The sequence below is a fragment of the Pedobacter soli genome, from assembly GCF_900101435.1.
Classification (GTDB): domain Bacteria; phylum Bacteroidota; class Bacteroidia; order Sphingobacteriales; family Sphingobacteriaceae; genus Pedobacter; species Pedobacter soli.
This window is the reverse complement of record NZ_FMZH01000001.1, coordinates 173015-230685: the sequence shown is the minus strand read 5'-3', so window position 1 is coordinate 230685 and position 57671 is coordinate 173015. Positions and strand designations below refer to the sequence as shown.

47 protein-coding genes and 2 riboswitches (2 of these 49 running past the window's edge) are annotated in these 57671 nt (G+C 39.1%); of the genes, 26 read left to right on the top strand and 21 right to left on the bottom strand.

The annotated features are described in order from the left end of the window. From BLR37_RS00850 to BLR37_RS00840, 3 genes are all read left to right on the top strand, one after another. Positions 1-2026 carry the 3' portion of a TonB-dependent receptor gene (locus BLR37_RS00850; RefSeq protein ID WP_090763318.1) on the top strand. 395 nt of this gene lie to the left of the window's left edge, so only the last 2026 of its 2421 coding nucleotides appear in the window; the start codon falls outside the window, past its left edge; its stop codon occupies positions 2024-2026. 277 nt (positions 2027-2303) lie between these two features. Beyond that, positions 2304-3377 carry a 3-phosphoserine/phosphohydroxythreonine transaminase gene (gene serC / locus BLR37_RS00845; protein WP_090763315.1) on the top strand — a complete coding sequence of 358 codons (1074 nt, stop codon included), beginning with the start codon at positions 2304-2306 and terminating at the stop codon, positions 3375-3377. 68 nt (positions 3378-3445) lie between these two features. Then, on the top strand, positions 3446-4396 hold the full coding sequence (locus BLR37_RS00840; RefSeq protein ID WP_090763312.1) for a D-2-hydroxyacid dehydrogenase: 951 nt from the start codon (positions 3446-3448) through the stop codon (positions 4394-4396). A gap of 53 nt (positions 4397-4449) precedes the next feature. Here BLR37_RS00840 and BLR37_RS25185 read toward each other — a convergent pair whose 3' ends face one another. The 3 genes from BLR37_RS25185 to BLR37_RS00830 all read right to left on the bottom strand — a co-directional run bounded on the left by BLR37_RS25185 (position 4450) and on the right by BLR37_RS00830 (position 5980). Continuing rightward, the gene (locus BLR37_RS25185) at positions 4450-4596 is read right to left on the bottom strand and encodes a hypothetical protein (protein ID WP_167356522.1); all 147 of its coding nucleotides are present in this window, start codon (positions 4594-4596) and stop codon (positions 4450-4452) included. Beyond that, positions 4577-5107 (bottom strand): hypothetical protein, encoded by a 531-nt coding sequence (locus BLR37_RS00835; protein WP_090763309.1) that lies wholly within the window; start codon positions 5105-5107, stop codon positions 4577-4579. The genes BLR37_RS25185 and BLR37_RS00835 overlap by 20 nt, the downstream gene beginning before the upstream one ends. A gap of 84 nt (positions 5108-5191) precedes the next feature. Continuing rightward, entirely contained in the window at positions 5192-5980 is a 789-nt protein-coding gene (locus tag BLR37_RS00830; RefSeq protein WP_090763306.1) for an SAM hydrolase/SAM-dependent halogenase family protein, read from the bottom strand. A 103-nt stretch (positions 5981-6083) separates the two neighbouring features. Between BLR37_RS00830 and BLR37_RS00825 the strand changes: the two genes are divergently transcribed. From BLR37_RS00825 to BLR37_RS00810, 4 genes are all read left to right on the top strand, one after another. Beyond that, on the top strand, positions 6084-7043 hold the full coding sequence (locus BLR37_RS00825; RefSeq protein ID WP_039480308.1) for a PhoH family protein: 960 nt from the start codon (positions 6084-6086) through the stop codon (positions 7041-7043). 135 nt (positions 7044-7178) lie between these two features. Continuing rightward, a complete protein-coding gene (locus BLR37_RS00820) occupies positions 7179-8123 on the top strand; it encodes a phosphoribosylaminoimidazolesuccinocarboxamide synthase (protein WP_090763303.1) in 945 nt (314 codons plus the stop codon). A gap of 44 nt (positions 8124-8167) precedes the next feature. After that, positions 8168-8545 carry an STAS domain-containing protein gene (locus tag BLR37_RS00815; protein ID WP_039480323.1) on the top strand — a complete coding sequence of 126 codons (378 nt, stop codon included), beginning with the start codon at positions 8168-8170 and terminating at the stop codon, positions 8543-8545. 71 nt (positions 8546-8616) lie between these two features. Further along, the gene (locus BLR37_RS00810) at positions 8617-9522 is read left to right on the top strand and encodes a ribonuclease Z (protein ID WP_090763300.1); all 906 of its coding nucleotides are present in this window, start codon (positions 8617-8619) and stop codon (positions 9520-9522) included. Positions 9523-9721: 199 nt separating this feature from the next. Here the strand turns inward: BLR37_RS00810 and BLR37_RS00805 are convergent, their stop codons facing one another. The 3 genes from BLR37_RS00805 to BLR37_RS00795 all read right to left on the bottom strand — a co-directional run bounded on the left by BLR37_RS00805 (position 9722) and on the right by BLR37_RS00795 (position 12489). Further along, the gene (locus BLR37_RS00805) at positions 9722-10675 is read right to left on the bottom strand and encodes an MlaD family protein (protein WP_039480330.1); all 954 of its coding nucleotides are present in this window, start codon (positions 10673-10675) and stop codon (positions 9722-9724) included. 162 nt (positions 10676-10837) lie between these two features. Then, on the bottom strand, positions 10838-11614 hold the full coding sequence (locus BLR37_RS00800) for an N-acetylmuramoyl-L-alanine amidase family protein (protein WP_090763296.1): 777 nt from the start codon (positions 11612-11614) through the stop codon (positions 10838-10840). An 11-nt stretch (positions 11615-11625) separates the two neighbouring features. Further along, positions 11626-12489, bottom strand: coding sequence for an N-acetylmuramoyl-L-alanine amidase family protein (locus BLR37_RS00795; RefSeq protein ID WP_090764775.1), 864 nt, complete (start codon positions 12487-12489; stop codon positions 11626-11628). 164 nt (positions 12490-12653) lie between these two features. Between BLR37_RS00795 and BLR37_RS00790 the strand changes: the two genes are divergently transcribed. From BLR37_RS00790 to trxA, 6 genes are all read left to right on the top strand, one after another. After that, positions 12654-15224, top strand: coding sequence for a putative LPS assembly protein LptD (locus BLR37_RS00790; RefSeq protein ID WP_244154562.1), 2571 nt, complete (start codon positions 12654-12656; stop codon positions 15222-15224). Positions 15225-15228: 4 nt separating this feature from the next. Then, on the top strand, positions 15229-16473 hold the full coding sequence (locus tag BLR37_RS00785; RefSeq protein WP_090763289.1) for a competence/damage-inducible protein A: 1245 nt from the start codon (positions 15229-15231) through the stop codon (positions 16471-16473). A gap of 56 nt (positions 16474-16529) precedes the next feature. Further along, complete coding sequence (locus BLR37_RS00780) at positions 16530-17891, top strand: dihydrolipoamide acetyltransferase family protein (protein ID WP_090763285.1); 1362 nt, start codon at positions 16530-16532, stop codon at positions 17889-17891. Between the two features lie 64 nt (positions 17892-17955). Continuing rightward, positions 17956-18570, top strand: coding sequence for a hypothetical protein (locus BLR37_RS00775; protein ID WP_090763282.1), 615 nt, complete (start codon positions 17956-17958; stop codon positions 18568-18570). Positions 18571-18583: 13 nt separating this feature from the next. Then, a complete protein-coding gene (locus tag BLR37_RS00770; protein ID WP_090763277.1) occupies positions 18584-19132 on the top strand; it encodes a hypothetical protein in 549 nt (182 codons plus the stop codon). A 37-nt stretch (positions 19133-19169) separates the two neighbouring features. After that, positions 19170-19466 carry a thioredoxin gene (trxA, locus tag BLR37_RS00765; RefSeq protein ID WP_090763274.1) on the top strand — a complete coding sequence of 99 codons (297 nt, stop codon included), beginning with the start codon at positions 19170-19172 and terminating at the stop codon, positions 19464-19466. Here trxA and pdeM read toward each other — a convergent pair whose 3' ends face one another. From pdeM to BLR37_RS00745, 4 genes are all read right to left on the bottom strand, one after another. Continuing rightward, entirely contained in the window at positions 19467-20105 is a 639-nt protein-coding gene (gene pdeM, locus BLR37_RS00760) for a ligase-associated DNA damage response endonuclease PdeM (protein ID WP_090763271.1), read from the bottom strand. Between the two features lie 65 nt (positions 20106-20170). After that, a complete protein-coding gene (locus BLR37_RS00755) occupies positions 20171-22648 on the bottom strand; it encodes a ligase-associated DNA damage response DEXH box helicase (protein WP_090763268.1) in 2478 nt (825 codons plus the stop codon). Between the two features lie 179 nt (positions 22649-22827). After that, positions 22828-24417, bottom strand: coding sequence for an ATP-dependent DNA ligase (locus tag BLR37_RS00750; protein WP_090763264.1), 1590 nt, complete (start codon positions 24415-24417; stop codon positions 22828-22830). Beyond that, the gene (locus BLR37_RS00745; RefSeq protein ID WP_090763262.1) at positions 24414-25448 is read right to left on the bottom strand and encodes a ligase-associated DNA damage response exonuclease; all 1035 of its coding nucleotides are present in this window, start codon (positions 25446-25448) and stop codon (positions 24414-24416) included. The genes BLR37_RS00750 and BLR37_RS00745 overlap by 4 nt, the downstream gene beginning before the upstream one ends. A 183-nt stretch (positions 25449-25631) precedes the next feature. Here BLR37_RS00745 and BLR37_RS00740 point away from each other — a divergent pair, with 183 nt between their 5' ends. Both BLR37_RS00740 and BLR37_RS00735 read left to right on the top strand, forming a co-directional pair. Next, complete coding sequence (locus BLR37_RS00740; RefSeq protein ID WP_143009503.1) at positions 25632-26237, top strand: transcriptional regulator; 606 nt, start codon at positions 25632-25634, stop codon at positions 26235-26237. Positions 26238-26241: 4 nt separating this feature from the next. Next, the gene (locus tag BLR37_RS00735; protein ID WP_090763256.1) at positions 26242-26952 is read left to right on the top strand and encodes a DUF3307 domain-containing protein; all 711 of its coding nucleotides are present in this window, start codon (positions 26242-26244) and stop codon (positions 26950-26952) included. 33 nt (positions 26953-26985) lie between these two features. Here BLR37_RS00735 and BLR37_RS00730 read toward each other — a convergent pair whose 3' ends face one another. The 6 genes from BLR37_RS00730 to BLR37_RS00705 form a co-directional block, all read right to left on the bottom strand. Further along, positions 26986-29154, bottom strand: coding sequence for a S9 family peptidase (locus BLR37_RS00730; RefSeq protein WP_090763253.1), 2169 nt, complete (start codon positions 29152-29154; stop codon positions 26986-26988). A gap of 96 nt (positions 29155-29250) precedes the next feature. Next, entirely contained in the window at positions 29251-29934 is a 684-nt protein-coding gene (locus tag BLR37_RS00725) for a hypothetical protein (protein ID WP_090763250.1), read from the bottom strand. A 23-nt stretch (positions 29935-29957) separates the two neighbouring features. After that, positions 29958-30734: an enoyl-CoA hydratase/isomerase family protein gene (locus BLR37_RS00720; protein ID WP_090763247.1), complete on the bottom strand. Its 777-nt coding sequence runs from the start codon at positions 30732-30734 to the stop codon at positions 29958-29960. Between the two features lies 1 nt (position 30735). Then, a complete protein-coding gene (locus BLR37_RS00715) occupies positions 30736-32811 on the bottom strand; it encodes a ComEC/Rec2 family competence protein (protein ID WP_090763244.1) in 2076 nt (691 codons plus the stop codon). Between the two features lie 2 nt (positions 32812-32813). Next, complete coding sequence (locus BLR37_RS00710) at positions 32814-34841, bottom strand: ComEA family DNA-binding protein (RefSeq protein ID WP_090763241.1); 2028 nt, start codon at positions 34839-34841, stop codon at positions 32814-32816. A gap of 373 nt (positions 34842-35214) precedes the next feature. Further along, positions 35215-35550 carry a MerR family transcriptional regulator gene (locus BLR37_RS00705; protein WP_039480387.1) on the bottom strand — a complete coding sequence of 112 codons (336 nt, stop codon included), beginning with the start codon at positions 35548-35550 and terminating at the stop codon, positions 35215-35217. A 116-nt stretch (positions 35551-35666) separates the two neighbouring features. Between BLR37_RS00705 and alaS the strand changes: the two genes are divergently transcribed. Continuing rightward, on the top strand, positions 35667-38279 hold the full coding sequence (gene alaS, locus BLR37_RS00700) for an alanine--tRNA ligase (protein ID WP_090763238.1): 2613 nt from the start codon (positions 35667-35669) through the stop codon (positions 38277-38279). Positions 38280-38360: 81 nt separating this feature from the next. Here alaS and BLR37_RS25055 read toward each other — a convergent pair whose 3' ends face one another. The 3 genes from BLR37_RS25055 to BLR37_RS00690 form a co-directional block, all read right to left on the bottom strand. Continuing rightward, positions 38361-38864, bottom strand: coding sequence for a hypothetical protein (locus tag BLR37_RS25055; RefSeq protein WP_143009502.1), 504 nt, complete (start codon positions 38862-38864; stop codon positions 38361-38363). Positions 38865-38963: 99 nt separating this feature from the next. Then, positions 38964-39467 carry a hypothetical protein gene (locus tag BLR37_RS00695; RefSeq protein ID WP_090763235.1) on the bottom strand — a complete coding sequence of 168 codons (504 nt, stop codon included), beginning with the start codon at positions 39465-39467 and terminating at the stop codon, positions 38964-38966. A gap of 109 nt (positions 39468-39576) precedes the next feature. Further along, the gene (locus BLR37_RS00690; protein ID WP_090763233.1) at positions 39577-40134 is read right to left on the bottom strand and encodes a hypothetical protein; all 558 of its coding nucleotides are present in this window, start codon (positions 40132-40134) and stop codon (positions 39577-39579) included. A 305-nt stretch (positions 40135-40439) separates the two neighbouring features. Here BLR37_RS00690 and BLR37_RS00685 point away from each other — a divergent pair, with 305 nt between their 5' ends. The 6 genes from BLR37_RS00685 (at position 40440) to BLR37_RS00660 (ending at position 47880) form a co-directional block, all read left to right on the top strand. Beyond that, on the top strand, positions 40440-41627 hold the full coding sequence (locus BLR37_RS00685; RefSeq protein ID WP_090763230.1) for an ATP-binding protein: 1188 nt from the start codon (positions 40440-40442) through the stop codon (positions 41625-41627). Positions 41628-41681: 54 nt separating this feature from the next. Next, positions 41682-43133, top strand: coding sequence for an Asp-tRNA(Asn)/Glu-tRNA(Gln) amidotransferase subunit GatB (gatB, locus tag BLR37_RS00680; protein WP_090763227.1), 1452 nt, complete (start codon positions 41682-41684; stop codon positions 43131-43133). Then, the gene (locus BLR37_RS00675) at positions 43133-44245 is read left to right on the top strand and encodes a TlpA disulfide reductase family protein (RefSeq protein ID WP_090763223.1); all 1113 of its coding nucleotides are present in this window, start codon (positions 43133-43135) and stop codon (positions 44243-44245) included. Before gatB ends, BLR37_RS00675 begins: the two co-directional genes overlap by 1 nt. Before the next feature lie 103 nt (positions 44246-44348). Then, positions 44349-45038 carry a response regulator transcription factor gene (locus tag BLR37_RS00670; protein WP_039480406.1) on the top strand — a complete coding sequence of 230 codons (690 nt, stop codon included), beginning with the start codon at positions 44349-44351 and terminating at the stop codon, positions 45036-45038. Positions 45039-45329: 291 nt separating this feature from the next. Further along, on the top strand, positions 45330-46052 hold the full coding sequence (locus BLR37_RS00665) for an RluA family pseudouridine synthase (RefSeq protein ID WP_039480409.1): 723 nt from the start codon (positions 45330-45332) through the stop codon (positions 46050-46052). A gap of 37 nt (positions 46053-46089) precedes the next feature. Further along, on the top strand, positions 46090-47880 hold the full coding sequence (locus BLR37_RS00660; protein ID WP_090763220.1) for a chloride channel protein: 1791 nt from the start codon (positions 46090-46092) through the stop codon (positions 47878-47880). A 204-nt stretch (positions 47881-48084) separates the two neighbouring features. Here BLR37_RS00660 and BLR37_RS00655 read toward each other — a convergent pair whose 3' ends face one another. Together BLR37_RS00655 and BLR37_RS00650 are read right to left on the bottom strand one after the other, a co-directional pair. Next, positions 48085-49488, bottom strand: a complete 1404-nt coding sequence (locus BLR37_RS00655) for a sigma-54-dependent transcriptional regulator (RefSeq protein WP_090763217.1) — start codon at positions 49486-49488, stop codon at positions 48085-48087. A gap of 111 nt (positions 49489-49599) precedes the next feature. Beyond that, positions 49600-50799, bottom strand: a complete 1200-nt coding sequence (locus BLR37_RS00650; RefSeq protein ID WP_244154561.1) for a serine hydrolase — start codon at positions 50797-50799, stop codon at positions 49600-49602. A 134-nt stretch (positions 50800-50933) separates the two neighbouring features. Then, a riboswitch (cobalamin riboswitch) is annotated at positions 50934-51128 on the top strand. Between the two features lie 95 nt (positions 51129-51223). On the opposite strand from BLR37_RS00650, the gene BLR37_RS00645 reads away from it, so the two are divergent. From BLR37_RS00645 to BLR37_RS00625, 4 genes are all read left to right on the top strand, one after another. Next, positions 51224-53257: a TonB-dependent receptor plug domain-containing protein gene (locus BLR37_RS00645; RefSeq protein ID WP_090763211.1), complete on the top strand. Its 2034-nt coding sequence runs from the start codon at positions 51224-51226 to the stop codon at positions 53255-53257. A 19-nt stretch (positions 53258-53276) separates the two neighbouring features. Then, positions 53277-54380 (top strand): YncE family protein, encoded by a 1104-nt coding sequence (locus BLR37_RS00640; protein WP_090763208.1) that lies wholly within the window; start codon positions 53277-53279, stop codon positions 54378-54380. Positions 54381-54401: 21 nt separating this feature from the next. Further along, the gene (locus BLR37_RS00635; protein ID WP_090763204.1) at positions 54402-55523 is read left to right on the top strand and encodes a PKD domain-containing protein; all 1122 of its coding nucleotides are present in this window, start codon (positions 54402-54404) and stop codon (positions 55521-55523) included. 1044 nt (positions 55524-56567) lie between these two features. Continuing rightward, a riboswitch (cobalamin riboswitch) is annotated at positions 56568-56761 on the top strand. 97 nt (positions 56762-56858) lie between these two features. Continuing rightward, positions 56859-57671, top strand: partial view of a TonB-dependent receptor plug domain-containing protein gene (locus BLR37_RS00625; protein WP_090763198.1) — the beginning only. The gene runs 1053 nt beyond the window's last position; 813 of the gene's 1866 nt are visible here — the first part of the coding sequence; the start codon lies at positions 56859-56861; the stop codon falls past the right edge of the window.

The window sequence follows — 57671 nt, the reverse complement described above, 5'->3', positions numbered from 1 at the left end:
GCCGTTGGTTTCGGGTAATTTCGAAACCATGCTCAAAACCTTGCCGGGTGTATCAACCAATAACGAGTTAAGTGCACAGTACAGCGTTCGTGGCGGTAATTTTGACGAGAATTTAATTTACATCAACGATGTCGAAATTAACCGGCCTGTATTGATCCGCAACGGACAACAGGAGGGCCTTAGCTTTATCAACTCAGATCTGGTAAGTAAAGCAAAATTTTCGGCAGGTGGTTTCGAAGCGAAATATGGCGATAAACTTTCTTCCATTCTCGATATCAGGTACGATAGGCCCGATAGCAATCAAACGATATTGAGCACCAGTTTGTTAAATACTTCATTAAGCACAAAACGCGTATTTAGGCATAGCTTTTTGCTCGCAGGATTGCGTTATAAGAATAACACCAGCGTTTTAGTTAAGCAGGACGAGAAAGGTAGTTACAGTCCCAATTATGCCGATGCGCAGGTGCTGTACCAGTACGATTTTTCGCCTAAATTTAACATCAGTTTTCTAAGCAATTTTAACCTTGGTCAGTTTAAACTGGTGCCTACCAACCGCGAAACCCAGTTTGGTACCTTAAGCACCACACTGAAATTAAATGTAGATTATACTGGGCAGGAAATAGATGATTACCAGACTTTTGGTAGTGCTATTACCGCAGCTTATTCGCCCAGGCCTAATTTGGTGATTAAATTTATCAACAGCTATTTTAATACCATCGAGCGTGAACGCTTTGATATTAACGGAAGCTATGTTTTTGCGGAAGTAGACAATAACTTTTCGGGAGAAAATTTTGGTCCTGTAAGTAAAAACAGAGGGATAGGGAGCTACTATAATTATGGCCGAAATAGTTTAAATACACAGGTTTTTGCCTCAGAAATTAAAGTAGATCAGAATTTTAACAGCCATGTTTTTTCATGGGGAGTTAAATTTGATCAGTCCAGATATAATGATCAGTTAAACGAATACAACTATACCGATTCGGCAGGTTTTATTTTGCCCAATAACGGTAAAAACATCGTCATGCAGAATGTAATTAACGTTAAGAATAATCTTGATATTAAAAATTACAGCGCATACATTCAGGATAGTTATTCGCTTTCCAGCTCCGCCGAATTACAGTTGGGCGCACGTGCTACTTACAGTTCTTTAAGCAAGCAATTGTTAATCAGTCCGCGGATGTTGATTGCCTACAGGCCCAATTCAAACAATAAGATTTTAAGGTTTACTGCCGGTGTATACAAACAACCACCATCATACCGTACCATTCGCGGATTTTCAGGTGTTTTAAATATCGATCAGAAAGCACAAAGTTCTTACAATACTTCTTTGGGGTATGAATATGCCTTCGATGCTTTTGGTACACGTTTAAAATTTACTTCCGAGGCTTATTTTAAATATTCTGACCGTTTAATTCCTTACAAAATAGATAATTTAAGGATCAAATACCTGGCAAACGAAATTTCGAAAGGTTATGCTTACGGTGCCGATTTCAGTATAGGAGGGGAGTTTGTAAAAGACCTGGTTTCGTATTTCAGGATGTCGGTAATGCACGCCAACGAAGATATTATCGGAGATAGTTACGTGCAGAACGGCACCATCATTTATCCGGGTTATTTAAAGCGACCGACTGATCAACGTTTAAATTTCTCTGTTTTCTTTCAGGACAGGTTGTTAAATAGTCCTACTTACAAGGTACACTTAAATGCGCTGTATGGTTCTCGTTTGCCTATTGGTCCTTCTCAAACACCGAGGTATCTGGATCAGTTTTTTGTTCCGTCGTATAAACGTGTAGATATTGGTTTCTCCAAAGATTTTCTGGACGATGCGGCCTTGCATAAACCCAAATTTTTAGATCGTAATTTTAGTTCTGTGATTTTGTTTTTCGAGGTATTCAACCTGCTTAATATTGATAATACCGTTTCATATTTGTGGTTAAAAGACGTAGATAACGTACAGTACGCCATTCCAAATTATTTAACTGGCAGGCAGTTTAATTTAAAGCTGATTGTTAAACTTAAAAATTAATCAGATAACCCATTCTGTTTATTCAGAACCGGGTGCAAAAGAGATTCTTGAAGTCAAAATCTGAAGAAAAATTTGGGCCATTCAAGCTCAAAAAGCAACTTTTATATTGCATTGCTTAAGCGTTTTTATGTGCTTACACATCTTATTGCAAAAACTGCAACAAAAAGATCAATTTTAGTCTTTTTTTTAACAATATTTAATTTTTTAGGATACGATTTTATGGGCATAACTGCTATAAAAATTTTACATTTACGCCTATAAAACATTATATAATAAGATGAAGCATAATTTTGGCGCAGGCCCTTGTATTTTACCTCAAGAAGTGTTTAAACAAGCAGCTCAGGCTGTTTTAGATTTTAACGATGGATTATCGATTTTAGAGATTTCGCACAGAACAACCGAGTTTGAGGCAGTTGTTGCAGAAGCTGATAAATTGGTAAAGGAATTATTAAATGTGCCATCGGGATATTCCGTTTTATTTCTACAGGGAGGAGCAAGTTTACAGTTTGCAATGGTGCCAATGAACCTATTGGGCGATGGACAAACTGCAAGTTATTTAGATTCTGGTGTTTGGGCCAGCAAGGCTTTAAAAGAAGCTAAATTAGTAGGTAATGTAAATGTGGTGGCTTCTTCAAAAGATGCTAATTATACCTTTATCCCGAAAGATTTCGAGATTCCGGCTGATAGCGCTTATTTCCACTACACTTCAAACAACACCATTTACGGTACCGAGCTTTTCGAAGCACCAAAAACCACTGTTCCGGTTGTATGCGATATGTCGTCTGATATCATGAGCCGTGTAATTGATGTTTCACAGTTCGATTTAATTTATGCAGGTGCTCAAAAAAATGTAGGCCCGGCCGGATTAACCATCGTGATTGTTAAAGATGAAATTTTAAACAAAATCGACCGTAAAATTCCATCAATGTTAAACTATCAGTCTCACATTGATAATGGCTCTATGTACAATACGCCTCCGGTTTTCTCTATCTATGTAGCTTTATTAAATCTGCGTTGGTTAAAATCAAAAGGTGGTGTTGCAGAAATCGAGAAAGAAAACAAACAAAAAGCAGAAGCACTTTACAGAGAGATCGACCGCAATCCATTGTTCAAAGGTACTTGCGCTGTTGAAGATCGTTCAAGAATGAATGTTTGTTTCGTGATGGAAAATGCCGAACTGGAAAAACCATTCCTGAAATATGCTGAAGAGCAAGGTATTGTAGGTATTAAAGGCCACAGAAGTGTTGGTGGTTTCCGCGCTTCAATGTACAATGCTTTACCAATTACAAGCGTACATGCTTTAATTGATGCCATGCAGGCATTTGAAGAACAACAGGCAAAAGCAAATTAATATAAAGTATAACCACAGCTTAATGGATTACACCTAAAATCCATTAAGCTGTGCAATCATAAATCACAATGTTTAAAATATTAGCAAACGACGGAATTGATCCGATCGGAAAAGAATTATTAGAAAAGGCAGGTTTTCAGGTTGATACTGAAACTATCGCACAAGATCAATTAGCCGAAGCTTTAAAAAACTATGATGCCATTACCGTACGTAGTGCTACAAAAGTTAGAAAAGAACTGATTGATGCCGTACCCAATATCAAATTAATTGGCAGAGGTGGCGTTGGTATGGATAATATCGATGTAGAATATGCGCGTAGTCAGGGTATTGCAGTAGTGAACACACCTGCTGCGTCTTCTTTATCAGTTGCAGAATTGGTATTCTCACACTTATTTACAGGGATCAGATTTTTACAGGATGCTAACCGTAAAATGCCTGTTGAAGGTTCAACCCAGTTTAATAACCTTAAAAAAGCTTATGCAAAAGGAACCGAGCTAAGTGGTAAAACCATTGGTATTATTGGTTTCGGTCGTATTGGCCGTGCAACCGCTAAAGTTGCTTTAGGTTTAGGAATGAATGTTTTGGCTTACGATTTATACCCAACCGAAACTGAAATTACTTTAGATTTCATGGGAGGCCAATCGGTAAGTATTCCAATTAAAACCGTTTCATTAGACGACGTAATTTCTGGAAGTGATTTCTTAAGCTTACACACCCCATTTGCTGATAAACCAATTTTAGGTGCAGAAGAATTTGCTAAAATGAAAAAAGGCGTTGGTATTGTAAACTGCTCACGTGGTGGAACAATTGACGAACCAGCTTTAATCGAAGCATTAAATTCTGGCAAAGTATCTTTTGCAGGTTTAGATGTTTTTGATAATGAGCCTACTCCATTAGCTGAAATTTTAACACACCCTAAAATCTCGTTAACACCACACATTGGTGCATCTACAAACGAAGCTCAGGAGCGCATTGGTGCTGAATTGGCTACTTTGATTATCGAGCATTTTAAGAAATAATAATATAAGCAAGACCTTATAGGTTTCAAAAACCTATAAGGTCTTTTTATAATCTAATCCAACGCCTGCTTTAACACCCAATAGCGATAACCTAATATCGCCTTTTGCCATGTGCTTAATTTGTTGGGGTCTTTTTTGTATAAACTGGGTAAAATGGCATTGTTAATTTTAACCAGGGCTTTAAACAGTGCTTTTTTCATACCTTTTATATTGCTGTAGTTTTTTATTGAAAAAATAAAAGCCACCGGCCATTACCAGAATTAAAAACACAACGAGATAATTAACCAGGTTTTTGCCCTTATCTCTTTTGTCGGCAGCAATCCTTAATTGCTCGTTCTGATCCTGTAATTTTTTAATGGTTTGCATATAACGCTGTATACGTTCTTCTGATTGATCGGATACCGCAATTTTTTGTTGGTTCTGAAGGTCTTTATAATCCATCAATACCTTGAGCTCAGTAAAAATATTATTATCGGTTAAAACCACCTGACGCAGGATTTCGTTAGAATTTTTAATATCGCGCTTGGTTTGCCAGCCAAAAATCCCTGTACGCTGGTTCAGGCTTTCATCATATTGGCCAAATTTTGCACTTCTTTCAGCCAGTAAACTATTTATTTTGGCGCGCTGCGCAGCATAAGCAGTAGTATCTTGTTGAGCAAAACCCTGAAAATGGAGCAGGAGGACAGCCAGCAGGTAAAAGTATTTCTTCATGTGCTATAAACGTGAAAAAGCTCTAAGTTGTTTTGTTTTCCTAAAGAAGTGTTAAATCCGCTTTGGTCTTCAGTCTTTATGCTTTTAGCTCACTTTAGAATGAAACTCCACCCTTACAATATCGCCAAGGTGTAAACCCAACAAGCCGCTGGCTTTACCTTTATTAATGGCAATTTCGAGGTGGTTACTGATCCCGAACAGACAAAGTTTTTCGCCTTCCTGAACCTCATTGTAATGCCAGCTCAATTGAGTAATCGTTTCGCTTTTTCTGAAATGCAGGGTAAAGTCGCGATTTTTCTGTATGCGGGTAAAAAGATCTTTGGTAATATTGGTAATTACATTGCAAAAAGTATCGATATATACCACACTTCCCCGAATGATATCTTTCTCTATAACAGGGTGTAAAAGCATCTTTTGCTCAATTTCTGCTACAGGTAAACCAATGTCTTTTAATTTGCCTCCTTTAGCCAGGTGCGTTGCAGCTTTCACAAAAATATCAACCAGCGGAAAGTGAAGATATTTCAAATCCTGCATAATATTTAATTCAACCACATCTTCCGGATGTTCATCAAAAAGCAGGGAGAAAATACCATTATCGGCACCTACAAAATAATGGTCGCGGTGTTTAACAGCAATGTATTTGGTGTTTTCGCTATACACAGAATCGATACCAATTAAGTGCACCGTATTTTTCGGGAAATAAGGGTAAGCGTTCTTTAAAACGAAGGCTGCATACGAAATATTGAACGATGGAACATCGTGGGTAATATCAACTAAATTAACATTAGGCATAAGACTCAGCAGACTACCTTTTAGTGCACTCTGGTAAAAATCTTTTGAACCTAAATCTGTTGTTAAAGTAATTATCCCCATTAAAAATTCATTATTATTGCTTATTCTTGTGTACAGGCCTAAGCGTCTGCAAATATTCAAATTTTAATTAATATACCCCGATAACTTTTTAAAATACTACAGTTTGAACGAATTAAAATTAACTCTGGATACCGTAAATCCTGCTCACTTTTGGGGGCCGAATAATGAGAATTACGAAATGATTAAAGGTGCTTTCGCGAAGTTGAAACTGGTAGCGAGAGGAAGTGATGTTAAGGTTCTCGGTGATGAACAGGAACTTAAGTCTTTTGAAGAGAAGTTTAACCAGCTCATTGCGCACCTCGAAAAATATAGTTCGTTAACCAATAACGATGTAGAATCGATACTGGGAGCGAAGGCTACAAACCTGGCCAAAAAAGATGCCGAACAGCCAACTGGCGGGGGTGGAGAAGTGATTGTTTTTGGTACAAATGGCCTATTGGTTAAAGCCAGAACGGCAAATCAGCGTAAAATGGTGAGCAGTATTGCCAAAAACGATATCTTATTTGCCATCGGTCCGGCAGGAACCGGAAAAACCTATACGGCGGTAGCTTTAGCAGTAAGGGCACTGAAAAATAAAGAAATTAAACGAATTATTTTAACCCGGCCAGCTGTTGAGGCAGGAGAGAACCTCGGCTTTCTTCCGGGCGATTTAAAAGAGAAAATCGATCCGTATTTACGTCCGCTTTATGATGCCCTTGATGATATGATCCCGGCAGAAAAACTGAAGTTTTATATCGAAAACCGTACGATTGAGATTGCTCCACTGGCCTTTATGCGTGGCCGTACGCTTGATAATTGCTTTGTGATATTGGATGAGGCCCAAAATGCTACCGATATGCAGTTGAAAATGTTTTTAACCCGTATGGGGCCAACCGCTAAGTTTATTGTTACGGGTGACGTTACACAGGTAGATTTGCCTAAAAAACAAATGTCGGGCTTGTTTAACGGTTTAAGGATTCTGGAAGATATCAAAGGCATTGATATTATTTATTTAAGCGGAGAAGATGTGGTTCGCCATAAACTGGTTAAAGATATTCTTAAAGCTTACGGCGATATTCAATAAGTCTGAGGTCAGAAAGTCAGGAGTCCCAAGTTTAAGTCTTACAATAGAACCACTTCGGACTTTTGCTTTTTACAACCTTTATCATCCGACGCCAGTCTTCCGACTTTCCGACTTTTTTCCTATTTTTACGGCCTCATGAAAGCACTTAAAGAAACCCATTTTAATTTCCCAAATCAGAGCAATTTTTACAAAGGTAAAGTTCGCGATGTGTATACTATAGCTGATCAGTTTATGGTAATGGTAGTATCAGATCGCATTTCTGCATTTGATGTTGTATTGCCAGAGGCTATTCCATTTAAAGGACAGGTTTTAAATCAGATCGCAGCTAAGTTTTTATCTGCCACTCAGGATATTGTTCCTAATTGGGTTTTAGCTGTGCCCGATCCAATGGTAACCATTGGTCGTATCTGCGAGCCTTTTAAGGTTGAAATGGTAATAAGAGGTTATTTAGCTGGTCATGCATGGCGCGAGTACAGTGCAGGTAAGCGTTCGGTTTGTGGCGTTGCGTTGCCTGATGGTTTAAAAGAAAACGATAAATTGCCTCAGCCAATTATTACCCCAACTACTAAAGCCGCTGTGGGTCACGATGAAGATATTTCGAAAGAAGATATTTTGGCAAAGGGAATTGTTTCTTTAACCGATTACGAAAAATTAGAACAATATACTTACGCACTTTACCAACGTGGTACTGAGATTGCTGCAAAAAGCGGATTAATTTTGGTGGATACGAAATATGAATTTGGTAAAGCTGATGGCGTAATTTACCTGATTGATGAAATCCATACCCCAGATTCATCACGTTATTTTTATGCAGAAGGCTATCAGGAACGTCAGGATAACAATGAGCCGCAGAAACAACTTTCTAAAGAATTTGTGCGTAAATGGTTAATCGAAAATGGTTTTCAGGGTAAAGATGGCCAGGTAGTACCAGAAATGACACCTGAAATTGTAAATTCTATTTCTGAGCGTTATATCGAACTTTACGAAAAGATTGTAGGCGAGACCTTTATCAAAGCTGATGCTGATGCCATTTCGAGCCGTATCGAAACCAATGTTTTAAAGGCCCTTGAAACGCTTTAATTTTCGAAAGAAATTTATACATTAGTGCAATAAAGATTAGAGAGATGAAATTTTCAGTAGATAAACACGATAAATATGTAAGCTTAAGGTTAGAAGAAACCAGGTTTACTAACGATAATGCACCTGGTTTAAAATCCGAGCTGTATTTGCTTAATGCAGAAGGTTTTAAGAATATTATTGTTGATCTTAGCCATGTTACCGAATGTAATGATGCACAGGATTTAAGCAGTTTATTGGTTGGTGACAGACTTTGTAAGGCAGCCGGAGGATTGTTTATCGTTACCGGAATTAGCGATGAACTGGCTACAATTATAGAATTATCAAACATATTTCAGTCTGTAACGTTTGTTAATACAATAGAAGAGGCAACCGATTTCATCTTTATGGATGAACTTGAAAAAGAATTCAGAGGCGCTAAATAATCCACATTATCCAATAATATTATAGCCTCGTAGTTTCTCAAAATCTACGAGGTTTTTTATATCACATCATGATGAAGTTTGAAGTTACTATTTTAGGAAGCAGTTCGGCCACTCCTGTTTTTAACCGGAATCCATCAGCACAGCTTTTAAATTGTAACGAAAAATGTTATTTAATTGATTGTGGTGAAGGTACGCAACAGCAACTGGCTAAATTTAACCTCAAAGCCGCGCGCATCGATTATATCTTTATCAGTCACTTGCATGGTGATCATTATTTTGGACTGATCGGTTTGCTTTCAAGCCTGCATTTAAATGGCCGGATCAAACCCATGCAGATTTTCGGACCAAAAGCATTGCTGGAGATTCTCGAAATCCAGTTTAAATATTCAGATACTGTTTTGCGCTACCCGATTGAGTTTTTCCCAATTGAGGCAGATGAACCGAAACTGATTTTTGAAAACAGCGATCTTACAGTAAAAACCATTGTTTTAAATCACCGCATTCCAACCACAGGTTTTCTTTTTCAACAAAAGAAAAGACAGCGTAAGTTGATTAAAGATAAAGCAGAAAATGTGCCTATGGCTTATTATACCGCGCTGAAAAAAGGAATGGATGTAGAACTACCTGATGGAGAAATTTTGCGCAGCGAAGATTATACGGTAGCTGCAGATGCACCAAGGTCATATGCTTATTGTTCTGATACCTTATTCGACGAAAGTTATCTGCCAACAATTATGGGTTGCGATACCCTTTACCACGAAGCTACGTTTATGCACGATTTACTGGATAGGGCCAGGGAAACACACCATACTACTGCTCAACAAGCCGCTGAGGTAGCTAATATTATCGGTGCAAAGAAATTATTAATCGGTCATTTTTCATCACGTTATAAAACCTTACAAATGCTTTTCGAAGAAGCACAGGCTGGCTTTGAAAATACCGAACTGGCAGTAGAGGGGAGAACCTTCCAGCTTTAATTTTTTTAATTGATCCTGTGCGTTAATCCGTCATCCTCAGCTTGACTGGGGATCTTAAAGCTTTGTTACATGAGTATTTCTGATTTTGGATAGGTTACGCGCTTAGCGACAGATTTCTCCGCTATGCTCCAGATGACAACGACTATAATCACAAAAAAAGCCCTGAATTTCTCCAGGGCTTCCGAATTATAAAAATTAATTACTTGTCTTTTTTGTTGCCACCTCCAAATACCGAGAAGTGAACATAACGCTTAGGATTAGCTTTTAAGTCGATCATTAAAGCATCCAGATTTTTAGAAGCGTTATTTAAGTTTTCGTACATTTTGTTATCGTTCAGTAACAAACCTAAACTTCCTTTTCCATCTTTAATGCCTGCAATTACACTTTGCAAATCAGCAATCGCATTGTTAGCATTATCTAAAGTTTGTTTAAAGTTGGCAGCAGCAAACTTATCGGTAACCGTATTAATGTTGGTTAAGATATCGCTGATTTTTTTGTTATTGTTGTTCAGGTTGGCAGTAATGCCTTCTACGTTTTTAAAAATAGCTTCAATGCGTGCGCTTTCAGATCCTACCAAACCATCTACTTTTTTCGATGTAGTTTCTAATGAAGCTAAAGTACCCGCAATGCTGTTAAAGCTTTTATCAACGTTTTTCTGGAAGTTAGGATTCAGTATAGAGTTTACACTGCTTAAAATAGAGTCCATTTTACCAATAATCAACTCAGCTTTCTTTTGAACTGGCTGCACCTGCTCCATCAGTCCTTTTTCTACATTGGCATTTAACGTGTAACCATCTTCAGCCATTTTTTTAGAATTACCTAAAGACATTACAATAGCTTTACTACCCAATAAGTCGGTTCCTTCCAAACGGGCAATACTGTTTTCAGGAATTTCATATTTACTGTTGATACTTAAGGTAGCAATGATAGTACCATCGGTTTGAAGTGCCAGTTTAGCTACCCGGCCAATTTGGTAACCATTAATCAGGACTGGTTTAGATACCGTTAAACCATCAACTCTGGTGTATTTGGCAAATAAAGTGGTTTCGTTTGAGAAGATAGAATTCCCTTTTAAAAAATTATATCCGATTATTAATAAAGCAATGGCAAACGCAGCTAAAATACCTACTTTGGTTTCGTTCTTAATCTTCATGTTGTTTCTTTAATGGCTACAAGTTTTGTTATCGATCTAAACTTGTTAGAGCGTAATTCATTTTTAAGCTAAACTTTATAAATACACAAAGCCAGCATTAATTGTTTGGTATATGTTTTATATTTTCTGCAAAGTTAAAATAACTATCATTTATAATGCCAGTTATTTGACTTCGATATTTTTTTTATACGTTTTTATTGCCGCCACAATAGAGCTGGCAATTTCACTCTGGCCTTTTGCGGAGTTGATGTATTTCTCTTCTTCCGAATTTGAAATAAAACCAACCTCAGTTAACACAGCCGGCATTCCACAGCGTTGTAACACCAGTACACCTTGCTCTTTAACCCCTCTGCTCAATCGTTCATCCCTGCTGATGTAGCTGTTCTGGATTAATTTCGCAAATTTAATACTTTTATCTCGAAAGGTATTTTTTAACAGGGAGAAAAGTATAAAGCTGGCAGGATTACTTGGATCGTACCCATCATATTTGGTTTTATAGTTCTTCTCGAGCTTGATATCGGCATTTTCCCTGATGGCTGCATCCTGCTCTTTTAAGCGGTGCGAGCCTGCAACCAATGTTTCTACACCTTTAATGTGTTTGTTTCCCGGTGGCATAGAGTTGCAGTGGATGGAAATAAACAGATCGGCATTGGCATCGTTGGCGATTTCGGCCCTTCTGTGTAAGTCAACATCAATATCTGTTTTTCGGGTATAAATGATTTTAATTTCTGGCAATTCATCTTTTAAAAGCTCGCCCAGCTTAAGTGCTACTTTTAATGAAATATCCTTTTCTTTAGAGAAGCTGCCTGAAGCGCCCGGTTTTCTACCGCCATGACCAGGGTCGATCACAATTGTTTTAATTTTGTATCCCTGTGCAAAGGTATGTGTAACAGCTATCAGCGAAAGAAAAAATAAGGTAACCAGAAGTTTAATCTTCATTTAAAAGGGGGTTAAAATGAGGTTTCAGCTATACGTCTGTAATTTTTAATTGCCTTAATAATACCATCAACTATCTCTTTTTGTCCTTCAGGTGAGTTCATGTAATCCTCTTCATCCGGATTACTTACAAAACCAATTTCGGTTAAAACTGCAGGCATTGCTGCCCTTGCCAATACCGCAAGGCTTTTTTCCTGCACACCACGGTTAATACGACCTGCGTTTACATATTCCTGTTGAAGCATTGAGGCAAACTTTAAACTCCTGTCGCGGTTAGTTTGTTTCATTAAAGATAACATAATATCGCTTTCGGGCGTATTGGCAATAAAGCCTTCGTAGTTTTTCTGGTAGTTATCTTCCAGAAACATCGAGGCATTTTCACGTTTAATTACCTCGTCCTGTTCGCCCAAACGTCCGGTTCCGGAAACGAATGTCTCTGTCCCCCTTGTAGAAGTACTTTTTGAAGTAACCGTTCTGTAAACCGGAACTTTTCTGCCCCTTACTTTTTTATAATAATCAACCACGCGCGAAACGCGAACCGGCATATCGTTTAAGTGGATAGATATGAAAAGATCGGCCTTGGCATTGTTGGCGATATTGATCCGCTCATAAAGTGGAATAAATACATCCGACTCACGCGTATAAATCACTTTAATGTCTTTTAAACTATCCTGAAGCGCCTTGCCCAGGTTTAAAGCTGTTTTAAGGGCCACATCTTTTTCTTTTGAATACACGCCATGAGTAGCACCGTCTTTGCCACCGTGGCCGGCATCAATTACAATTGTTTTAATTTTATATTCCTGCGCAAAAGCTTGATTATCAAAGGTGTTTGATAGTGTCAAACAAATAATAAATGTTAAAATGGATTTAAGATACATCAATGGTATATTTTTCACTAATTTTGAACGTTTTTGATTAAACATTTGTGCAAAAATAACATTCAAATACGAATTTGAAACTTCTTAAGAGCTCTATTTTACTAATTTCTGTCATTTTATTAACACACGTTGTTAGTAAAGCTAACGCATTTTCTCATTTTTCATTGCAGCAAATCATTAAGCAAGACACAACTAAAAAGGATACCACCCAGAAAAAGGGGAAAAACAACAGTAGTATCGATCGGAAAGTCGAATACAAAGCCGAAGACTCGGTAAAAATGAGTGCCGATAAAAATATTGTTTATCTGTACGGTAACGCCCGGGTGGTTTACGGCGATTTTGAGCTGGATGCAGGTTACATCAAATACGACAAAAAACAGAACACCATTTTTGCTACAGGGGTAAAAGATCCGAAAACCGGGAGATACAATGGTAGACCCATTTTCAAATCAGGTGCCGATGGGACAGCAATAGCAGATTCAATTTTTTACAATTCGGAAACTACCAGAGCTAAGGTTTATGGTGTTTTTTCTGAACAGGAAGGAGGCTTCTTCTCTGGCGGACAGAGCAAGAAGCAGATAGACGATGAGCTGCACATTAAAAATGTGATGTACAGTACCTGTAATTTGCCCCATCCGCACTTTGGTTTAATGATTTCTAAAGGCGTGGTAACCGAAAAACAAATCATCACGGGGCCGGTTTACATGGTTATTGAAGATATTCCAACATTTTTTGGTTTACCTTTTGCCTTTTTTCCGAAACCCAATAAACGCACCTCAGGGGTAATTTTACCCACGCCCGGTGAAGACGCTACCCGTGGGTTTTTCTTGCAGAATGGTGGCTACTACCTGGGTTTAAACGACTACTGGGATGCCAAAATAATGGGGTCTATTTATACCAATGGCTCATACGAAACCAGTTTACTAAGTAACTATACCAAAAGATATAAGTTTAACGGTAACATTAACCTATCTTACTCCAGCTTTAAAGATGGATTGGAAGGAACGGAAGCTTTTAAAAATCCAACCAAAAACTTTAGTATTAACTGGAGCCATAGCCAAAATGCCAATGCTAAACCGGGTACCACTTTCAGTGCCAGCGTAAGGTTGGTATCGAGTGGTAAAAGGGGGTATTATCGAAATACTGCGGCAGGTACTTCGTATGATATTAATGCAATTTCTACCAACTCAACGAGTAGTAGTATCAGTTATGCCAAAACATTTTCAAACAACATGAACTTGTCTTTGGCTGCTTCAAGTGACCAAACTTTAAGTACCAGGGCTATTTCATTGCGTTTACCGGAACTTACCTTTAACGTACCTACATTTAATCCTTTCCATTCAAAGAATTCGGTTGGAGAACAGAAATGGTATCAAAAAATAACCGTAGGTTATAGCTTACAGGGAACCAACCGGATTGATACTTTTGACAGTTTACTTTTTGATAACGACGGTTTAAAGCGTCTGCGTAGTGGATTTGCACATAGCATTCCGGTTAATATGTCGTTTACAGCCTTAAAATATTTAAACTTTAGTTTGGGTGGAACCTATAACGAGGTTTGGAATTTCCAGAGTGTAAACAGAAGGTATACCCAATTTGCCGATAATACCTATACTTTTAGAGAAGATACCCTAAGTGGCTTTAAACGGGCAGGGAGTTATAGTCTTTCTACCAGTATGTCGACCAAAATTTATGGACGTAGAGATTTTAATCCGCAAGGCAAAATTCAGGCTTTAAGGCATGTTATGACTCCAAACGTTTCCTTCTCTTATTCACCTGATTTTACCAAAGCAGGAGCAGGGCCGTACAGGCCTGCTATTGATCAAAATGGGAATGAAATTTTAACCAATGGTTTGCCTCTAAAATATTCGATTTTTGATGGTATGGCGCAGCCTGGATCTTTCGGAGGGCCAAATGCCTCTATTGGTTTCGGGATTGATAATACTGTAGAGTTGAAAGTCAGGAACAAGAATGATACAACCGGTACCGGATCGAAAAAGATCCCGATTATACAGGGTTTAAGCTTTAGCGGATCTTATAACTTTTTGGCCAAATCGTACAAATTATCGACCATTGGTTTTAGTGGCCGCTCGCAGTTTACCGATAAACTGGGCATTAACTACAATGGTACTTTAGATCCTTATTCACTAAGGCCTGATACAATTCCTGGTTCTAACTTGCTGATCAGGCAGGATCGTTATTTCTGGCAGACCGGAAAAATATTGCCACGTTTGGCTAACCTGGGTTTCTCATTTGATTACAGTTTAAATCCAGAGGCTTTAAAACGTAAAAACGAAGCCAATGATAAATTAGGAGAAGCAGCCAACAAAAAAGGCTTGACCGATATTCAATCTGAGCAATTGGCTGCCATTAGCCGCGATCCAAATGCTTTTGTTGATTTCAATATTCCATGGAATTTTTCGTTCTCATACAGTTTCCAGTACTCGAACGATGGAAACAATACAACCATTTCAAATACGTTGAATTTTAACGGTGATGTTAACTTAACGCCCAAATGGAAAGTTACCTTTAACTCAGGTTACGATTTTAAAAACAGAGGTTTAACGCCTATGAATCTGGCTATTTACCGCGATTTGCATTGCTGGGATATGAGTGTAAACTGGGTTCCTTATGGTGCTTACAAAAGTTATTCGGTAACCATTAAAGTAAAAGCATCGATACTGCAGGATTTGAAATTGAGCAAAAGACAAGGTTTTTACAGCACATACCAATAAATTTATGCTAGCCGAAATTATTACCATTGGCGACGAAATTCTGATCGGCCAGATTGTAGATACCAATTCTGCATGGATGGCCAAGCAGTTAAACCTGGCGGGGATTTCGGTAAAACAAATCACTTCGATATCTGACGACGAACAACACATTCTGGATGCTTTAGCCCAAGCCGAGCAAAGAGCTGATATTATTTTGATTACCGGAGGTTTAGGACCAACAAAAGATGATATTACCAAAAAAACGCTCGCTAAGTATTTTAACATGGGCTTTAGAAGGGATGAGGCTGCCTTGGAAATGGTTCGCCAGATTTTTGAAAAATTTAAACGCCCCTTAATTGATGTTAATATTCAGCAGGCTGATGTACCCGATGGCTGCGAGGTAATTGTGAATAAAAACGGAACTGCCCCATGTATGTGGTTTGAAAGAAACAACAAGATTTTTGTCTCAATGCCTGGTGTACCGTTTGAAATGATGTACCTCATGGATGATGAAATTTTGCCGCGTTTAAAACACAGGTTCAAGCTTCCGGCCATTGTACATAAAACGATACTTACAGCAAACATTGGCGAATCGTTTCTGGCTAAAGAAATAGAAGCAATTGAAGATGCTTTACCAGTACATATTAAACTCGCTTATTTGCCCAAATTAGGGCAGGTACGTTTGCGTTTATCGGCCAAAGGCGATGATGAAGGTAAATTAAAAGCCGAGGTTGAAGGCTTTGCCCAACAGATTATGGCCAAGGTAGAGAAGTTTGTGGTGATTGATGAAGATATTCCTTTAGAAAAAGCTATACTAAATTTCATGGATGCCCGCGGTCTGACCCTGTCAACCGCCGAAAGCTGTACAGGTGGATATATTGCCCATTTAATTACGCAACACCCGGGTTGCTCTTCGGTGTATTGGGGCGGAGCGGTAACCTATGCTTACGAGCTTAAGGAATCGATACTTGGGGTAAAGCAAGAGACACTTGCAACATTTGGTGCGGTTAGCGAAGAAACCGTAAGAGAAATGTCGGAAGGCGCCATTAAACACTTTAAAACCGATTATGCGCTTGCTGTTAGCGGAATAGCAGGACCGGATGGTGGTACCGCAGATAAGCCAGTTGGTACGGTGTGGATTTCAGTTTCTTCAAAAGAAAAAACCGTAGCTAAACTGTTTAATTTCAGTAACAAACGGCTACAGAACATCGAACGTTCGGCTGCAGCAGCCCTAACCATGTTATTAAATCTACTTAAAGAAACAGTTTAGAAGGAATAAAAACTGTATTTTTGTGGCGTTACCAATATAAAATACTGTAATTTAATATGGCTCAATACGAACTATTGTTACCAAAAATGGGTGAAAGTGTTGCAGAAGCAACGGTGATTAAATGGGTAAAGCAACCAGGTGATGCTATTGATTTAGATGATACCATTCTGGAAATCGCTACCGATAAGGTAGATTCTGAAGTTCCTTCTCCTGTTGCGGGTAAATTGGTTAAACAATTATTTAAGGAAGATGAAGTTGCCCAGGTTGGTGATGTAATTGCAATTATAGAAACCGAAGGCGGTTCTGCTGCTCAGGTAGAAGAAGCTCCTGTTGCCGCTCCGGTAGCAGAAGAGAAAAATGAAACCATTCCGGGTATTGAACAATTGCCGGTACAAAATACAAACCCACAAGCCGATTTTAGTGCCAGTGAGCGGTTTTACTCACCGCTGGTTAAAAGCATTGCTGCACAGGAAAATATTTCGATTGCAGAGCTCGATGCGATTAAAGGTTCGGGTGCTGATGGCCGTTTGAATAAAGACGATTTATTGAATTATATCGCCAACAGAAATGGCGGAAATGTAATTAAAACGCAAACTGTTATTATGGCTCCACCTCCTCCGGTTGAGAAAGCCAGCGAGAGCAAATCTATTACTCAGCCTTCGGCACAACCTGCAGTTGCCAGTAAACCATCTACCACATCTGTTAGTGGTGGCGATGAAATTATTGAAATGGACAGGATGCGTAAGCTAATTGCCGACCACATGGTAATGAGCAAAAGTACCTCGCCGCATGTTACTTCATTTGTTGAAGCCGATGTAACCAATATGGTTTTGTGGCGCAATAAAGTGAAAAACAGTTTCGAAAAACGCGAAAACGAGAAAATCACTTTTACCCCGATCTTTGTAGAAGCAGTTGCGAAAGCAATTAAAGATTTCCCGATGATTAATGTTTCGGTTAACGGAACGCAGATTATCAAAAAAGCAGATATCAATATTGGTATGGCTGCTGCTTTACCTAGTGGAAACCTGATTGTTCCTGTAATCAGAAATGCCGATCAGTTAAATATAGTGGGCTTAACTAAGGCTGTAAATGATTTAGCCGTACGTGCCCGAAACTCGAAATTAAAACCTGATGAAACCCAGGGCGGAACCTTTACCTTAACCAATGTGGGTAGTTTCGGTAACGTAATGGGTACGCCAATTATTAACCAGCCACAGGTGGCTATTTTAGCTGTCGGTGCCATTAAAAAGAAACCAGCGGTATTAGAAACCGAACATGGCGATGTAATAGCCATACGCCACATGATGTTCCTTTCATTATCATACGACCACAGAGTGGTTGATGGTTCGTTGGGAGGTATGTTTGTTCGCAGGGTTGCTGATTATTTGGAGGCCTGGGATTTGAACAGGGAGATTTAATCAGTTAACAGTTTTCAGTTGGCAATATCTCCAACTAAACCATTTACCAGTTTAACCATTTAAAATGTTAGATTCAATTTTAAAAAAGATAGTTACCGATAATGTGTTGCATGCCAAATGGTTAAATACATTATCTTATATGGAAAATGCAGGTGCTAAAAAGATTTCAGCATCCGAGCATAAGGAAAATGTGAACCTCATTATCCTGAAACATGCTGCTGAAGAGCACCGCCATGCCTATTACCTGAAAAAACAGATTGCAAAGGTTGATGAAGCACTTTGTAAAACTTATACCAATGCCGAGCTTTTATCACCCAACAATACCAAATATTATTTACACGCTTTAGATATTGCCGTTTGCCGTTACCTAAAAGCAGAGTTTAATCTGTCGGGTTACGAATTAAAGTTTGCCGCCTATCTTTTTGTTACTTATGCTATAGAAGTACGTGCAGATGAGCTGTATCCGGTTTATCAGGCAGTTCTGGACGAAGCCAAAAGCAAGGTAAACGTAAAGTCAATTATTCTGGAAGAAGAGGGCCATCTGGAAGAAATGATAAACCAATTGGTTAGCTTTTCTGATGATTGGGAAAAACACGCAGCCGAAGTAATTAAAATAGAAAAAAACCTGTTTGATAGCTGGGTTTCAGCTTTAAACGTAGAGCTACCGGTAACTGCTTAGTTTTAACGAACTGATGCAAAGAATCAAATTTATTGGGGATAATGATAAGAAAGAGATTATTATTCCCTCTTCTAAAAATTGGTTTTTTATTATCATTTTTTTTGTTGCAATATTAGTTTGGTTGGTAGTTGAGCTGATCATAGTTCCTACTTTAATTATTGCTAATTTGAATCATTTTTTATCATTTGCGCCTTGGCTAGTTGGTTGGACAGCAATTGGATTATTTATCATTAAAATATGGGTCTGGGAGGCTTTTGGGAAAACCATTTTATTAATCAGGGAGAACGAGCTTGTTATTAAAAAGAAATTCGATTTCATTTCATCAACCAAATATTTCAAGTTAATCGGTATAACTGATTTATCAATATTAAATAAGGATATAGAAACTACCAGATATTTTACGCGTCCGAATTACCTGTTTTCTTCTAAAACAAAATCTATTATTTTAAATTATGGTTTTTTAAAAGTTAATGTTGTTGATTGGCTTAATCAGGAAGAAGCGGAACAAATCATAGCTGTTTTGAGTAAATCAATAGAATCTTCAAAATCTCAGGAAAACTAAAATAAATATGATTTGTTCCTAAATAAAAAGAAGTAGCATGTCTAAATTCTCAGATTTAATCAATGGCGAAAAGCCAGTACTGGTCGATTTTTTTGCCGAATGGTGTGGCCCTTGTAAAATGATGAAACCCGTTTTGGATCAGTTGAAATCGCAGGTTGGAGATTCAGCTGCAATTATCAAGGTAGATATCGATAAAAACCAGCCCGCTGCTGCAGCTTTTAATGTGCAGAGCGTACCTACTTTAATTTTATTCAAAAATGGTAAACCCGTTTGGCGCCAGAGCGGCGTAGTTCAGGCAGCGCAGCTGAAACAAGTTATCGATCAGCACGCTTAATTAAACCTCAACAACAGCTTTAGGTGTCACAGCGAATATCCTTTCATTGTTTTTAGGGTAAACATTATATAAACCCGTAAACAAGCTAAAAGCAGGTAAAACAGCATAACTGTTGCCAAAATAAAAGCAGGGGAATTTAAGACGTTGTTTGGCCTTACCTACAATGGTTACGCCAGGGTGGATGTGACCGCTAATAGGATAAAGCTCATCAGCATCATTTTTGGGCGCATCGTGAATAAAGCAAAAAGGGCCCAAGCAAAAACTGGGATCGTGTATTTCAATTTGCATTGAAGCATAATCAGCATGCGATAGTTTATCGTGATTGCCTTTTACAAGCAGTAATTTCAAATCGGCATAAGCATTTCTCCAATCCGAAAAATCATCAATATCTGTATTTAGGCCATGATGAAACATATCGCCCGTAATGAGTAAGGTTTTGGGTCGATATTTTTCAATTAAGCCACTTAAGCGCTGCATATCACTCTGGCCAATAGTAGCAGGTACCTGTACACCGGCTTGCCTGAAATGGGCCGATTTGCCTAAATGTAAATCGCTAATAGCCAGTAGTTGATGTTGGGGTAAATATAAAGCCCGCTCTTTATCTAAAATCAGTTCTTCTCCGTGGCTTGTTATAGTCATTTTATAGTGTTGTCATCCTGAGTCTGTCGAACGATTTTTAATCAAACAGGTTCATTTTATATCATTTACTTAATCTTATCAGATTCGGCTTTCATTCTGCTGATGCGCTGCTCCAGCTCTTCCGAACTCATATTTTCGCGCAAACTATCTACCTTAATCGGGAAAGAAAGCGGCGTAAAACTTTTCGGATGCGTGATTACAATTGCACCGTACTGAATCCTTTCCAGTGCAGCGGCCAATCGAGGTTCTTCCAGTTGCTGGTAAAATACCTCATCATAAGCTTGCCTCAAAAGTAAATTATGTGGATCATAATCACTAAAAACATTAAAAAATAAACCTGCCGATGACTGTAAATGCTTATTGGCCACATATTTTCCGGGATAACCCTGAAAAACCAAACCTGAAATACAGGCAATATCACGGAATTTCCTGCGTGCCATTTCAGTAGAATTGATACTTAGGGTAATATCCTCTGTTAAATTTTTAGGCGAAAAAACCTCATAAGCAATCGATTCATCCATCGGTATTTCGGTTTCGCTGAGCAACTCAAAGCCATAATCGTTCATGGCAATAGAAAAACTGATGGGTAGTAATTTGCTTAAGCGGTAAGCAACCAGAGCAGCCAGCACCTCATGTACCAACCGGCCTTCAAAAGGGTAGGCAAATAAATGGAAACCTTCTTTATTATTAATCAGCTCAATCAATAATTCATCGTTTCTGGGTACATGCGAGCGTTTTTCCTGCAGCAAAAATAAAGGATAAACTACATCCAGTTCCTCATCCTGATGGGTTTTATCCAGGGCTTCGTTGTATTTTTTACGCAATACCGAACCTAAATTAGATGACAAAGGTAACCGGCCACCATTCCAGCTGGGCGATATGGCATTTTTCTGCTTACTGTTGCGCACAATCACCGTCATATCCTTTACATGGATAAATTCGAGTACACGGCCTGCCAGCCTGAAATTATCGCCAGCTTTTAGCCGCGTTACAAAATATTCTTCCACCATGCCCACATAACCTCCCGAAAGGAATTTTACTTTCAGCATGGCATCACTCACAATCGTTCCAATATGCAGGCGATGGCGCATGGCCAGCTGGCGGCTCTTTACTTTCCAAAGCCCATCCTCATCTTTAGTTACCTTCTTAAATTCGTTATAAGCACTTAAACTATCGCCCCCTGATGTTATAAACTGCATTACCCAGCTCCATTCTTCCGGCAATATCATTTTAAAAGCATGGGTATTTTTAACCTCGTTATAAATTACCTTATCATCAAAACCATCGCCAATGGCCAGTGTAACCAGGTATTGCACCAGCGTATCAAAAACCATAATAAAAGGTTCCCTGCTTTCAATATTGTTGGTTTTGGCCGCTTCTTTAATGGCAGCAGCCTCTACCAGTTCTAAGGCGTGGGTAGGCAGGAAGTATATTTTAGAGGTTTCGTGCGGCGAATGACCAGAACGACCTGCACGCTGTAAAAACCTGGCCACACCTTTAGGCGAGCCCACCTGCACTACCGTGTCAACAGGTTTAAAATCTACGCCCAAATCCAGCGAAGAAGTGGCAATAACTGCTTTCAGCTGGCCGGTGTGCAGGGCATCTTCAATCCAGTTGCGCAATTCGAAATCTATTGAGCCATGGTGTATGGCAATACGACCCGCCAGTTCGGGTTCAATATTTAGCAAATGCTGGTACCACATTTCCGATTGACCGCGTGTATTGATGAAAATTAAGGTTGTCTTGCTTTTTTCGATAATCGGTAGCAGTTTGTAAGCGAGCTTTAACCCTAAGTGACCTGCCCAGGGTAGGGTTTCAATATCATCGGGCAGGATAGATTTAATCAGTATTTTCTTCTCTAAATCAGCCTTAACGATAATGCGTTTGGTATCTGCATCCGGTTCTAAAACATCCAGAGCCTCTTCAATATTACCAATGGTTGCTGATATGCCCCAGACCCTTAAAAACTGCTGTTTTTCCTGCTTTTGCAAACCTTTAATGCGCGAAACTGCCAACTCTACCAAAACACCACGTTTGCTGCCCAAAAGTTCATGCCATTCATCAGCTACAATGCATTTCAGGTTTTTAAATAAAGTTGACGAGCCTTTTTGCGCCAAAAGTAAATGCAGGCTTTCGGGGGTAATGAGCAGTATTTCAGGCATCGATTTTTTCTGCTGAACCTTTTCTGCCTGACTGGTGTCGCCGTTTCTCACGCCCACATGCCAGTCGAGCTCCAGTTCCAGTAAAGTTTCGCGCATGGCACGCGCAATATCTTTCGCCAATGAGCGTAAAGGGGTAATCCAGATCAGTTGCAAGCGGTCTTTTGCTTTCTTATTGCTGTTCTCAGAAGCATTCAAAGCTTCAATCACAACAGCCAAAAATAAAGAGAAGGTTTTGCCAAAACCTGTTGGCGCATTTACCAAACCGCTGTAACCATTCAGATAGTACTGCCAGGCCTCTTCCTGAAATTGAAAAGGCTTGCGCTTATGTGTTTTAAGCCATTGTTTTACCTGTTTATATCCTTTGGTTTTGGTTTGGTCCATGCCTAAATATAGTCGCTTTATTGCTGGCGGTTTAATTTTATATTATTTTTTTTGAAAAGCAAAAGCAGTAGTGCTTCGGTTGCAGCAGTCCCGCCATACGCTTTACCTTTTTTGTAAATCAGCTTTAAATAGGGGCTACACTTAGGCAAAAAAGGGTATCGCTGCTGTCGGGTTTAAAATTACAAGGTTGACTGCAGTAACTGCCTTAAATCTTCAAGTGTATTAATTTCTGCTGCTTTTTTATCCTTTCGCCAGCGTAATATGCGTGGAAAGCGAAGGGCCAGTCCTGCTTTGTGGCGTTTACTTTCAGCAATACCTTCAAACGCGATTTCGAAAACCAGTTCTGGTTTAACCGTGCGTACCGGGCCAAATTTTTCGATGGCATTGCGGGTTACAAAGCTGTTTACCTCTTTAATTTCCTTATCGGTTAAGCCCGAATAAGCCTTGGCTATGGTAACCAGGTTTTCGCCATCGCGAACGGCAAAAGTATAATCGGTAAAGAAATTTGCCCTTCGGCCACTTCCTTTTTGTGCGTAAATCATTACGGCATCAACGGTGTAGGGGTTAATTTTCCATTTCCACCAATCGCCTCGTTTGCGTCCGCTGTGGTACAATGAACTGAGTTTTTTGAGCATAATACCCTCACTGTTTATCGAACGCGAATCTTGTCTTAAGGTTGCCAGCTCTTCCCAGCTACTACAATCGATAACCGGAGAGAGGATTACCGGACTATCGCCTAAACCAGCTATAACCTTTTCTAAAATTTTTCTTCTTTCGCTCAGTGTCTGCGTTCTGAAATCATGGGTTTCATATTCAAGTAAATCGTAAACGAAAAATCCAATAGGAGCATCTTCTAATTGTTTTTTACTAATTGTTTTACGGTTTAAACGCTGTTGCAAGGTGCTGAAAGACAATACTTTTTTATCCTGTACAGCCAGTATTTCGCCGTCTAAAACAATACCGTCGGGCAGCACGTCAACCAGAAAATGCAATTCAGGAAACTGTTCCGTTACCAGTTCTTCGCCACGGCTCCAGATAAAAAGTTCTCCGTTCCGTTTAATAATTTGCCCGCGTATGCCATCCCATTTCCATTCGGCCTGCCAGGCTGTAATATCGCCCAGGCTTTCTGGCGCCTGTTCCAAAGCATAAGCCAGGCAAAAAGGGTAGGGCCACGAATTATCGGTGTTTACATGGATACCATTCACAAGTTCATGAAAAGTAATTTCGTAAGGGTTCCACTTGCCCATAATGCTGTGCATAATTTGCGCACTATCCAGGCTGCTTTGTTTAGCCAAAGCATTAACCAGCATTTTATTGGAAACACCTATTCTGAAATTTCCTGAAATCAATTTGTTAAAAATAAAACGTTCCTGTGTTTCAAGGTGGTTCCAGGCATTTAGAATAAAAGCCTTTTTGGTGTCATCATCCTTTCCTTCCAGGTTATGCAGGTCTTCAATCCATTGGTAAAGTTGTAAATCTGACGTGTTTTCTGCAGGAGGAAGGAGCAGGGCAATGGTTTCGCTTAAATCGCCCACATTGGTGTAACTTTCGGCAAAAAGCCATTCTGGTGTTTGCGTAATTTCGATTGCCCAGTACTTAAGCAGGGCGGATTTGATCGGCCTTTTAGGTTTTTTTCCGGTAAATAAAGCAATTACCCAAACTTTATCTTTGTCATCGGCATAGTTAAAATAATGAACCAAAGCCGCTATTTTAGCATTGGTTTTATTGCTGAGCTCCAGCTGCTGAATCAGTTGTGCAAAGTGTTTCATAGTAATTTGCTTTCGTTTTGCGCTACTAAATCTACATTGCTTTCTTCGTCATCTTCCTGCCCGAATTTGGTTAATACCTCACTGGCTTCAATGCCTTGTTCATTTAAAAACCGGCTAAATGCTGCTGTAAAACCATGGGTAACATAAACCTTTTCTGCTCCGGTTGCCGTAATGGCTTCCATCAGGCCATTCCAGTCGGCATGGTCGCTCAGTGCAAAACCCGCATCGGCACTTTGCCAGCGGCGATGCGCCCTAACCTGCATCCAGCCAGAGCAGATACCGGTAACCGGCTGGGCTAAATTTTTAATCCAGCGGCTGTCGCGCATCACGGGTGGAACAATTACAATTCCTTTTTGTAAGGCTTCTTTGGTAATTTCGGGTACAATCCTGATGGTTTCGGGCAAGTTTACGCCTGCATTTATAATTACCTCGTTCAGGTTAGCGATACTGTTGTGTACATATATCGGAACGCTGCCTGCCAGGTTTTTAATCAGGCGTTGTGCCTTGCCCAAACTATAAGCAATTAACACGCTCGTGCGTTGCTGGCTGATGTTATCGTTTACCCAATTTTGAATGCCGTTAAAAACCACCTCTTGTTTTTGCCATTTGTAAACGGGTAATCCAAATGTACTTTCCGAAACAAATGAATGGCATTTTACAGGTTCGAAAGGCGTGGTAATGCCATCATCTTCAATTTTATAATCGCCCGATACCACACAGATTTCACCTTTATAAGCCAATCTAACCTGCGCCGAGCCTATAATATGCCCTGCCGGGAAAAATGAAATATTTACCCCGTTTCGGGTAATGCTTTCTCCATATTCGAGGGTTTCTACATTTAAATCTTCGCTTATTCTACGTTTAATAATGGGTTTGGTAAGCGTATGGCAGAGGTAATGTTTATTGCCAAACCGAACATGGTCGCTATGCCCGTGTGTGGTTACAGCATAATCTACAGGCCACCAGGGATCTATGTAAAAATCTCCCTGTTTGCAGTAAATGCCTCTTTTGGTAAATTCTATGAGTGCCATGCCTATTAAACAATAAATGTATCAATTGGTTTTGAAGTAATATCGGGTAATTAGCCGATAAATTAAAATATCGGGTAATTAGCCGATAAATTAAAATATTGGGTAATTAGCCGATAAATAGAAATATCGGGTAATTACCCGATATTGTTTGGCATTTCTAATTATTTTATCGATATTGGTATTATGATTTGCATTATAACAGGCGATATTATAGGCTCACGTAAAATAAAAGACAGCTGGTTAGCAAGCTTAAAAGGAGCACTAAAGGTTGTTTCAGGGAAGCATAGCAGATGGGAAATTTTTAGGGGAGACAGCTTTCAGGTAGAAGTGAATGCCGCAGAAGCGCTGAAAACAGCGATATACTTAAAAGCCTGTATCAGGTTAAATAAACCTGCAGATGTGCGGATGGGGCTTGGAATTGGCGTCGTACAAAACAAAAGAAAGAAACTTACAGAAGATAGCGGCGATGCTTTTGTGTACTCGGGTGCTGCCTTTGATAGCTTAAAACAGATTAAGCTTAACCTGGCCATTAAAACCAGTTCTGCTGATTTCGACGAAGAAATAAATACACTGATTAAGCTCGCCCTCATTGCTATGGATAGCTGGGGAGTAGTAGCTGCCGAAATGGTTAAACTGGCGCTTGAACACGAAAACATATTGCAGAGCGAATTGGCAGCTATTTCGGGCAGAACACAATCATCGGTTAGCGAAGCATTAAAACGGGCTCATTTTGCCGAAATAATGGATATGGATAAGTTGTACCGTAAAAAATTGAACCAAATGTTTTAAAATAATGGATATCTACCTCATCAAGCTCATTATTGCCCATTTAATTGGCGATTTCTTTTTGCAACCAAGCTCCTGGGTTAAAGAAAAGGAAGTAAAGAAACTTAAATCAGCTAAACTTTACCTCCATGTAGCCATACATATTGCACTCATATTCCTGATTTTTTTAAGTTTTGGGGTGTGGAAAGTAGCCTTGTTAATCGGGCTGATTCATTTCGCAATTGATACCTTGAAATTATTGTTTCAAACCCAAAAGAATGCCCGTTTACTGTTTTTTGTCGATCAAGTATTGCATTTTATTTCCATTGTAGCTGTATGGCATTTATTTTATAAAGGAAGCCTGGATATCAGTTACCTCAAAGAAACCAAAACGTGGATATTCATTTCTGGAGCTTTGTTTTTAACCATGCCTACCTCCATTACCATGCGGGTTATTATTGCCCGCTGGATTCCGGATAACCAGGCTGATAGTCCGAAATCGTTGCAGAATGCCGGGAAATACATTGGTATACTGGAACGGGTATTGATATTTATATTCATCTTAACCAATCATTTTGAAGCAGTTGGTTTTTTGCTGGCTGCAAAATCGATATTCAGGTTTGGCGATTTAAAAGAAGCTCACGACCTTAAATTAACCGAATATGTATTAATCGGCACACTACTGAGCTTTGGTATTGCCATTGTAACTGCCATGCTCACACAGCAACTTATTGCATAAAAAAAGCAGCCCTAAAGCTGCTTTTTTTATGATTTATTTTCCTCCCGGAAGGCAGTTTTCTTTTAAAAACTTGGTGTAGGTTAACGATAAATGCTCGCTGGTTCCATCACCTTCAGAAATACTGTGGGTACGATTCGGATAGCTCATTAACTGAAAAACCTTTCTGTTTTTGATTAATTCGTTAATCAGCATTTCAGCATTCTGGTAGTGTACGTTATCATCTCCAGTACCGTGGATATACAATAAATTACCTTTCAGGTTTTTGGCATGCGTAACCGGCGATCCTTTAACATAAGCTTCTTTGCTTGGGAAAGGCGTGCCCATATAACGCTCCTGATAAACATTATCGTAAGTTAACTGATTGCCAACAGCAGCTATTGCAATACCTGTTTTGTAAATTTCAGGGTATTGGAACATCAGGTTTAGGGTAGAAGAACCACCACCGCTCCAGCCCCAAACTGCCACACGGTCTTTATCCATAAAGGTATTAGTAGCCAATAATTTCTTAGCAGCCATAGCCTGGTCGCGGATGTTAATTACGCCGATGTTTTTATAAATACCTTTGTGCCATGCACTGCCTTTTGGTACCGGTGCACCTCTGTTATCCATCGAAATGTAGATATAACCATCTTTAGCCATATCGCCGGCATATAAAAAGTTTCTTCCTGCGCCATAGGTATCAAGTGCGGTTGCAGAAGCAGGCTCGCCATACACATAAAATACAACAGGATATTTTTTAGACGGATTAAAATTATCAGGCTTTTTCATCCAGCCATCCATTTCAACACCATCTTCGGTAGTTACTTTAAAAAACTCTACTTTATTTTTGGGTGCTTCTTGTTTTGAAAGCTGGTTAGTGATGCTGCCGTCCATGGTAAACGGATTGCCCGTTGTAAAGTTCATCCACTCCGTAATAGGTCTGACAATAGAACTGTTATATGAATGACGTGCAAATGCAGCATTTGGAGAAATATCGTAGTTGTGTGTGCCCGGTAATACCGAAGGGGTAACCTGCTCTAATTTACCCTTTCCATCCAATTTGGTTTTGAAAAGATACTTCTGAGTAGCATTTGTAGGTGATGCAAGGAAATAAACCATGTTATTTTTAACGTCGATTAATTTAACATCGATCACATCGTAGTTTCCTTTGGTTACCAGGGTTTCTTTTTTACCATCAACACTAATCCTGTAAAGGTGATTCCAACCGTCTTTATCTGATACGATGGTAAATTCTTTATTGTCGTTTAACCATTTCCACTCATCCTGTGCATCAATCCAGGCTTTGGCTTTTTCGGTATAAACAGCTTTAGCAGCGCCAGAAGCGGCATCGCAGATAAACACGATACTTTCGTTCTGCTCACGGTTAAGCTGTTGTAAAATGATGTTGTTGCTATTTGGCACCCATTGCATACGAGGGATATAATGCTGAACGTTATCGCCCGGTACATTTAACCAGTTGGTTTTAGCAGTATTGATATCAACCACCCCAACTTTGCAGGAAGAAGGGTTTTCGCCAACTTTAGGATACTCAACAGGAATGGTGTAAGGATAAATAGAATCTGTATTGTTGATCATCAAAAAGTTCTTGATTTTGGTAGCATCCAGTTGCCAGTAGGCAATCGATTTTCCATCAGGGCTCCACCTGAAACCATCGCGGCAATCAAATTCTTCTTCGTAAACCCAGTCGAAAGTACCATTAATCATCCGGTCAGTACCATCAGTAGTTAAGGCTTTTGCACCAGTCCCGTCAATATTTTCTACATATAAATTATGCTGACTTACATAAGCCACTTTACTGCCATCAGGCGATAACTTGGCAAACATTAATGAAGAGGCTGGCCTGTCTTTACCAATCTGTACAATTTTGTTTGATGTTAAATCTGCCAACCAATAATCGCCACGGGTATCGTAACGCCAAACTTTCTTGCTGTTGGTGTAAATTAAAGCTTTTGTGCCATCATCCGATAACTGGAAACTTCTTACCGCTATGGCATCACTTTTACCCGCGGGGGTTAATAATGATCTTGAAATAATTGTTTTCTTGTCGCTTTTAGGGAGCGTTACCGAAATAATTTCTCCGCTGGCAATCTGGTAGTAGGAGTTTCCATCTTTTGCCCAGTTAATGTTTTGGGCATTTGAATCAATTACAGCACATAGGGCAATGCAGGTAACTGATAATCTGAGTAATAGTTTTTTAATCATATAAAGTTAGGTCATAAAAAAAGCTTTTTAACTTTGGGGCTAATTTAAATAAAAAGCCGTCAGTTAAAAAGCCATTAATTAGCTGGAAATGGTTAATTATTCACCACCACCTTGCATTTTTGCTAAATCTTCCATCGTTACCACTTCGTATCCGGTTGGAACTTCTTTCGAAATCGGGCCAACTTTACCTTCAGTAATCGATTTTAAGGTTGTAGTGGTTTCGATACCTCTTTGAACCAAAGTATATTTTACCGGGAATGCATTTAAACCAGGGAAATAATTTTGAGAACCCACATTTGGTAATTCTACATCTTTAGTCGCCCAAAGTTCGTGCGCGCCACCTTTGTCATCTTTAAAAGTATATTTTTCTGCATTAAAGCCTCCAACAGTCTGTTTTTCGCCTGTGGCTTTGAAGTCAGAAAATTTAGGCATAGCGCCCATTACTTTTTCTACATCTTCTTTTGATTGTTTTACCGCAAATTGTTTTTGGGCAATTGGCACATCGATTAAAAGTAACCCGGTTTTATCATTATTATCAGATACGATACCAATTAAGGCAGGACCTTGTTCCATTTCGATTTTAGTTAAACCATTGTTGAATTTAACTTTCAGTTCTGCAGGTGGCTCTTGTCCGCCCATAGCAGATTTTTGCTCTTCAGTTAATTTGTATGCTAAACCGTAAGTAAGCGTACCTTCGGTCATTTTCTTTTGCGCATTGGCAAGTACAGCACTGCTTACTAAAATTAAAGCTACAACGCTTGTTTTGATTGATTTGAACATGTTTTTATTTCAGTTTAGTTTTTTTACCAGTTAATTTTTTCTTTTTTTAGAAACGAAGCAATTCCTTTTTTAAAATCTTCACTTTCTCTAATGCGGGCATTGATTTGAACAGCTGTTTCCAAACTTTTTTCCAATAAGGGGTTATTCGTTTGATTAATAAGCTGTTTGGTAATCATTAATGAGTTTCCAGAGCTTTCGCTGCACAAACTTAATGCAAATTCTTTTACTTTTTGATGAATCTCTGTCGGATTTGTTACAAAATTAATCAAATTATATTGCTGCGCCTGTTCTGCTGAAAAGGTTTTCCCCGTGAGCAGAATTTCCTTGGCAATGGTTTCGCTAACCTTTTGTTTTAAAAAGCAGGAAACAATAGCCGGAACGAAGCCTATTTTTACTTCGGTATAGCCGAAATTACTTTCTGGCGTAGCAAAAACGATATCGCAAATGGTAGCTAAACCACAGCCACCAGCAATGGCATGCCCTTCAACCTGTGCAATAACCACTTTGGGTAAATAATAAATTGTGGTGAAAAGCTTTTTCAGGTTGTTCGAATCGGCTACATTCTCTTCGAAAGTGTTGTGTTGCAGTTGCTGCAGGTAGTCTAAATCGGCGCCCGCACTAAACGAACTGCCTTTAGCATTTAAAATCACTACTTTAACTAAATCATCTTCTGATGCCTGAATAAATGCTGCAGTTAGTTCGGAAACGAGTTGGGGATTTAAGGCATTCCTTTTTTCAGGCCTGTTAATCGTTATTGTTGCAATCCTTTCGGCAACATGGTACAAAACCAGATTTTCCATGCTATTGGGTTAGTTGGATCAAATATGCTTTATTTTTCTTTAAAACGTAAGCATCTTTTCTGTTTTTCTGTAATTGTTTAATTCGGTATTGCTTATTGGTTGCATCAACTAACAGCGTTTGAAACCGGATATCTGAAGGAATATTACTTAAATCGAATTTACTGTTTCCTGTCAGCCATATTGCAGAAAAGGCGCTTCTTCCCTGCAATTGCTTGTGATTTAGGTGATTATCAATTAATAAAATGCTATAACCTTGAAATACAATCTGTTTATCTTTTAATATGAAGTTACGTAATACTGTGTCTTTTTCGAAGCTAATGTGATGAATACGGTCAATTTGCATCGACATCAGTGCCGGCTTAATAAAAAACGCATAGCTTTTATCTGTTACTTTTAGGTCAGTAACCAGAACGGTTTCTTTTCCTCGCGTAAAAGCTGCAGCGTAGTTTTTTCTTAATGAAAAGAACAGGATGTTACGCTGTTGCAATGCCGAAAGGCTTTCGTAAGCAATGAGGATTTGATAGCAGGTAAAAAGTAACAAGGATAAAAATATCAACCTTTTGCTGAATTTGGCTAATCCGTAAATGAAAAAGCCCAGGCTAAAACTCAATAATATAAATTCTGGCAAGCTAATGTAAATGGTAGAAAAAGTAGCAAATGGCAGGTTGGCTATCCACTTTAAAGTCGAATTGGTAAAATTGATCAGCCATTCGAAGATTGATGCCAAAAAACCAAGTCCCGGAATTAATGTGGCAATGCCCAAATACATCATCAGCACCAGCGGCAGTGTAATAAAGAGGTTGCCAAGAAGAAAATAAAGCGGAAATTGGTGAAAATAATAGATACTTAATGGAAAAGTAGCAATTTGTGCTGCCAGCGACATCGCAATGAAGTTCCATAATTTATCCAGTCTTTTATTTTCGATGTAAAACAAGTTATAAATTTTCGGCTGAAGGTAAAATAACCCAAAAACAGCTAAATAGGAGAGCTGAAAGCCAACATCCCAAATGGAGAAAGGATTGTAAATAAGCTGGCAAAAGGCCGAAAAAGCTAAAATATTATAGTTATTGGTGTTTTTGGATAAGGTTTTGGCGATAATAAATACACTAATCATAATGGCCGACCTCACCACAGAAGGAGATAAGCCTGTAATTAACGCATAGCCCCATATCAAACTACAAATGATCAGAAGCTTAGCAATTTTTAATTTGCGGTTCCGGTTCAAAAACAGAAATATAAAATCTAAAACCACATATATAATCGCTACATGCGCTCCCGAAACAGAGAGCGCATGTAAGGTGCCGGTATTGGCATACGCAGCCAGTGTTTCTGGACTTAAGTCGGCACGGTAACCCAAAATCAGGGTCGATGCTACTGCAAAGGCTTCGTTGCTTTTAATTAACCTTCTAAACTTCTGAACCTGTTTTGCTCTTAAACGCAATGCCTTTTCAATGATGAAATGACCCAACTGTTTATTGGTTTTAACTATGTTTTCCCGTTCTAAAAAAGCCTGGTGGTAAATGTTTTGTGTAGCCAGCCAGGCTTTAAAATCAAATTCAGCAGGGTTGTAAGGTGGTTCTATTGCTGTATATTGGGCAGGCATAATAATTTCATCGCCATAATCAAGTTTTAAAGGTCTTGAGTTAGCTAATCTTACCGAAACCAGCAGCTGACCAGATGCTTTAATTTGCTTGTGGGCAAAATAACCTGCAATAACCTTTGCTTTAAAACGCAAAATGCTTCCCCTTTGCTGAGGTTCATCGTTCACCCATATTTTTAACTGGTTATATTTCTTTTTTGCAAAATGGTTACTGTTTAGTTTTTCATTCTTTAATAGACAAACAGAAGCACCCAACAGGAAGAATAGCAAAAAGATTGAAATCCCAATTACCCCCTTAAAACGGTAAATACTTAGTTTTTTGTAAGCTAGGTTTGTTGCCAGGGCAATCAGCACCATAAACAGCGTGGCTATTGCGGTAAAATAGAAGCAAGCCCTGTATGGCAAAAAATAAAATAAGCCAATTCCAATAACAAATGGAAACAAGATCCTCACAAAAACGTATTCTGCTTTAAACATGTTTAGAACTGATAGCGTAGCTGAACTTTAACCTCTGATTTTTTATTACTATTAATTTCATCGAGATAAGTACCAACAGTTTCTGCATCCTGATAAATGAATACAGCATATCTTAACCATAGATTTAACTTTTTAGCCAGACTATATTTTAGGTTCAAATAACTCCTGAATCCCCGTCCATTGTACATGCCAAATGAAAAGCTGTACAAAACATCGTCTTCGTACACATAAATGCGGCTATTGTAACTTGGGGTGTTAAAATAAGCCAGCCTGATGTTGCCTGTAAGCCTGGCAAATAGGGGTGAGTAATCTACATCCTGATAAAGCATATAGCCAAATTCACGTTTAGCATCGCCCTTTTTGTATTGCGATACTTCTGCGCGGTTTTGGAGCATCCAGTTTTTATTCAATTGCCAGCGAAGCTCCATCCGGTATCCGGCTTTAATTACATTATCAAGGAATTTAACAGGAACGTTAAGGTCTGTATTCTGTTGCTTAACTTCACGTTTATACCGGGCTAAAATTTTAAAAGTTTTGGTTGGTGTGTAAACAGCCTGTCCAAGTATTTCATAACCTTTGGAAGGAGCATCAACGCGATATTTCAACCAGGGGAATTTGAAGTAATCGCCATAAAAAGAAAACGCCCAATGTTTATTCGGGTTAACATTTAAACCTGCGTACAAGCCTCTTTCATTTACTGCTTCTGTTGATTCTGATACGCCCTGGTTAAAAAAGTTATGGTAACTTTTATTGTAGTTACGATAGGTTACCGCCGCTGAAACTGTGGGAGATAAGCTGATCAATACACCGTTTATGGCTGCAATACCGCCGCTTATGGATTTGCCAATTTCTCCGTACCAGTACATGTTTTTTAAGGTATAGTTATAAAAAAGCCCCAGGTTGGTGAGTTTGTTCCCGGTAAAGCTATACTTGTCATAAAGTGCCGTTTGGGTTATAAAACTATTGTCGTAGTAGCTTTGGTAGGCAATAGCGCCAGCACCAAATTCGTTTTTGGTGTATTGTAAAGCCATACCGTAAACACTTTGGGTAAGGCTGTTTTTATTCTTGATTTCAGTTGGCGTGCGGTGTAAACCTGTTTGGTTGATGGTCGATTGAACCAGTTCGCCTGCGGCATTTGTTTTCTGGCTGGCATCTAAACCCCTGAATGAAACAAAAGGAGTGAGGTCGAAATTTTTGTACAGATTAATCGTGGCAGCTGCGCCCCTGAAAAAGGAATACTCATTGGTTGAAGTGTAAGGTCTTAAGCCCAGATCTTTTTTAGCCACACTGGTTACATCAGGACCTTTGCCAAAAGAAAAACCCGACCAAAGGGTTAATCCCTGGCCAAACTGTAGAGTGTAATCACCCGCAACAAGCTTTTTGATTTTTCCCAGTTTAAATAGTGCAACATTGGCCGAAACAAAATCGAAAGGTTTACCTATAAATTTTTCGCCTGCATCCTTATCAAAGGTTAACGCTGCCGAAATTATTGAGCTATAGTTATAGCGATAGCGGGTTTGAAAACGTTCCGGCGATCCCAGATAACGGTTGCCAGGCAAATCTGTAAAGCCCTTTTGCTTTTCGAGGGTTTGTGCAAATCGCATCATCAAATCGTGTTCACCAGCAAACAGGTTGTTTAATTTAAAATTTTCATACTCCGGTGTTGTGTTTACCGTAACAAAAGGAATCAGGTTTTCAATCGTTTTAACATCAAAACCATCAATGCTTTGCAGTTCGTACACATCAAGCAATTTTCCATTCGCTTTCATATAAACAAAGAAATTGCTGATTTGCAGGGGCGAAATGAATACCAATGTTTTTAACTCTTCTACCGAGGTATTATTTAAATTAATGGGGTGCTTTCGGTATCGGGTTAATATTTCAACCAGTTCAGTTATATCGTAATCATCAGGAAGGTTCTCGGCAACGCTTTCAATGATGTCGCGTATGGCTACTTCCTGTTCTGTAGTTTGTGCATTTGCGATAAATCCGATCATCACAAATAACATGCTTAAAATTTTAGAACGCATAATTTATTGTTTTTCAGGTAAATGTGGTATCTGCAGGCGATTGTCTGTTAGGAGATGATTTTCAGGATAGCACAAGTATGCCTATATCGCATTCGAAGCAGGAATGGCCTGAATCAATGTCGGTATTCGCCAGAAAAGGAATAAAAAATAGCGGGCATTTGAAAAATGCTGTGCGATTACCCAAATGATATGGAGCAGGGTAGCAGCATAAAAAAAGACGCAACAAAAAAAGCCATACTTTCATAAGCGAGTATTAAATCGGTTAAAGAAAATAGGGGTGATTTTTTGTTCTTCAGAACTAATGTAGTAAAAATATTTTTAAAACTACAAGAAATGTAATTTTAAAAATACTTTGTGGTATGATGCGTTAGCTTTAAAGCTCTTGCGAGAGGTTAACCAGGAAACCTTTCAGTTTTTCTAGCGCATCAATAATTTTCTGATTTTCTTTCACATCAGATTTATTGTTTTTCAGATAATCTTTAGCGCCCTTTAAAGTGAAACCTTTCTCATCAACCAGGTTGAAGATAATCTTAAGGTTTTCTATATCTTCAGGAGTGAAAAGGCGGTTGCCTTTCTTGTTTTTTTTGGGTTGAAGGATATCGAATTCTTTTTCGTAAAAACGAATCTGCGAAGCGTTTACGTTAAACATTTCAGTCACTTCGCCCATGGTATAATACATTTTATTGATGTCTCTTTCTTTATACGGCATATTTTGAGCTTGATTATGAGTGTTTTATATCGATTAATTAAAGTGTTCAAATGTAGCTCGATTTTTCCTTAATAACGCAATAAAATTTTAATTTTGTTCCCTCCAATAATATTGAAATGACAGCAAAAGAGATTAGACAGGCATTCCTTAGTTTTTTTGAATCGAAACAACACCATGTTGTACCTTCCGCACCGATTGTGGTTAAAAACGACCCAACCTTAATGTTTACCAATGCGGGTATGAATCAGTTTAAAGATTTGTTTTTGGGAGAGGCCGCCATTAAATATTCTCGTGTTGCAGATACGCAACGTTGTTTGCGTGTTTCAGGTAAGCATAACGACCTGGAAGAAGTGGGAATTGATACCTACCACCACACCATGTTCGAAATGCTGGGCAACTGGAGCTTTGGTGATTATTTTAAAAAAGAAGCCATTGCCTGGAGCTGGGAATTACTGACTGAAGTTTATAAAATTCCGAAAGAGAAATTATACGTTACTTATTTTGAAGGTGATGAGAAAGAAGGTTTAGCTAAAGATCAGGAAGCTTTTGATCTTTGGAAACAATATGTAGATGAAAGCCATATTTTACCGGGAAATAAAAAAGATAATTTCTGGGAAATGGGCGATACCGGACCGTGTGGACCTTGCTCGGAAATTCATGTGGATTGCCGTACCGACGAAGAAAAAGCATTGGTAGATGGTGCTTCACTGGTAAATGCCGATCACCCGCAGGTAATCGAAATCTGGAACAACGTATTTATGCAGTTTAACCGTCTAAAAGATGGTTCTCTGCAAAGTTTACCAGCCAAACATGTAGATACCGGAATGGGATTTGAGCGTTTGGTACGTGTTTTACAGGATAAAACTTCTAACTACGATACCGACGTTTTTCAGCCGCTGATTCAGTTTATTGCTGATAAAGCGGGTATTAAATACGGAGCTGATGAAAAAACGGACATTGCTATGCGTGTAATGGCCGATCATATCCGTGCCATTTCATTTGTAATTGCCGATGGTCAGTTGCCATCTAACAACAAAGCAGGTTATGTAATTCGCAGGATTTTACGCCGTGCAGTACGTTATGCTTATACGTTCTTAAACTTCAAAGAGCCTTTCTTAAACCAACTGGTACCTTTATTGGCCGATCAGTTTAAAGGTGTTTTTGATGAACTGGTTTCACAGCAGGATTTTGTACAGAAAGTGGTTTTAGAAGAAGAGGTTTCTTTCCTGAGAACGCTTTCAACAGGTATTCAACGTTTCGAGAAGTATCAGGCTGTAAATAATAGCGTTGAGGGGAATTTTGCCTTCGAACTTTCTGATACTTTCGGTTTTCCGATCGATTTAACCGAGCTCATGGCAAGAGAAAAAGGCTGGACAGTTGATTTAGTGGCTTATGAACAGGCACTGAAGAAACAGAAAGATGATAGTCGTGCCGCAACTGCTATTGATACCAGCGACTGGGTTATTGTAAATGCCGACGATCAAAGTGAGTTTGTAGGTTATGATGATTTAGAAATAGAAACCGAGATTTTAAAATACCGCAAAGTAAAGGCAAAAGGAAAAGAGCAATATCAAATTGTACTGCGTCAGACACCTTTTTATGCCGAAAGTGGTGGTCAGGTAGGAGATACCGGCCGGTTGGAAGATCACAGTCGCCAGTTTTGGATTGACATTACCGATACCAAAAAAGAAAATGGTTTAACGGTTCATTTTGCCGATATATTACCTGATAATCTGGAAGGCAAATTCTGGGCAGTTGTGGATGAAGATAAACGTGTTTTAACCGAAGATAACCACTCGGCTACGCACTTGTTACATGCCGCTTTAAAACAGGTTTTAGGCCAGCATGTTAACCAAAAAGGATCTTTGGTGAATGCCGATTACCTGCGTTTCGATTTTTCTCATTTTGCCAAAGTAACCGACGAGGAACTGGCACAAATTGAGGTGATTGTGAACCAGAAAATCAGACAGAACATTAAACTGAAAGAGCAACGAAACGTACCTTATCAGGACGCGATAGAAAGTGGTGTAACTGCTTTATTTGGAGAAAAATATGGCGATTTTGTTCGGATGATTACTTTCGATGATCATTTTTCTAAAGAACTTTGTGGTGGTACACACGTAAAGGCTACAGGACAAATAGGTTCATTTAAAATTGTTTCAGAAAGCGCCGTTGCCGCTGGTGTTCGTCGTATTGAGGCCATTACTGCCGATAAAGCAGAGCAGTTTTTCCTAGATCAGCGAAAAGAACTTGGACAGTTAAAAACATTGCTAAACGGAAGCAAAGATTTACCAGCTGCTGTACAAGCTTTGCTTGATGAAAATGCTAAACTGAAAAAAGAGATCGAAAAATCGACCCTTGAACGTGTAAATACCTTAAAACACGAGATTGTGCACCATGTTCGTGGAATTCACGGCATTAATTTGATTGCCAAACATATTGATATTCAGAGTGCTGAGGCAGTTAAAAACCTGGCCTTCTCTTTAAAAGATATGGTTGATAATCTGTTCTTGGTTTTCACTACCGAAATTGACGGCAAACCCGGTATCACTGTAATGCTTTCCGATCATTTGGTTAAAAAAGGATTAAACGCATCGAATATTGTTCGCGAGCTTGGAAAAGAAATCCAGGGTGGCGGTGGCGGACAGCCATTTTACGCAACTGCCGGAGGTAAGAACCCTGCTGGTTTAAAAGCAGTACTGGAAAAAGCAGAGAGTTTTATTCCTTAGAGAATCGTCATTGCGAGGAACGAAGCAATCTTTTGATTGATATTCATAAAAAAAAGAGGCCCTAAAGCCTCTTTTTTTATTTTAATGTCTGCCATGTTTTTCGCGGTGTCCTCTCGAAAACAAGCTTGAATTTACACGTGGATCGTGGTGTCTGTTATCTACTCTGTAACTTCTATAATTATTTCTTGGCGAATTGTATCTGATTCTATCTCCACCTCCATAAGAACTGCGGTAATAATTGCCATGACTTGCATACCTTACTCTATGTACATTGTAACTGTTGTATGGGTTGTTTCCGTACACTACTATTTTTCGGCCGTGGTGCAGATCATAACCCCTGTATCTTGCCGGCAAATATCTCGATCTGGTCCATCTGTTTCCGTGTAAATACACAAATTGTCTTTGTGGAACGCAATAATAAGACTGTACTTCTGGGAGATAGTAGTAATTAACGTCCTGGTATCCAGCTGGTATCCAGGCTGGTTGCGCGCCAATATTCACATTAATACTTACCTGAGCGTTAGATTGATTAGATGTTAAAGCCACGATACCTAGAATCGCGGATAGGATGAATAACTTTTTCATAATAATCTATTAATTTGTGTGTGGTAAACGTAATTCAAACGCTGTGCCAAAATTTCTATTGTAACAGCTACGTGAAAAACTTTTTAACTATAATAATTGTTAATGTTTTCCTTTGCCATTTCCATGGCCTTTACCATTACCGTTATTTCCTTTACCGTAAATCTTTTTAGCCTGTCCGGGAGGCATTCCATGTGGATGGCCCTTAATTACATAATATTTGCTGTCGCGACTATCACGAATGATGATTTGGTTTTTATTGCCTTTATATTTGGCATATTTTATTTTATCGCTTCTAAAATTTAGATATGGTTTAGGCGAGTTAATTACTACTTTATATCCATTGTATAAATCATAATTGCCATATCTGGCTGGTAATGAATTGGCAAAAACCCAATCATTTCCGTTGAGGTAAACAAACTGTCTTTGCGGAACATAGTAATAGCTCTCTACATCAGGAAGATAGTAATAGTCTACATGATCGTAGCCTATAGGTCCCCATAACGGCTGCGATCCGATATTAACATTTACGTTTAACTGAGCCTTTGCAGGTATGCTGAAGAATGAAATCATCATCACTGCAGCAATTAAGAATAATCTTTTCATGGTTATTTAATTTGTGTGATAGTAGTTTATTTTCAAATGCTGTGCCAAAGTGTAAAGACAAAAAAAAGGAGCACCAATTAGTACTCCTTCTTCCTAACCTGATTTTAGACTAACGACGTCTGTTTCCACCGCCTTCGCCATATCTTTCTGGCCTGCCGTTATGGCTTCTTTCTACATGTTTAACCACTTTTACGCGTTGTGGCTGGTTTCTTTCCGGACGAACCACAGTTACTTGTTTTGTGCTATAATTGGGATGACCTTTTACTACATAATATTTAGCTTCGCGGCTGTCTCTTATTATGGCCTGGCGACCACCGTAGTTTTTGTAACGGCTATATCTGGTAACGTAGTAATTATTTTGGAGGTATGGCCTTGGTTTGTTTATCACTACTTTATAGGAACGGTATAAATCAAAGTTGCCATAGCGGGCGGGGAGACTGCTGGTCCATACCCACTGACTACCATTCAAATAAATATACTGTGCAGAAGGAACATAATAATACGCATTAATATCAGGGAAATAATAATAATCTACATGGTCATAACCGGTTGGACCCCAAACAGGTTGCGAACCAATATTTATATTTAAACTAACCTGTGCTTTTGCATGATCTGCGCCGAATAATGATATCATCAGAACCACGGCAATTAAAACTAATTTTTTCATAATCTTAAAGGTTTTTGTGTGTTAATACTGGGATAGACTTGTGTGATATAAAGTGGTTTAATAAGCAGATTAGGATTTAACATTTCTTTAACTAAACCGACTGTTCATTTTATTGAGTAATTTTACTGATTATATTGAGTAAATTGTATTTGTACTTATAATTATTTGATAATTAGTTTGTTATGTGGTTATTGAAATTATAGAAAGAGATGTTTACAGTTTTAAATGAATTGAATAATTGTTGGATTTGGAATTACTTATCGTATTGAGTAATTTTACTCATTATATTAAGTAAATTGTAAATTATGCACGAAAGGATTGAATTACAGAAAGTTGTGGAAGTGATGAAAGAACCAAAACGGTTTATTCAGGTACTTGTTGGTCCCAGGCAGATTGGTAAAACTACCTTAATTACTCAATTGGTCCAGAAAATAACATTCCCCCATATATTTGAATCGGCTGATGCCGTATTTGCATCTGATCGCACCTGGATTGAGCAGGTTTGGTTCAATACCCGCGAGCTGGTTAAAAACAATAATGAGCAAGGCTGTCTTTTAGTAATTGATGAGATTCAAAAAGTAGATAACTGGAGCGAGATCATTAAACGCCTTTGGGATGAAGATATGCGTAATGGGGTGAATATTAAGCTAATCTTATTGGGTTCATCACGATTATTGATCCAGCAGGGGCTTACAGAATCACTTGCCGGTCGTTTCGAATTAACTTATTTGGGACATTGGAGTTTTATAGAAATGGAAAGTGCCTTTGGTTTTACAGCTGAAGAGTATGTTTGGTTTGGAGGTTATCCTGGCGCAGCTGGTTTAATCAAAGATGAAGAGCGCTGGAAAAGCTATGTTTCAAATGCTTTGATTGAAACCAGTATTTCTAAAGATATTTTAATGCTTACGCGTGTTGATAAGCCCGCACTGATGAAGCGCTTGTTTGAGCTCGGTTGCCTGTATTCCAGTCAGGTCTTATCATTTACTAAGATACTGGGACAGCTTTCTGATGCCGGCAATACTACCACATTATCTCATTATCTGCAACTGTTAGATACCGCGGGCTTGTTAGGGGGGATTGAAAAGTTCGCAGCAGATGTAATTCGAAAGCGTTCATCCAGTCCTAAATTTCAGGTGCATAACAATGCATTGGTGAGTGCACAAAGCAATGAGCTTTTTGAAACCATAAAAAAACAACCGGCAGAATGGGGGAGAATGGTTGAGTCATCAATAGGGGCACATCTGTTAAATTGTTCTTTTGTAGAAGGCTACAAGGTATTTTATTGGCGACACAGAAATGATGAGGTAGATTTTGTTTTAGAAAAACGCGGTAAAATAATTGGCATTGAGGTTAAAAGTACGGGCTTTGTTAGTGGTACATCGGGTATGGATGCTTTTAATAAAATGTACAAGCCCGATAAAATGCTTTTGGTTGGCGGTGGCGGATTGCCCTGGCAGGAATTTTTAAAAATTTCTCCATCAAGCCTTTTTTAACGAAAGACTAAATAATAACTATATTTGCTTATAATTTTAACACATAAAGCTTTAATGCCTTTACAAAATAGCAATTTCGAACTCGTTTCAGGACTGGAAATCCACGTTCAGTTAAATACCAATACTAAAATATTTTCTGCTGATAGTGCCGCTTTTGGTGCTTCGCCTAATCAAAATATATCAACGGTTTCGCTGGCTTTGCCAGGCGCTTTGCCTAAGTTAAACAAAGAAGTTGTAGCTAAAGCAGTTCGCATTGGCCTTGCGCTAAATTGTACCATTAACCAGATCAATCATTTCGACCGGAAAAATTATTTCTATGCCGATTTGCCAAAAGGATATCAGATCACACAGGATAATCAACCCATTTGTGTAAACGGTTTTCTGGAAGTTGAACTTTCAGATGGTTCTACCAAAAAAATTGGTATTAACCGTATCCATTTAGAAGAAGATGCAGGTAAAAGTATTCACGATCAGGACGACCAATATTCGTTGGTTGATTTAAACCGCGCAGGTGTGCCTTTAATTGAGATTGTTACTGAGCCCGATATCCGCAGTGCAGAAGAAGCGTCGGCCTTATTAAGCGAAATCAGGAAACTGGTAAGGCATTTAAATGTGAGCGACGGTAATATGGAAGAAGGCAGTTTACGTTGCGATGCCAATATTTCAATCCGCCCGGCAGGTACAACTGAATTTGGCACCCGTTGCGAAGTGAAAAATCTGAACTCCATGCGTAATGTACGCAGGGCTATGGATTTCGAATTTGGTCGTCAGGTTGAAGTAATTAGCAATGGCGGTAAAATTATTCAAAGCACACTTAATTTTGATGCTGAGCATGGTACTACTTCGCCCATGCGTACCAAAGAAGAAGCCAACGATTACCGTTATTTCTCTGACCCGGACTTGCAACCCATCCACATTTCGGATAGCTGGTTAGCTGAAATTAAATCGGCGATGCCTGCTTTGCCAAATGAGATTTCGAAAAAAATGATTGCTGAATTTGGCATTAGTAAAGCCGACGCTGCCTTATTTGCCGAAGATTTGGCATTACTTACTTATTTTAATGCTGCCTTACCGCTTGTAAATACCCAAAAAAGCTTAATTAACTGGCTTATTGGTCCGGTGAGAGCTATTTTAAATGAAAAAGGTATTGCTATTGATGCATATAACGTTAAGCCGACGCAACTTGCAGCTGCAATTAACCTGGTTGACGATAAAAAAATAACCCAGCAAATTGCCATACAGCAATTGTTGCCTGCTATTGAAACCAAAGCAGATGCCAATGTAGCGGAGCTGGCACAGGCGCTAAACCTTTTAATTACCGATAATGGTGATGAGTTAGGGACTTTTATTGATGAAGTGTTAAATAAATACCCACAACAGGTAGAGGCATATAAAAAAGGCAAAAAAGGCGTTTTAGGCTTGTTTGTTGGCGATGTAATGAAACTGGCCAAAGGAAAAGCAGATGCTAAAAAATTAAATGAACTTATACTTGAAAAACTGAAATAATGAGAATAAAACAATTGAGCCTGATCGTGCTGATTGCAATTGCTTTCACTGCATGTAAACCAAAAGATAGCTTTACCATCGACGGAACTTTCCAAAACCCGGGAGCAGAAAAAAAGGTGTTTCTGTATGGCATGCAAAACAGCAACATGATTGCAATCGATTCGACCAATTTGTCAGAAAAGGGCGAATTTAAGTTTATCCGTAAAACCCCATCAGTTGATTTTTTCAGGGTATCGGTTGGTAACCATGAATTTATGTTGATTGCTAAAAATGGCGATGCAATTAAATTGGAAGCTGATTTGGCTGATAAAACCATGGCATATAAAATTTCCGGTGCCAATGAGGTAGATAAATTATCTGAGCTGAATGGTATCAGAAATACGTTTGCCAAACAAGTAGAGAAATTACAAGCCGATTTTGAAGCTAAAGTAGCTACGCAGCCTCAAAACAGGGCGGCGATACTGGAATCGATGAAACCGCAATACGAATCTTACATCAACCAGTTAAATACGCAGATCTTAAAATTTGCCAAAGACAACAAAGGAACCCTGGCGAGCTTTTATGCCATGAATACTTTAAGTCCGCAGGAATTTGAAGCAGAACTGGTAAAGTTTGCCGACGAGGTTAAAGAAGATATTAAAGGTAATGCCACTGTTGATGCTTTTGTTAAGCAAATGGCACTTTTAAAAGCGGTACAAGTTGGCGAAACAGCTCCTGGATTCACCATCAATACCGCAGAGGGCAAGCCTGTTAGTTTAGCAGATTATAAAGGAAAATATGTACTGGTAGATTTCTGGGCATCATGGTGTCAGCCTTGCCGTCAGGAGAACCCTAACGTAGTAAAAGTTTACAATCAGTATAAAACCAAAAACTTCGATATCCTGGGTATTTCACTCGATACGGATAAAGCAGCCTGGTTAGGTGCTGTTAAAGCCGACGGTTTAAGCTGGACACATGTTTCGGAATTGAAAGATTTTAATGGCGAAACGGTTAAAAAATATCAGGTTCAGGCCATTCCAACATCATATTTAATTGACCCTGCCGGTAAAATTGTAGCTAAAAACCTTCGTGGAGAGGCCTTAGAGAGCTTTTTAGCCAAAACGTTACGTTAAAACAAATTTCATGTTAAACTAATTTAAGTAATTAACAATTTCTTAACTTAGGCTTAACTAAATATTGCATCATAGACAGTACTTTCGTAACAAATATTTAACTATGAACAACGCAGGTCAGAAAATATTAATTGTTGATGATGAACCAGATATTCTGGAGCTTATTGAGTACAACCTAAAGAAAGAGGGGTATCAGGTTTTTACGGCAACCAATGGCCAGGAGGGAATTACCGTTGCAAAGAAGGTTCATCCTGATTTGATTATACTGGATATTATGATGCCTAAAATGGATGGTATTGAGGCTTGCCGTTTAATGCGTGCAATTCCTGAATTCAAAAATACATTTATGGTTTTCTTAACAGCCAGAAGCGAAGAATATTCAGAAATCGCTGGTTTTAATGTGGGGGCTGATGATTATATCGCTAAACCCATTAAACCAAGGGCTTTGGTAAGCCGGATCAATGCCATTTTAAGAAGAAATGCCGGTACAGAAGAAGTATCAGAAAATAAACTCGAAATTGGTGATTTGGTAATCGATCGTGAAGCTTACCTTGTTTTCCAGGGTGGTAATAAAGTGGTGCTGGCTAAAAAGGAATTCGAATTGTTATACCTTTTAGCTTCCAAACCCGGTAAGGTTTATACCCGCGAGTCGATCCTTAAAAATATCTGGGAAGATTCAGTAGTCGTAACCAACCGTACCATTGATGTACATATTCGTAAACTGCGCGAGAAATTAGGCGAAAATTATGTTTCTACCGTAAAAGGGGTAGGTTATAAATTTGAGTTAGCTTAAATTAATTTAGCCACAGATGTACACAGATTAACACAGATTTTTTCTGATGCTTAATCTGTGTTTTTTTATGCATCAAGATGTCAAAAGCTGAACGCTATCTGTGTTCATCCTTTTTATCTGTGGTTAAAGATTAATAAGATAGATGGGCGAATCCTGTGTTTCAGTGGTTAAATGTATAGGTTTATACAACGATAGCGCTATTATCATTGAGACCCTGAAATAAATTCAGGGTGACGACCGCCTTAAAAAAAATAAAATCGTATTTTTGCGCTTCATTAATCACACCACAGTTTGAAGTTTCCTAATTTTAAAGATCTTATCCTTTTCGAAGACAACGATTTTATTGTCATCAACAAACCTCCCTTTTTAGCATCGCTTGATGAAAGAGGTGCGGCTGGCGAAACCAATGTTTTACGCCTGGCCAAGCAGTATAGTTTTGATGCACAGGTATGTCACCGTTTGGATAAGGAAACCTCCGGAGCTTTAATTATCGCCAAAAATCCTGCAGGTTATCGTCATGCTTCTATGCAGTTCGAAAGAAGGAAGGTGAACAAAACTTACCATGCTGTGGTAGATGGCCATGTGATTTTTGACCAGCTCCTGGTTGATTTACCCATCTTAAACGATGGCAATAAAAATGTAACCATCGACAGGAATGAGGGCAAAAGAGCGGAGACTATTTTCGATTCGTTAAAATACTACAAACATTATACATTGGTAGAATGCAAGCCCATTACTGGCCGTATGCACCAGATCCGTATCCATTTAGCTACCCAAAGGGCCGCCATTGTTGGCGATGAAATGTATAAAGGGAAACCCGTTTTTCTTTCTTCGATTAAAAGAGGTTACAGACTAACAAAAGGTGAAGAAGAGCAGCCGATTATGAAGCGTTTTGCCTTACACGCCAGACACCTGGTATTTAAAGGACTCGATGATAAAGACATTGTGATTGATGCTCCATATCCGAAAGATTTTGCTACTTTAATTAAGCTCCTGGATAAATTCGACGCTTAACTGCTAATTTTTCCACTGGAATATAAAACAGAATAAAATGTATATCCGCTTTGTAAATTACCTTGATAAGATTAACCAGTACCGGAAATCAAAAATATCAAACCGTAATTTCTTAGTTATACTGGCGGTTATAGTTGGCGTACTGGCCGGACTTGCTGCTGCTGCTTTAAAGAGTTTAACCCACCACATTGAGGAGTTTCTACAGTCAGACTGGCATTGGAAATATAAATACTACCTGTATTTTATTTTTCCGATGATCGGGATTTTTTTAACGGTTTTATACATCAAGTATTTTATCAGGAGATCAAAATTCGAAACCGGCTTAACACCTTTGCTGTACGCCATTTCAAAGAAATCGAGCAGGGTAGAAGCACACAATATTTATTCGCAGGTAATTACTGCAGCTGTTACCGTTGGTTTTGGTGGTTCAACAGGTTTGGAAGCGCCTATTGTTACCAGCGGTTCGGCTATCGGTTCAAATCTGGGGCGTTTTTTAGGCCTATCTTACCGCGAAATTACCATGCTGGTGGCCTGCGGGGCTGCTGCAGGTATTGCGGGGGCTTTTAACAGCCCGGTAGCGGGAATTGTTTTCGCTATCGAAATTTTACTTCCTGAGTTTACCATTCCCGCTTTTATTCCGTTGCTTTTATCGGCAGCAACCGCAGCTGTAGTAGCCCGGGCATTTTATACGCAACAGTTATTCTTTTTGGTAACTGAAGGATGGAGGATGGATGCATTGATTTATTACGTGCTTTTAGCTGGATTAATTGGTCTTTTTTCAATTTATTTTACCAAAGCGAATTACGCTGTTAAAGGGCTTTTTTATAAAATAAAACATCCTTATACCAAAGTTATTGTTGGCGGTTTAATGCTGGGGGCTTTGGTATTTCTTTTTCCCACGTTATACGGTGAGGGTTATATTACCATAAAAGGCTTGCTAAAGGGCGATTATCTGACGGTGATTAACAACAGTATTTTCGAAGATTATAACAATATTCCTGCCGTTGTAATACTTTTTACGGTGGTTACCATTTTCATGAAATCGTTGGCTACGCTGATAACTTTAGGAGCTGGCGGTAATGGGGGTACATTTGCGCCCAGTTTAATTATGGGCGGTTTAATCGGATTTATTTTTGCCTATGTGGTAAATTTATCGGGACTGGCACATTTAAGTGTATCTAATTTTATTGTGGCGGGTATGGCTGCAGCTTTGGGTTCCATTATGCACGCACCTTTAACCGGTATTTTCCTGATTGCCGAGATTACCGGAGGCTATATTTTAATGGTTCCGTTAATGATTACTACAGCCATTTCTTACGCCATTAACCGCAGTTCGCAAAAACATTCTATTTATACTAAAGCATTAGCCGATAAAGGCGAACTTTTATCTCATGAGGATAAGGATACTACAGTTTTAAACCAGATGAAACTGAGATATCTGATTGAAAAGAGTTATCCGCAGATACAAATGAATGATTTGCTTTCGCTGAAAATGGGCGAAATTGTGCAATCGCATAAAAATATCTGCGCTGTTACCGATGAAACGGGTGATTTTAAAGGCATCATTTACATTGAAAAACTGTTTAATGAAATGATGAGCAATCCGGATAAAGAAAATTTACAGGCTGCAGATTTGGTACAATCCGCACCCAACACCATTACTGAGGGCGACGATCTTAAAATGGTATTGGAGAAAATGGAGCAGGAAAATGTTTGGATTTTACCGGTACTTACAGCAGAAAACCGTTATCTGGGTTTCGTTTCTAAAACTGCAATCTTTAATAAATACAGAGCGCTGCTGATGCGGCAAAATGATTATATGGGCTAGAGGTTGTTTTAATGTTGGAAGGTTGAAATGTTGCAAAGTTTAATGCTAGCTTAAGAACTTTCAAACATTCAACCAAAAAGATAGGATATTGCCTGGATCAACCTTCAAACATTCCAACCTTAAACCTTTCAACAAAAAAAATTGGAATGTTGTCCGGCTAACCTTCAAACATTCCAACTTTAAAACTTTTTAACCTGCTCAGCGTTATTCAGCTCTTTTTAAGCCAAACTTTTCAATTTTGCTATACAGGTGACTCCGTTGAATATCAATTTCATCAGCTGTTTTAGATACGTTCCAGTTATTTTTTTCGAGTTTGAATTTAATAAACTCACGCTCAGCATGGTCTTTATAATCCTGAAAGTTATTAAACGAATCGAAGGTAGAGGCAAGGCTCGATCCACCGGCACTTGCAATCTGCGCGCTGGTTGCAGCACCAATGTTTGTTCCACCGCCCGGGTTAGCAAATGCACGTACATCATTTTCGGTAATTACTTTATCGCTCAAAATAATTAAACGTTCAATCATGTTGTGCAACTCACGCACGTTACCTGTCCATGGTAAGGCTTGTAATGCCGACATTCCGCCTTCATTTATCTTTTTAACAGGCATACCATAATCGCCACAAATGCGCTCTAAAAAGTTTTGCGCAATTACCGGAATATCATCGGTACGTTCAGTTAAATGCGGTACGTGGATATTAATTACATTTAAGCGGTGGTACAAGTCCATACGGAAATTACCATTCTCAATTTCTTTTAATAAATCCTTATTGGTAGCCGCTAAAACACGCACGTTTACATCAATTTCCTTTTCGCCACCTACGCGGGTAATTTTATGTTCCTGTAAAGCGCGCAAAACTTTTGCCTGTGCCGAAAGGCTCATATCGCCAATCTCATCCAAAAATAAGGTACCGCCGTTGGCCAGTTCAAATTTACCAATGCGCTGTTTTACAGCAGAGGTAAATGATCCCTTTTCGTGTCCAAACAGTTCACTTTCAATTAATTCTGAAGGAATTGCAGCACAGTTTACTTCGATTAAAGGACTTTCAGAACGGTTCGATTTTTCGTGTAACCAACGGGCTACCAGCTCTTTACCGCTGCCATTTGCACCTGTAATTAATACGCGGGCTTCGGTAGGGGCAACGCGCTCGATGGTTTCTTTAATTTTCGAAATACTTTCCGATTCGCCCAGGATTTCGCGGGTTTTACTTACTTTACGTTTTAAAACCTTGGTTTCGGTTACCAAAGTTCCACGGTCTAAACCATTGCGTACGGTAATCAGTAAACGGTTTAAATCAGGTGGTTTGGAAATAAAATCGAATGCACCTTTTTTACTGGCTTCGATAGCGGTTTCAACAGTACCGTGACCAGATATCATAATAAAAGGTAAATCGGGCTTAAGGAGCTGTGCCTGTTCAAGCACTTCCATTCCGTCCATTTTATTCATCTTGATATCGCAAAGTACGAGATCATAATTACCTTTTTTGATCATCTCGAGGCCATCAATACCGTTATCGATATCTTCAACTTCGTAATTTTCGTATTCCAGAATTTCGCGTAAGGTACTCCTTATCGCTCGTTCATCGTCAATTATTAATAGTTTAGCCATTAGCGCTTTATTCTTTTATTTGAAATGCGAATATATTATTTTTTAATTAATGTATAGTTTTTTGTACAATTAATACGCTATAAACCCAAAATGTGCCGAAAGGTTTTAGTCTTAATGGGAATAATCAAGTTTAAATTTACGGAGGTCTGGACGGTGGGCTTTCTTGCGGTTTAATTCAGCTTCGTAAATGCTTTGGCCCAGGTTTTTCATAAAAGGGAAACAAACCGTATCGTATTCATATTTATTGTCGTTAAATATGCCATCTTCATTACTATGTACCACTGCCGTTAAAAAGTATTCAATTCCATTTTTAAAATCTACGAAATAAGAATTGTCGATGATGTAACCATAACTGTCGCCATATTTATTAAAGATGCGGATGTTTGGATCGGGAGTGACTTTCTCTCTGCCATAATACAGCATTTTAGCATAGGTGGGCCAAAATTCTTTTGGGTCATATTTCGGGAAATCACTTTCAGTAGGATACTTACTCATATAAGTATAAATGAGTTTATAATCTGCAGCAGTTAACTTAAACCTTTCTTTTACGGGAAAAGCTTCAGGAAAAATTAATTTCTGCATCAGTTTCTGCTGATCGTTAATGGCAAAGGTATTTTTACCTGCCAGGCTAAAAGGTTTGTTTACCAGCTTGTCGGCGCTGTCGAGGTAGCCTTTGCCCATAGTGAGGTTGCTTAAAGTTAATTCGTAATCTTTCGGATCGTATTGAGCCGGTTGATTGTAAACCAATTGATCGCCATTATAAAATTTAATGGGATTGCTATGCCTGGTCGATTCGCCTGCATCGCCAATGGCCAGACGGTTTAAAATACGGCTGTCATTAAAACCATTGGCTTTTAGTTGCTGATTAATTTCTGCCCGGCCAATAAACTCGAATAACCTGTTAAAAGCGTCATTATCGCTGGTGAGCAAAATCTTTTTAATATAATGTGCAACTGAGGGCAAACCATTTCTAGCGCTGGTATCAGTTAAAACTTTGCTTTGTCCTTTAAAAGCACTATCCGTTATCATCGTACTGGATGCCGTTAAGCCTGTGTTTTTTAAGCGGTTTACTTTTTCGAGCGCAAAAATTACTGCAGCCAGTTTCACTGTGCTGGCCGGATAGAAATAATGGTGCGGATCTAAATTATAGCTGAATGCTTTAAAGCTGGGTTTGTTTTGGGCATCGCGGTTAACCTGCGTATATAATATTTGTATCTGGTTTTTATCTGGGTGATGGAGTACCGAAGAAAAAAGACCGGGTTTAGATTCCATCAGTTTTTTAAGAAATACAGTATCGGTTTTTTGCGCCATAACAGATAAGCTGATTAACGAGCATGCAAGAGTTAAAAATTTTCTCATTATGTAAAAATGTGATTCCTAATTTAGCTTTTTCTGCTAAAACCACCATTTTCCATCACGCATTTTACAAGTTTGGCTAATTTTCTTACCTTTGCCAGGCTTTTGGTTTCCGGATTTACACCCGGAATTAAAAGGGAATACAGTGTAAATCTGTAACTGTCCCGCAGCTGTAAGCTCCTTAACGGATTTCCAATCATTTTGCCACTGTGCCGACTTGTCGGGATGGGAAGGCCGGAAAGCCGGGAGTAAGTCAGAAGACCTGCCTTAGCATTATATTTCATAGCTTTCGTGGATTGAAGCTAGGGGTGAGGTACTTACGTTTTTCGTATTTTCATTTCTTTTCTATCTGTTGGCTGTGGGTTAAACTCACAATCAAATGATCAAAATTAAAGGTGTTTTACCAAACACCAGGTCTTTCTTTTTGCTGGCCCCGTTATTGGGTATGGGCATACTTTTGCCTGGAATTTCTGCAGCACAGGTGGATACGGCAAAGGCCAATCAACTGCAGGAAGTTAAAATTACCGAGTATAAAAATTCGAGGGTAAATCTTTCGCCAACTCCTGTACAAATACTTATCGGATCGGAGTTAAAACGCTTAAACAGCTTATCAGTTGCCGATGCGGTACGCTATTTTGCCGGCGTACAGTTAAAAGATTACGGCGGTGTTGGAGGCTTAAAAACCATTAACGTCAGGAGCATGGGTAGTAATCACACTGCTGTGTTTTACGATGGTGTTCAGTTAGGCAACGCACAAAATGGCCAGGTAGATTTGGGTAAATTATCCTTAGATAATCTGGAAGAAATTGCCGTTTATGTTGGCCAAAAGCCAGAGTTACTGCTGCCAGCCAAGGGTTTTGCCGCAGCAAGTGCACTTTACCTCAAAACCGCACAGCCGGTTTTTAGTTCTGGCAAAAAGTATGGATTGGGAGCCAGTTTTAAAACCGGCTCTTTTGGGCTAATTAATCCCAACATCAGTTTTAAACAAAAAATCAGCAATAAAATCGCTTTTGTTTTAGATGCAGGCTATTTAGAATCGAACGGTAAATATAAATTCAGGTATAAGGAGCTGGCTTACGATACCACCATTATCCGGAATAACAGTGATGTTAAATCGGCAAGAGTAGAAGCTACATTTTTTGGCTCACTGGCCGATAGCAGTAAGTGGAGCCTTAAATTGTACAACTATAATTCAGCCCGCGGACTCCCCGGGGCGATAGTTTCGAACAGGTTTACCTTTACACAGCGCCAGTGGGACGATAATAGTTTTGTTCAGGCTTCGTACCAGAATAAAAAAAGCGCCCGCTATAATTTTTTGTTGAATACGAAGTATGCCTATAGTTTTATGCGTTACCTCGATCCTGAATTTAAGCAGCAAAACAGCTTTTTAGATAACCGCTATACCGAAACGGAGTGGTATATCTCTGCAGCCCACCTGTATAAAATAGCTAAAATCTGGGAGCTTTCTCTTGCTACCGATTACAGCTTGCAAAAGCTCGATGCCAATTTATACAATTTTGCTTACCCAAGCCGCAACACAGGCTTAGTGGTGCTGGCTAGTGCATTAAACCTAAACAGGCTAAGCCTACAGGGCAACATTTTAGCAACCCTGATTACGGAACAGGTTAAAAACGGCGAACAATCTGCCAACAGGCAAGAATATACCCCCAGTTTGATGGCTTCGTGGCAACCTTTTCAAACTAAAGATTTCCGCGTACGCAGTTTTTTCAAATCTATTTTTCGCATGCCTACTTTCAACGATTTGTATTATACGTTTATTGGCAATACCAGGCTGAAACCCGAATATACGAGCCAGTACGATTTAGGTTTTACTTACGGTCATACCTCAAACGGAAAACGCCTCGCTTATCTATCTGTTCAGGCCGATGCCTACTATAATCTGGTAAAAGATAAGATTGTAGCCATTCCCGGCAATAATTTAGGCCGGTGGACGATGGTTAACCTGGATCGGGTGCAGATTAAAGGTTTCGAAACCAATATACAGACGGTTTGGGATTTAGCTGCACAGCTGAAATTGAAAGCAAGTGCCAATTATACCTTCGAAAAAGCAATAGATATCAGCGCTACTGCTTTCAGGTATGGCGATCAGATCCCCTATATTCCTGTACACAGCGGATCGGCGAGATTCGGTATCGATTACAAAAACCTGATGTTTAATTATAGTTATATCTACACTGGCGAAAGGTACAGCCAAAAAGCCAATATCGCCGCCAATTACGTTAAACCCTGGTATACGCACGATTTAACACTGGGTGCAAATTTCGTTTACCAACAAACCCGTTTCTTTTTCAACGCCGAAATCAATAATGTTTTTAACCAGTATTACGATGTGGTGCTCAACTATCCAATGCCGGGCCGCAACTACCGTTTTACTTTATCCGCTAATTTTTAAACCAATTTAATATCACGATATGAAACACCAATTACAACAAGTTTTTAAACGCACTGGCTTACTTCTATTAACTGCCCTCGCTTTTGCCTGTAGAAAAGATACACCCGTAGATGAAGATTCAGAACAAGGCGCTAAAACACCGTCAGTAACTGTAAAAGGATTGTATGTCTTAAATGAAGGCAACTGGGGTTCTAACAAATCATCTTTAGATTATTACAATTATGAGGATGGTAAATACACCAGAAATATATTCGGAGCGGCTAATCCGGCGGTTACATTAGGTCTTGGCGATGTAGGTAACGATATCAAAATTTATGGTGCTAAAATGTATGTGGTGGTAAACGGAAGCAATAAGGTTGAAATCTTAAACGCCGGCAATGCAAAGCAGGTCGCTAAACTGGATATCAACAACCCCCGTTATGTAACCTTTTACAAGAATTTTGCTTACATCACCTCTTACGATGGCTATGTAGCTGTGGTAGATACGACTGCTTTAAGCACCATTAAAACTAAAATAACGGTAGGTAACCAGCCCGAAGAAATGGCAGTTGTGGGCAACAAACTTTATGTGGCCAATTCTGGCGGTTATAACTATCCAAATTACGACAGAACAGTGTCGGTAATTGATTTAACTACCAATACCGAAACCAAAAAGATTGATGTAGCCATTAACCTGCACCATTTAAAAGCCGATAAATATGGCGATATATATGTAACCTCGAGAGGTGATTACGGAACAGTTGCTTCCTCATTATATGTGATTGATAGCCAAACCGATGCCGTGAAAAAGAATTTCAATATTCCGGTTAGCGATTTCTGGATTAATGAAGACGATGCCTATCTGTTTTCTTACAGCTATGCTACCTCAAAGTCGACCTATGTAAAACTTAATGTAAAAGACGAAACCGTAGCAAGCAACAATTTCATTGCGGATGGGGTTGAGGCTTCTATTACACTTCCTTATGGTATTGCTGTCGATCCGACATCGGGAGATATTTTTGTAACCGACGCGAGAGATTACGTTACACCTGGCACCATTTATTGCTTTGATAAAGCAGGTAAAAAGAAATTTACGTTTACCACCGGCGATATTCCCGCACACATTGCATTCTTATTAAAATAACATACAAAAAACACACCAAAAATGAAAAAATCAATTATCTATTCAATGCTTTTCTGCCTGTTCTTATTCAGTTGTAAGAAAAATAATGTGCTTGGCCCCGATGTAAACCTGCTGATTAAAGAAGATGCTGTACAGGCTAAGGTAGCTGTAGCAACCAATTTTAGTGCAGGTACAAACAACGGACAGGCTTTTCAGCACGAATGGAAACTCGATGGCAAAGTGGTCAGCACCATTTTTAACTATAATTTTATTGCCGCAAAAGCGGGTACTTATGTTTTAGCTTACAAAGGTTATAACGAGGCTGGCGAATTTACCCATACCTATACCATTACTGTTCCAATCCCGGTAGTAGGAATTACCCCAACCAGCAGCAAATATATCAGCCGCATTTTAGATTATCTGCCAGCTCCGGGCCAGTTTGTAAACGAAACCCTGGGTAAGCCAGAGCAGGCACAAAAATTAATTGGAAGCACTACCAACCTGATTTCCTTAGGTGGTTTTGGTGGCTACATTATTTTTGGCTTCGACCACTCGGTAGTAAACAACACCGGTAACGATCTGGCCATTTATGGTAATCCATCGGGGGCTCCATATCATTTTTCTGAGCCAGGTGTTGTAATGGTTAGTCAGGATAGCAATGGCAATGGTCTTGCCGATGATGAGTGGTATGAATTAGCCGGAAGTGAATACAGTAAAGCTACAACCATTAAAAATTACGAAATTACCTATACCAACCCTAAAGCATTTGCCAATGTAAGCTGGAAAGATAATCAGGGAAATAGCGGAGAAGTAAAAGTTAACAATTTCCATAAGCATAATTTTTATCCTGAATTTGCCGCAAACCAGGAAACCATCACCTTTAAAGGAACTTTGTTGCCGCCTTCAACCGGTAAGACAGGAAGTATTGTAATCAGTTCGCCCTTTGACTGGGGCTACACCGATAGTTATTCTACCGGCGATGATTACAAAACCAATTTGTACAATAGCTTCGATTTATCGTGGGCGGTTGATAAAAACGGAAACAAAGTAGATTTAAAAACAATCGATTTTGTGAAGGTATACACCGGCCAGAATGCTGATGCAGGTAACCTTGGTGAAATTTCGACTGAAGTAAAGGGTGCGGTTGATTTGGGGATTAAATAAAGTCTGATCATCTACCTATAAATAACAGCCCAGTTGTTAGAGGCCTGCCTTGTTGCAGGCCTTTTTTATTGGTATCAACCTGGTTTGAAACGGTATCTTCCAAGGCTCCATTTGTATGTAATTATACTCAAATCATATTATGCAAGACGCAAAAAGTATTGAATTACATACAAAAACCATCGACTGAACAGTAAACCCAATGGATTAAAAAGTGCCCTGACAGGTGTTTAAAGGTACTCCAGAAGACTAAATTGGTCTTCTGAAGTACTAAAAGGTACTTCGGAAGTAGAAAAAACACACTCCGAAGTACTTAAATCTCGTTCGGAACGTCGGCGAATATACTCCGAAGTACAAAAAAGACGCTCCATGCCTCGGCGAATACGTTCAGAGATAGAAAAATCTTGTTCGGAACGTCGGCGAATATACTCCGAAGTACAAAAAAGACGCTCCCTTCCTCGACGAATACGTTCAGAGATAGAAAAATCTTGTTCAGCACCTCGCCGAATATACTCCGAAGTACAAAAAAGACGCTCCATACTTTGGCGAATACGTTCAGAGATAGAAAAAACTCGTTCAGTACCTCGTCGAATATACTCCGAAGTACAAAAAAGACACTCCATACCTCGACGAATACATTCAGAGATAGAAAAAACTCGTTCGGAACGTCGCCGAATATACTCCGAAGTACTAAAAAGACGCTCCGTACCTCGACGAACACAACAGGAGATAGAAAAAGCTTGTTCAGCACCTCGGCGAATATACTCCGAAGTACAAAAAAGACCTTCTATACCTAGGCGAATACGTTCAGAGATAGAAAAATCTCGTTCAGTACCTCGGTGAATACCATTGACAGACCCAATAGAAGAATCGTTATTTCGATCCGATAGCTATCGGATGGAGCCGGCCGGTTCTAATATCTATTTTATCATCAGCTCAGGCTGAGTTCAGTGAAGCTGAAAAACCTCCGGAAAAAATGGATACCTCATAGAAAAGCCCTGCCAATTCATCAAATCTCACATTTTATTGTGATCACAATTTTTTTGTTACATTTGCGGCGCTTTTGGTTTCCGACTTTACAGTCGGAATTAAAAGGGAATACAGTGTAAATCTGTAACTGTCCCGCAGCTGTAAGCTCTGTAACGGTTTTTCTAATCTTTCGCCACTGTGCCGGCTTGTCGGGACGGGAAGGCAGAAAACCGGGAGTAAGTCAGAAGACCTGCCTTTAGCATTAATTTCATAGCTTTCGGGGATTGAAGCTGGGGTTGAAGTACTTAACGTTTACGTATTTTCATTTCTTTTACAATCTGTTGGCTATAGGTAAAACTAACCATCAAAATGAACAAAACAACTATTTTAGCAGCAGCTGGTTTAGGCTTGGCGCAGCTAATGATTGGCCAGTTGGCTAATGCGCAGCAAAAAGACACTTTGCAGCTTAAAGATGTGGTAATTTCTGCCACTAAAAACGATCAAAAACAATCACAAACCGGTAAAGTGGTTAGCATCATCAGTCGCGAGGTGTTGGAACGCAGCAACGGAAAATCGCTACCCGATTTATTAAATGAGCAGGCTGGTATCAGCATCAGTGGCGGAAACAGTAGCCAGGGAAAAGATAAAAGTATCTTTTTCAGAGGTTCTGGCAGTGGTTATACCCTGATCTTAATTGATGGAATTGTACAAAACGATCCATCGAGCATTAGCGGTACATTCGATTTACGTTTATTTTCAATCGATCAGATCGATCACATCGAAATTTTAAGAGGCGGACAGTCTACCATTTACGGTTCTGATGCCGTTGCCGGGGTAATTAATATTGTAACTAAAAAAGGCGGACCAAAGGGCAATACCATTTACGGTGTGGCCAGTGCCGGAAGCTTTGAAACGTACAAAGGTACAATTGGTTTAAATGGAGGTGTTGAAGGTTTTTCTTACAACATCAACTATACACACCTTAAAACCGATGGTATTTCTGAAGCGGTAGCGCCAGTTGGCAGCACAGCCGAATTTGATAAAGATGGTTTTAAAACTGATGGAGTTAACGCTAATTTTGGGATCCAGCTGGATAAGCGTTTCTCAGTTAATCCGTTTTTACGTTATTTCTATGGTAACTACAAAATAGATGAAGGTGCATTTACCGATGGTTTACCTGGC

Bases quoted from the DNA above. Each gene is read 5' to 3' on its own strand.
- trxA (WP_090763274.1), top strand. From the start codon at position 19,170: ATGTCTAAATTCTCAGATTTAATCAATGGCGAAAAGCCAGTACTGGTC.
- BLR37_RS00725 (WP_090763250.1), bottom strand. From the start codon at position 29,934: ATGTTCAAATCAATCAAAACAAGCGTTGTAGCTTTAATTTTAGTAAGC.
- BLR37_RS00815 (WP_039480323.1), top strand. From the start codon at position 8,168: ATGAAATTTTCAGTAGATAAACACGATAAATATGTAAGCTTAAGGTTA.
- BLR37_RS00830 (WP_090763306.1), bottom strand. From the start codon at position 5,980: ATGGGGATAATTACTTTAACAACAGATTTAGGTTCAAAAGATTTTTAC.
- BLR37_RS00835 (WP_090763309.1), bottom strand. From the start codon at position 5,107: ATGAAGAAATACTTTTACCTGCTGGCTGTCCTCCTGCTCCATTTTCAG.
- BLR37_RS00730 (WP_090763253.1), bottom strand. From the start codon at position 29,154: ATGATTAAAAAACTATTACTCAGATTATCAGTTACCTGCATTGCCCTA.
- BLR37_RS00805 (WP_039480330.1), bottom strand. From the start codon at position 10,675: ATGAAGATTAAGAACGAAACCAAAGTAGGTATTTTAGCTGCGTTTGCC.
- gatB (WP_090763227.1), top strand. From the start codon at position 41,682: ATGCCTTTACAAAATAGCAATTTCGAACTCGTTTCAGGACTGGAAATC.
- BLR37_RS00820 (WP_090763303.1), top strand. From the start codon at position 7,179: ATGAAAGCACTTAAAGAAACCCATTTTAATTTCCCAAATCAGAGCAAT.
- alaS (WP_090763238.1), top strand. From the start codon at position 35,667: ATGACAGCAAAAGAGATTAGACAGGCATTCCTTAGTTTTTTTGAATCG.
- BLR37_RS00840 (WP_090763312.1), top strand. From the start codon at position 3,446: ATGTTTAAAATATTAGCAAACGACGGAATTGATCCGATCGGAAAAGAA.
- BLR37_RS00695 (WP_090763235.1), bottom strand. From the start codon at position 39,467: ATGAAAAGATTATTCTTAATTGCTGCAGTGATGATGATTTCATTCTTC.
- BLR37_RS00675 (WP_090763223.1), top strand. From the start codon at position 43,133: ATGAGAATAAAACAATTGAGCCTGATCGTGCTGATTGCAATTGCTTTC.
- pdeM (WP_090763271.1), bottom strand. From the start codon at position 20,105: ATGACTATAACAAGCCACGGAGAAGAACTGATTTTAGATAAAGAGCGG.
- serC (WP_090763315.1), top strand. From the start codon at position 2,304: ATGAAGCATAATTTTGGCGCAGGCCCTTGTATTTTACCTCAAGAAGTG.
- BLR37_RS00785 (WP_090763289.1), top strand. From the start codon at position 15,229: ATGCTAGCCGAAATTATTACCATTGGCGACGAAATTCTGATCGGCCAG.
- BLR37_RS00720 (WP_090763247.1), bottom strand. From the start codon at position 30,734: ATGGAAAATCTGGTTTTGTACCATGTTGCCGAAAGGATTGCAACAATA.
- BLR37_RS00685 (WP_090763230.1), top strand. From the start codon at position 40,440: ATGCACGAAAGGATTGAATTACAGAAAGTTGTGGAAGTGATGAAAGAA.
- BLR37_RS00635 (WP_090763204.1), top strand. From the start codon at position 54,402: ATGAAAAAATCAATTATCTATTCAATGCTTTTCTGCCTGTTCTTATTC.
- BLR37_RS00800 (WP_090763296.1), bottom strand. From the start codon at position 11,614: ATGAAGATTAAACTTCTGGTTACCTTATTTTTTCTTTCGCTGATAGCT.
- BLR37_RS00650 (WP_244154561.1), bottom strand. From the start codon at position 50,799: ATGGCGCAAAAAACCGATACTGTATTTCTTAAAAAACTGATGGAATCT.
- BLR37_RS00670 (WP_039480406.1), top strand. From the start codon at position 44,349: ATGAACAACGCAGGTCAGAAAATATTAATTGTTGATGATGAACCAGAT.
- BLR37_RS00770 (WP_090763277.1), top strand. From the start codon at position 18,584: ATGCAAAGAATCAAATTTATTGGGGATAATGATAAGAAAGAGATTATT.
- BLR37_RS00755 (WP_090763268.1), bottom strand. From the start codon at position 22,648: ATGGACCAAACCAAAACCAAAGGATATAAACAGGTAAAACAATGGCTT.
- BLR37_RS00740 (WP_143009503.1), top strand. From the start codon at position 25,632: ATGATTTGCATTATAACAGGCGATATTATAGGCTCACGTAAAATAAAA.
- BLR37_RS00640 (WP_090763208.1), top strand. From the start codon at position 53,277: ATGAAACACCAATTACAACAAGTTTTTAAACGCACTGGCTTACTTCTA.
- BLR37_RS00710 (WP_090763241.1), bottom strand. From the start codon at position 34,841: ATGCGTTCTAAAATTTTAAGCATGTTATTTGTGATGATCGGATTTATC.
- BLR37_RS00735 (WP_090763256.1), top strand. From the start codon at position 26,242: ATGGATATCTACCTCATCAAGCTCATTATTGCCCATTTAATTGGCGAT.
- BLR37_RS00645 (WP_090763211.1), top strand. From the start codon at position 51,224: ATGATCAAAATTAAAGGTGTTTTACCAAACACCAGGTCTTTCTTTTTG.
- BLR37_RS00775 (WP_090763282.1), top strand. From the start codon at position 17,956: ATGTTAGATTCAATTTTAAAAAAGATAGTTACCGATAATGTGTTGCAT.
- BLR37_RS00750 (WP_090763264.1), bottom strand. From the start codon at position 24,417: ATGAAACACTTTGCACAACTGATTCAGCAGCTGGAGCTCAGCAATAAA.
- BLR37_RS00780 (WP_090763285.1), top strand. From the start codon at position 16,530: ATGGCTCAATACGAACTATTGTTACCAAAAATGGGTGAAAGTGTTGCA.
- BLR37_RS00795 (WP_090764775.1), bottom strand. From the start codon at position 12,489: ATGTATCTTAAATCCATTTTAACATTTATTATTTGTTTGACACTATCA.
- BLR37_RS00715 (WP_090763244.1), bottom strand. From the start codon at position 32,811: ATGTTTAAAGCAGAATACGTTTTTGTGAGGATCTTGTTTCCATTTGTT.
- BLR37_RS00705 (WP_039480387.1), bottom strand. From the start codon at position 35,550: ATGCCGTATAAAGAAAGAGACATCAATAAAATGTATTATACCATGGGC.
- BLR37_RS00690 (WP_090763233.1), bottom strand. From the start codon at position 40,134: ATGAAAAAATTAGTTTTAATTGCCGTGGTTCTGATGATATCATTATTC.
- BLR37_RS00655 (WP_090763217.1), bottom strand. From the start codon at position 49,488: ATGGCTAAACTATTAATAATTGACGATGAACGAGCGATAAGGAGTACC.
- BLR37_RS00660 (WP_090763220.1), top strand. From the start codon at position 46,090: ATGTATATCCGCTTTGTAAATTACCTTGATAAGATTAACCAGTACCGG.
- BLR37_RS25055 (WP_143009502.1), bottom strand. From the start codon at position 38,864: ATGAAAAAGTTATTCATCCTATCCGCGATTCTAGGTATCGTGGCTTTA.
- BLR37_RS25185 (WP_167356522.1), bottom strand. From the start codon at position 4,596: ATGAAAAAAGCACTGTTTAAAGCCCTGGTTAAAATTAACAATGCCATT.
- BLR37_RS00810 (WP_090763300.1), top strand. From the start codon at position 8,617: ATGAAGTTTGAAGTTACTATTTTAGGAAGCAGTTCGGCCACTCCTGTT.
- BLR37_RS00745 (WP_090763262.1), bottom strand. From the start codon at position 25,448: ATGGCACTCATAGAATTTACCAAAAGAGGCATTTACTGCAAACAGGGA.